Origin of the sequence: Puerhibacterium puerhi (assembly GCF_009846865.1) — a bacterium.
GTDB lineage: Bacteria > Actinomycetota > Actinomycetes > Actinomycetales > Cellulomonadaceae > Puerhibacterium > Puerhibacterium puerhi.
In genome coordinates, this window is the sequence record NZ_WUWN01000013.1 from 1 (window position 1) to 57,671 (window position 57,671).

Here is a 57,671-nt window from a genome sequence, read left to right on the forward strand (position 1 = left end):
CGCCGCGACGGCGGCGCCCGCGAGGAGCAGGCCGCGCAGAACGGCGCGCCCGCCGGTGCCGGCCAGCAGGGTCAGCAGGACGGCGGCGCGCAGCGCCCGGCCCGCCAGGACCGCCGCGACGACCGCCGCGACGACCGCGACGACGACCGCGAGGGCGGCTCGCGCCGCCGCCGGGGCCGTGACCGCGGCCGCGACCGCAAGCGGGGCCGGAGCCGCGGCGGCCAGCCCGACGTCGCCGGGCTCGAGGACATCGAGGTGCGCGAGGACGACGTGCTGCTGCCCGTCGCCGGCATCCTCGACATCCTCGACAACTACGCCTTCGTGCGCACGAGCGGCTACCTGCCGGGCGAGAAGGACGTCTACGTCAGCCTCAACCAGGTGAAGAAGGCCGGCCTGCGCCGCGGCGACGCCGTCGTCGGCGCCGTCCGCCAGCCGCGCGAGGGCGAGGAGCCGCCGCAGGGCAAGAACGCGCGCAGCAAGTTCAACGCGCTCGTGCGCCTCGACTCCGTCAACGGCATGTCGCCGGAGCAGGCCCGTCAGCGCCCGGAGTTCACCAAGCTCACGCCGCTGTACCCGCAGGAGCGCCTGCGCCTGGAGAACCCGGAGGCCACCCGTCTCACGCCGCGCGTGATCGACATCGTCGCGCCGATCGGGAAGGGCCAGCGCGGCCTCATCGTCGCGCCGCCCAAGGCCGGCAAGACGATCATCATGCAGCAGATCGCCAACGCCATCACGAACAACAACCCTGAGGTCCACCTCATGGTCGTGCTGGTCGACGAGCGGCCCGAAGAGGTCACGGACATGGAGCGGACGGTCAAGGGCGAGGTCATCGCCTCGACGTTCGACCGCCCGGCGTCCGACCACACGGTCGTCGCGGAGCTGGCCATCGAGCGCGCCAAGCGCCTCGTGGAGCTGGGGCAGGACGTCGTCGTGCTGCTCGACTCGCTGACCCGCCTGTCGCGCGCCTACAACCTCGCCGCCCCGGCGTCCGGCCGCATCCTGTCCGGCGGTGTCGACGCCGCGGCCCTGTACCCGCCGAAGAAGTTCTTCGGCGCCGCCCGCAACATCGAGAACGGCGGGTCGCTGACCATCCTTGCCTCGGCGCTCGTGGAGACGGGCTCGAAGATGGACGAGGTGATCTTCGAGGAGTTCAAGGGCACGGGCAACATGGAGCTGCGCCTGTCCCGCAACCTCGCCGACAAGCGGATCTTCCCGGCGGTGGACGTCAACGCGTCCGGCACCCGTCGCGAGGAGATCCTCATGTCCAAGGACGAGCTGGGCATCGTCTACAAGCTGCGCCGCGTGCTCGGCGCGCTGGACCAGCAGCACGCCATCGAGCTGCTGCTCGGCAAGCTCAAGGACACCCGCACGAACGTCGAGTTCCTGCTCGAGGTCCAGAAGACGACGCCGAGCAGCCTGTCCGACCAGCGCGCGGGCGAGACGATCTGACCTCCCGCACAGCCCGCCGGGCCGCGCCGCCGCCGCGATTTCCGCGGCGGCGGCGCGCTCTGGCAGAATGACCCGTCGGCCATCCGGTTCACGGCCCGCAGTCAGCGGGGCGACCCGGAGGCACCACCACGAGGAGCATCCATGAAGTCCGGTATCCACCCCGAGTACGTCGTGACGAAGGTCGTGTGCACCTGCGGCAACGAGTTCGTCACCCGCAGCACCGAGCAGTCCGGCGTCATCAGCGCCGACGTGTGCAGCGCCTGCCACCCGTTCTACACGGGCAAGCAGAAGATCCTCGACACCGGTGGCCGCGTGGCCCGGTTCGAGGCCCGCTACGGCAAGCGCAAGTAGCGACCCCGCAGCGCCGGTGGTCCGCCCGACAACCTCTCCAGGGGCAGTCGGAGGCCGGACCACCGGCGCTGTTGCTTTGCCCGGACACCTGCCCGGGCTCCCGCCCGAGCACCAGCCCGCGCACCAGTTCGAGCACCGTCCCGGGAAACCTCAGCCACCCACGGAGCCCACGTGACCGACCCCTTCGCCGCCGTCCGGCCGCTGCTCGCCGAGCACGCCGAGATCGAGCGCGCGCTCGCCGACCCCGCCGTGCACGCGGACGCCGGCCGCGCGCGGACGCTGGGGCGGCGGTACGCGGAGCTGAACCGCGTCGTCGGCGCCTACCGCGCCTTCGAGGCGGCGCGCGACGACGCGCAGGCCGCCGCCGAGCTGGCCGAGCTGGGCGGCGACGACGCCGCCGAGCTCGCCGCCGAGCTGCCCGCGCTGCGGGCGGCCGAGGCCGATGCCGCGGAGCACCTGCGCCGCGTGCTCGTGCCGCGCGACCCGGACGACGGGCGCGACGTCATCCTCGAGATCAAGGCGGGGGAGGGCGGCGAGGAGTCGGCCTTGTTCGCCGGGGACCTGCTGCGCATGTACCTGCGGTACGCCGAGCGCCGCGGGTGGTCCACGCAGGTGCTGGAGTCCACCGAGTCGGGGCTGGGCGGCTACAAGGACGTCCAGGTGGCCATCAAGGCCCGCTCGGTCGAGGACCCGGCCGACGGCGTGTGGGCGAACCTCAAGTACGAGGGCGGCGTGCACCGCGTGCAGCGCGTGCCCGTGACCGAGAGCCAGGGACGCATCCACACCTCCGCGGCGGGCGTGCTGGTCTTCCCCGAGGTCGACGACCCGGGCGAGGTCGAGATCGACCCGAACGACCTGCGCATCGACGTCTTCCGGTCCTCGGGTCCCGGCGGGCAGTCGGTCAACACCACCGACTCCGCGGTGCGGATCACCCACCTGCCGACCGGCATCGTCGTGTCGATGCAGAACGAGAAGTCCCAGCTGCAGAACCGCGAGCAGGCCATGCGCGTGCTGCGGGCGCGGCTGCTGGCCGCCCGCCAGGAGGCGCAGGCCGCCGAGGCGGCCGACCTGCGCCGCTCCCAGGTGCGCACCGTGGACCGCTCGGAGCGGATCCGCACCTACAACTTCCCGGAGAACCGGATCGCCGACCACCGCACGGGGTACAAGGCCTACAACCTCGACCAGGTGCTCGACGGCGACCTCGAGCCGGTGATCCGCTCCGCCGTCGACGCCGACGAGGCCGCCCGCCTCGCCGCCGCGGGCGCGTGAGCACCGGGGCCGGGGCGTCCCCGGCGACGGAGCCCGCGCCGCCGACGGCCGGCGCCGCCGTGCGCTGGGCGGCCGCCCGCCTCGCCGCGGCCGGGGTGCCCTCGCCGCGCACCGACGCGGAGCTGCTGCTGGCGCACGTCCTCGGCGCCGACCGCGGCGAGCTGCGCCGCCTGGCGGTCCTCGACGCCGCCCTGCCGGGCGACGCCCCCGCCACGTTCGCCGCCCTCGTCGGGCGCCGGGCGCGGCGCGAGCCGCTGCAGCACCTCGTCGGCACGGCGCCGTTCCGCCACCTCGAGCTCGCCGTGGGCCCGGGCGTGTTCGTGCCGCGCCCCGAGACGGAGCAGGTCGCCCAGGTGGCGATCGACGAGGCGCGCCGGCTCGCCGCCGCCCGCGCGGGCGAGCCGGTCGTCGTGGTCGACCTGTGCACCGGCTCCGGCGCGATCGCGCTGGCCGTGGCCACCGAGGTGCCGGCGGCGCAGGTGCACGCCGTCGAGCTGGACGCGGCGGCCCACGGGTGGGCCGAGCGCAACGTCGCCGCCGTCGCCCGCGCCACCGGGGTCGCCGTGCGGCTCCTGCGCGGCGACGCGCGCACGGCGCTGCGCGAGCTCGACGGGCAGGTCGACGTCGTCGTGTCCAACCCGCCGTACGTGCCCCCGGACGCCGTGCCCCGCGACCCCGAGGTGGCCGGGCACGACCCGGCCGTCGCGCTCTACGGCCTGGGCCCCGACGGGCTCGAGGTGCCGCGCGGGGTGACCGCCGCCGCGGCGCGCCTGCTGCGCCCCGGCGGGCTGTACGTCATGGAGCACGCCGAGGTGCAGGACGCCGCCGCGCGCCGGATGGTCGACGCCGTCCGGGACGGCGCGGGCCCGGCGTTCGCCCCGGCCGAGACCCGCCCGGACCTCGCCGGGCGTCCCCGCATGGTGGTCGCCAGGCGCCGGCCCGAGGCGCCGGCGGCGTCCCCCGCCGTGCCAGACTGGATGCCGTGAGCAGCATGCAGGACGTCACCGACCCGAACAGCTGGGGCCCCGCCCTCGACGAGGCGGTCAACACCGTCTCGCGCGGTGGCCTCGTCGTGCTCCCCACCGACACCGTGTACGGCATCGGCGCGGACGCCTTCGACGCCGACGCCGTCGCGGCCCTGCTCGCGGCCAAGGGCCGAGGCCGGCAGATGCCCCCGCCCGTGCTGGTGCCCGACACCCGCACGCTCGACGGCCTGGCCACCGAGGTGCCGGACGACGCGCGCCGGCTCGTCGAGGCGTTCTGGCCCGGGGGGTTCACGATCATCCTGCGGGCCCAGCCGTCGCTGCAGTGGGACCTCGGCGAGACCCGCGGCACGGTCGCGCTGCGCATGCCGGACCACCCGGCAGCGCTGGCGCTGCTGCGCCGCACCGGGCCGATGGCCGTCTCGAGCGCCAACAGGACCGGCCAGCCGTCGGCGCTCGACGCCGCCGACGCGCGCGATCAGCTCGGCGACGCCGTCGCCGTCTACCTCGACGGCGGCACGGCGCCCGGCGGGGTGGCGTCCACCATCGTCGACGCCACGGTGACGCCCTTCCGGGTGGTGCGCCAGGGCGCGATCGACCTCGAGGCGCTGCGCGCCGTGGTGCCCGACGTGCTCGGGCCGGGGGAGGAGCCGGCCGCGGACGCCGCGGGACCCGCCGAGCCCGCGGCCGCGCCCGGTGACGCGGCCGACGAGAGTCCCGCCGGAGCCGCCGGGTGAGGGCGTACGTCCTGCTGATGCTGGTCGCGGCGGCCGTCACCTACCTCTCGACGCCCGCGGCCCGCTGGCTCGCGCGCCGCACCAACGCCATCTCGGCGGTGCGCGACCGCGACGTGCACACCCTGCCCACCCCGCGGGCCGGCGGCCTGGCGATCCTGCTCGGCATCGTCGTGGCGGTGTTCGTGGCCTCGCACATGCCGTTCCTCGAGCGCGTCTTCGACGAGCCCCAGGTGTGGGGCATCGTCGGGGGAGCGGTCATCGTCGCGCTCCTGGGCTGGGCCGACGACATCTGGGACCTCGACTGGATGACCAAGCTGGCCGGCCAGGTGCTGGCGGCCGGCTTCATGGCGGTCATGCAGGTCCAGCTCGTGAGCTGGCCGGTCCCGGGCACCCTCGCCATCCCGTCGTCGCGGATGTCGCTGTTCGTCACCGTCCTGGTGATCGTCGTGGCCATGAACGCGGTGAACTTCGTCGACGGCCTGGACGGCCTCGCGGCGGGCATCGTCGCCATCGGCGGCGCCGCGTTCTTCCTGTACACCTACGGGCTGACCGCCCAGCAGAGCCCCATGGACTACTCGGACCTGTCGTCGATGACGATGGCGGTGCTCGTCGGGGCGTGCCTGGGCTTCCTGCCGCACAACTTCTTCCCGTCGCGGATCTTCATGGGCGACTCCGGGTCGATGGTGCTGGGGCTGGTGTTCGCCGGCGCGACGATCTCGGTGACCGGCCGGATCGACCTGTCGACGTCCGGGGCGCAGAACGTGCCGGCCATCATCCCGTTGCTGCTGCCCATCGCCGTCGTGCTGCTGCCGCTGCTCGACATGGGCATGGCCGTGGTGCGGCGCGTCGCCGCCGGCAAGTCGCCGTTCCACCCGGACCGGATGCACCTGCACCACCGCATGCTGGCGATCGGGCACTCCCACCGCCGCGCCGTCGTCATCCTCTACGTCTGGACGGCGGTGTTCGCCTTCGGCGCCGCCGCGCTGGTGCAGTGGCACTGGACCGGGGTGCTCGCGGGCGTCGGCGTCGCCGTCGTCGCCGCGCTGGCCGCCACGCTCGGCCCGCTGCGCACGCGCGGGCGGTTCCTCGACGACGACGTCGCCACCGCGAGCGCCCGGGCGGTGGACGTCGACGAGGCCGACGTGCCCGGCGAGCCCGGCGTGCCTGTCGGGACCGGGGTGCCCGCTGCGTCCGGCGTGCCCGCTGCGCCGGGGCCGGCCGCCCCGTCGCCCTTCCTGCCGACGTCCGCCCTGCCCGGCCCCGTCCCCGCCCCGACCGGCTCCCTGCCGACCCCCGCCCCGACCTCCACCCCGACCCCCACCACGACCGAAGGACGCCCCCGGTGACGACCTCTCCCGACCCCCGGCCCGCCGAGGACCCGACGCCCGCCGCGCCCGACGCCGCGCCCGCCACCACGCCCGCCACCGACCAGGGCGAGCCGGAGCGCCGCGTGCTGCGCCGCGCCCTGCGCGACACGCTGCTGCTGCTGCTCGTCCTCGCCGTCGTCGGCGTCGTCGTCGGCGCGCTCGTCTCCGGCGCCGCCGGCGTGTGGGGCGCCCTCGTGGGCGTCGCCCTGGCGGCCTTCTTCTGCGGGGTCACCATCTGGTCGATGGGCCGCACCGTCGGGGCCAGCCCGGCGACGACGGGCGCCGTGGTCATGGGCTCGTGGATCGCCAAGATCGTCGTGCTGGTCGTGGTGCTCGCGGTGCTGCGCGGCCAGGACTTCTACGACCGGTGGGTGCTCATCGCGGTGCTCGCCGTGGGCGCGATCGGCTCGGCGCTGCTCGACTACCGCGCCGTGCAGCGCGGCCGCGTGCCCTACGTCCAGCCCTGAGCCCGGGCCGCCGGCCTGCACCGGCCCCGCTCCCGGCGCGCCCCGGCGCCCGACGGCTCGTGCCGTTGTTCACAAGGGGCGGTTTTCCGGCCTGAACTCGGGCGGGACCGGGTCGGGGCATCCCCGAACATCCGGTAGAGTTACCGGCGAATCCATGACGGCCAGGTCCGACGGCGTGCCCGCACTGCGGCGACTCGGACCTCTGACCTACGGGAGTCCTCCTGTCCACGTCAGTGAACACCCTGCTCCTCGCCGCCGACGAAGGTGAGGGTGGTTTCCACGCGCCGTCGATCGCGGACTTCTTCCCGCATGCCATCCTCTTCGAGGGCACGCCCTTCCAGATCGACCGGCACTGGATCATCCGCATCGTCGCGACGATCGTGCTGCTGACGGTCTTCGTCGTCGCCGCCCGTCGCGCCCGCCTGGTGCCCGGCCGGTTCCAGTCGGCGATCGAGTTCCTGCTCGACTTCGTGCGCGTGCAGATCGCCGAGGAGGTCATCGGCAAGGCGAACGCCCGGCGGTTCGTGCCGATGCTGACCACGATCTTCCTGACGATCCTGGCCTTCAACCTCACGGGCATCGTGACGGGCCTGAACCTGGCCGTGACGTCGCGCATCGGCACCCCGCTGCTGCTGGCGCTGTGGGTCTTCGTGACCTACTGGGCCGTGGGCATCAAGAAGCACGGGCTCGGCGGCTACCTGAAGAACAACCTCTTCCCGCCCGGCGTGCCGTGGCCGATCTACATCATCCTGACGCCGATCGAGCTGCTGCAGCTGCTGATCATCCGGCCGTTCTCGCTCACGGTGCGGCTCGTGGCCAACATGGTCGCCGGGCACATCATGCTCGTGCTCTGCTTCGCGGCGACGCAGTTCTTCCTCCTCGAGGCCAGCGGCGGCATGAAGGTCTTCGGCGTGCTGACCCTCGGCGGCGGCATCTTCATCACGCTGTTCGAGATGCTGGTCGCGTTCCTGCAGGCGTACATCTTCGCCCTCCTGGCGGCGGCCTACATCAACATGTCGCTGGAGGAGGAGCACTGACCGCTCCTTCGGGCGGCGCTCCTCGCACCACCTGAACCCCGCGACGGGCACTGCGAAGCCCGCCGCACCCAGCCGACGTCGGTCCGACCGGGCCGACGCCAACCGGAAGGAAAGCAAGTGGACGTCACCACTCTCGCCGAGGTCACGGGCAACCTGAACGCGGTCGGCTACGGTCTCGCCGCGACCGGCCCGGGCATCGGCCTCGGCATCCTCATCGGCAAGACGATCGAGGGCATGGCCCGCCAGCCCGAGGTCGCCGGCCAGCTGCGCGCCACCATGTTCCTCGGTGTCGCCTTCGTCGAGGTGCTCGCCCTCCTCGGTCTCGTCGCCGGCTTCCTGTTCCAGTGATGACGGCGCACACCAGCGCCGCCGTGGTGGTGGCGCAGACGGAGGAGCCGAACGGGCTCGAGCTGTTCCTGCCCGCCTCGTACGACCTGGTGTGGTCGCTCGTGGTGCTCGTGATCATCGCCTTCGCGTTCTACAAGCTCGTGCTGCCGCGGATGCAGGCGGTGCTCGACGAGCGGGCGGAGAAGATCGAGGGCGGCATCGCCAAGGCGGCCCAGGCCCAGGAGGCCGCGGACCAGGCCCTCGAGGAGCAGCAGCGCCTGCTCGCCGAGGCCCGCGCCGACGCCGCCAAGACCCGTGAGGAGGCGCGCGAGGAGGGCAAGGCCATCGTGGCCGAGCTGCGCGCCAAGGCCGGCGAGGAGGCCGCTCGCATCACCGAGACGGCGCACCGCCAGATCGAGGCGGAGCGTCAGGCCGCCGCCGTGCAGCTGCGCAGCGAGGTCGGCGAGCTCGCCACCGAGCTGGCCTCCAAGATCGTCGGCGAGTCGCTGGACGACTCGGCCCGCCAGTCGCGCGTGGTCGACCGCTTCCTCGACGAGCTCGAGGCCTCGCAGACGGCGGCCGCCGCTCCGGGCAAGGAGAGCTGATGCGCGGGACGAGCGGAGCATCGCTGGCCGCGGCGCGCGAGCGCTTCGAGCCGGTGCTGCGCGACGCGGGTGACGCGGGCCTGACGCTCGGCGAGCAGCTGTTCGCCGTCGTCGACGCGCTCGACTCGTCGGGTGCCCTGCGCCGCACGCTCTCCGACCCGTCGACGCCGGGCGAGGACAAGGCGGCCGTCGTGGCGCGCGTCCTCGCGGGCGGCTTCGACGGGCGCGTGGTCGACCTCGTGGCGGGCCTGGCCCGGTCGCGCTGGTCGGCCGAGGCGGACCTGGCCGACGCCGTCGAGCGCCTGGGCGTGGACGCGGTGCTCGCCGCTGCCGAGGCCCGCGGCGCGCTCGAGTCCGTGGAGGACGAGCTCTTCCGGGTCACGCGTGCGCTCGCCGGCGCCCGCGAGGCGCGCGAGGCGCTGTCCGACGCGTCGTCCGACCCGCGTCGCCGGGCCGCGCTCGTCGACGCGCTGCTCGCCGGCAAGGCGGACGCCGTGACGGTCGTCCTCGCCCGGCGTGCGACGACCGCCCTGCGCGGCCGTCGGTTCGTCGCGGCGCTGACCGAGATCGGCGAGGTCGTCGCGGAGCGGCGCAAGCGCCTGGTGGCCTCGGTCACCAGCGCGGTGGTGCTCACGCAGGCGCAGACCGACCGGCTCGGCGCGCTCCTCGAGCGTGCCTACGGCCGGCCCGTGCAGCTCAACGTCTCCGTGGACCCGTCCGTGCTGGGCGGCCTGCGCATCCAGGTCGGCGCGGACGTCGTCGACTCCACCGTGCTGTCCCGCCTGGCCGACGCGCGTCGCCGGCTGGCCGGCTGAACCGACGAGGCACAGCCGGCCCGCGTCCGACGCGGACCGCCGGCACAGACAACGAACGTGAGGCCGCCGATCCCGCGGCCACGACAGGAGCAGAACAATGGCTGAGCTGACGATCCGGCCGGAGGAGATCCGCGCCGCTCTGGACAGCTTCGTGAAGTCCTATGAGCCCACGGGCGCGGCGACCGAAGAGGTCGGCCGTGTCACCTACGCCGCGGACGGCATCGCCTACGTCGAGGGCCTGCCGGGCGCCATGGCCAACGAGCTGCTGCGCTTCGAGGACGGCACGCTCGGCCTCGCGCAGAACCTGGACGTGCGCGAGATCGGTGCCGTGGTGCTCGGCGAGTTCGCCGGCATCGAGGAGGGCCAGGAGGTCCGCCGCACGGGCGAGGTGCTCTCCGTCCCGGTCGGCGAGGGCTACCTCGGCCGCGTCGTGGACCCGCTGGGCAACCCGATCGACGGCCTGGGCGCCATCGAGTCCGAGGGCCGCCGCGCCCTCGAGCTGCAGGCCCCCGGCGTCATGGCCCGCAAGTCGGTGCACGAGCCGCTGCAGACCGGCATCAAGGCGATCGACTCGATGATCCCGATCGGCCGTGGTCAGCGTCAGCTGATCATCGGCGACCGCCAGACCGGCAAGACGGCGATCGCGATCGACACGATCATCAACCAGAAGGCCAACTGGGAGTCGGGCGACCCGACGAAGCAGGTCCGCTGCATCTACGTGGCGATCGGCCAGAAGGGCTCGACCATCGCCTCCGTGCGCGGCGCGCTCGAGGAGGCCGGCGCGCTGGAGTACACGACCATCGTCGCCGCCCCGGCGTCCGACCCGGCGGGCTTCAAGTACCTGGCCCCGTACACCGGCTCGGCCATCGGCCAGCACTGGATGTACTCGGGCAAGCACGTCCTGATCATCTTCGACGACCTGTCGAAGCAGGCCGAGGCCTACCGAGCCGTCTCGCTGCTGCTGCGCCGTCCGCCGGGCCGCGAGGCGTACCCCGGCGACGTCTTCTACCTGCACTCCCGCCTGCTCGAGCGCTGCGCGAAGCTGAGCGACGAGCTGGGCGCGGGCTCGATGACCGGCCTGCCGATGATCGAGACCAAGGCGAACGACGTCTCGGCGTACATCCCGACCAACGTCATCTCCATCACGGACGGCCAGATCTTCCTGCAGTCCGACCTGTTCAACGCCGACCAGCGTCCCGCCGTGGACGTCGGCATCTCGGTGTCCCGCGTCGGCGGCGACGCCCAGATCAAGGCGATGAAGAAGGTCGCGGGCACGCTGAAGCTCGAGCTGGCCCAGTACCGCTCGCTCGAGGCGTTCGCCATGTTCGCCTCGGACCTCGACGCGGCGTCGCGCGGCCAGCTGGCCCGCGGTGCGGCGCTCATGGAGCTCCTCAAGCAGCCGCAGTACACCCCGTACCCGGTCGAGGAGCAGGTCGTGTCCATCTGGGCCGGCACCAAGGGCAAGCTCGACGACGTCCCGATCGAGGACATCAAGCGCTTCGAGGCCGAGCTGCTCGACCACATGCGTCGCAAGACCGACGTGCTGACGACCATCGCGACGACCGGCAAGCTGGAGGCCGACACGGAGGCCGCGCTCGCCGCCGCCGTGGACGAGTTCCGCGCCGGGTTCGTCAAGGGCGACAGCACCCCGCTGGTCGGCGGTCAGGACGACGTCGACGTGACGGTCGAGCAGGAGCAGATCGTCACGGGCAAGAAGGCCTGACGCATGGCCGGAGGATCCCAGCGCGTCTACAAGCAGCGGATCAAGTCGACGCAGTCGCTGAAGAAGATGTTCCGCGCGCAGGAGCTCATCGCCGCGTCGCGCATCGGCAAGGCCCGTGCGCGCACCGCGGCGGCGGCGCCCTTCGCGCAGGCCATCACGCGGGCCGTGTCCGCGGTGGCGACCCACGCGTCGGTCGAGCACCCGCTCACGAGCGCGCGCCACGACACCGACCGGGTGGCGATCCTCGTCGTCTCGTCGGACCGCGGCATGGCGGGCTCGTACTCCTCGGCGATCATCCGCGAGGGTGAGCGCCTGCGCGAGCGCCTCGAGCGCGAGGGCAAGCAGGTGGAGCTGTACGCCACGGGCCGCCGTGCCATCTCGTACTACCGCTACCGCGGGCGCCAGCTCGCCGGCGAGTGGTCGTACGGCTCGGAGCGCCCGTCGGCCGAGGACGCCGAGGAGATCTCGGAGACCCTCCTCGGCCGGTTCCTGGCGGGCGCCGCCGACGGCGGTGTCGCCGAGCTGCACGTGGTCTACACGCAGTTCGTCAACATGGTCACGCAGCGTCCCCGGGTCGCGCGGCTCCTGCCGCTCGAGGTCGTGGAGGGCGTGTCCGAGCAGGGCGAGGCCGCGCCGCTGTACGACTTCGAGCCGTCGCCCGAGGTCGTGCTCGACACGCTGCTGCCGCGGTACGTCCGCAGCCGCATCTACAGCTTCCTGCTGGACGCGGCGGCGTCCGAGCTCGCCTCGCGCCAGCGCGCGATGCACACGGCGACGGACAACGCCGAGGACCTGATCCGTACCTACACGCGCCTGGCCAACCAGGCGCGCCAGGCGGACATCACCCAGGAGATCAGCGAGATCGTCTCGGGTGCCGACGCCCTCGCCGCGTCGGCGTAGCGGATTTCCGCTCGCCCTGCGCGACGACCAGACTGACACCCAGACGACCTTTTCGAAGCGAGGCAAGCAATGACCGCCACCACCGTGGAAGCCCCGGTCGAGCGCCAGAGCGGTCCCGGCGTGGGCCGCGTCGCGCGTGTGATCGGCCCCGTCGTGGACATCGAGTTCCCCGAGGACGCGATCCCCGACATCTACAACGCCCTCACGGTCGAGATCGACCTCTCCTCGCAGGGCGAGGGCGAGAAGACCTTCACGCTGACCCTCGAGGTCGCCCAGCACCTCGGCGACTCGCTGGTGCGCGCCATCGCGCTCAAGCCGACCGACGGTCTGGTGCGCGGCGCGGTCGTCACCGACACCGGGGCCCCGATCTCCGTGCCCGTCGGCGACATCACCAAGGGCCACGTGTTCGACGTGACCGGCAACGTGCTCAACCTCAAGGAGGGCGAGCAGTTCGAGGTGACCGAGCGCTGGCCCATCCACCGCAAGGCCCCGGCCTTCGACCAGCTCGAGTCGAAGACCCAGATGTTCGAGACCGGCATCAAGGTCATCGACCTGCTCACCCCGTACGTGCAGGGTGGCAAGATCGGCCTCTTCGGCGGTGCGGGCGTCGGCAAGACGGTCCTCATCCAGGAGATGATCCAGCGCGTCGCCCAGGACCACGGCGGTGTGTCCGTGTTCGCCGGCGTCGGCGAGCGCACCCGTGAGGGCAACGACCTCATCCACGAGATGGAGGAGGCCGGCGTCTTCGACAAGACGGCCCTGGTGTTCGGCCAGATGGACGAGCCGCCGGGCACCCGCCTGCGCATCGCCCTGACCGGCCTGACGATGGCGGAGTACTTCCGCGACGTGCAGAAGCAGGACGTGCTGCTGTTCATCGACAACATCTTCCGCTTCACGCAGGCGGGCTCCGAGGTGTCGACGCTGCTCGGCCGCATGCCCTCCGCGGTGGGCTACCAGCCGAACCTCGCCGACGAGATGGGCATCCTGCAGGAGCGCATCACCTCGACGCGCGGCCACTCGATCACCTCGCTGCAGGCGATCTACGTGCCGGCCGACGACTACACCGACCCGGCGCCCGCGACCACGTTCGCCCACCTCGACGCGACGACGGAGCTCTCCCGCGAGATCGCGTCGAAGGGTCTGTACCCGGCCGTGGACCCGCTGGCCTCGACCTCCCGCATCCTCGACCCGCGCTACGTGGGCCAGGAGCACTACGAGGTCGCCACCCAGGTGAAGTCGATCCTCCAGCGCAACAAGGAGCTGCAGGACATCATCGCGATCCTCGGTGTGGACGAGCTCTCGGAGGAGGACAAGACGATCGTCGCGCGTGCGCGCCGCATCCAGCAGTTCCTCTCCCAGAACACGTACATGGCGGAGAAGTTCACCGGCGTCGCCGGCTCCACCGTGCCGCTGTCGGAGACCATCGAGGCGTTCAAGAAGATCGCCGAGGGCGAGTTCGACCACGTCGCCGAGCAGGCCTTCTACAACATCGGTGGCCTCGAGGACCTCGAGCGCAACTGGGCCCGCATCCAGAAGGAGTACGGCGCCTGACGCCCCCCGGCCGGCCGGCCGCTCGCCAGAGCGGCCGGCCGGCCGCCGGACAACCCACGGCGTCCCGCCGTCCGCCGCACGGCGGCACCCGGGGCGCCGCCCCCGAGAGGAGTACCCCTGTGGCAGAGCTGAGCGTGGACCTCGTGGCCACCGACCGCAAGGTCTGGTCGGGCACGGCCCACCAGGTGAGCGCGCCGTCGGTCGACGGCCAGGTCGGCATCCTCGCCAACCACACGCCGCTGCTCGCGGTGCTGCGCCCGGGCACGGTCAAGGTCAGCACGACGCACGGCGAGTCCGTCGAGGTGCACGTCAGCGGCGGCTTCGTGTCCGTGGACGACAACCTCGTGACGATCGTCGCCGACGACATCGCGCCGGTCGCGCCGGCCGAGTCCCGGATCGCCTGAGGCTCACCGCCGTGCCGTTCGCCGCCTGGGTCGCCGTCGCCGTCATCGCGCTGCTGGCCGTCCTGGCGGCGATCGGCGCGTGGCGGCTGCGGGCGCTGTCGCACCGGGTCGGCTCGTTCCCGTGCCACGCCCGGGCGGCGGACACCCCGAGCGCCGCGTTCACCCTGGGCATCGCCCACTACGCCGTCGGGCGCATCGACTGGTACCGGTGCTGGTCGCTCGCCCTGCGTCCCGCGCGGACCTGGTCGCGCGAGCGGCTCGAGGTCACCGGCCGCGTCCCGCTGGACCAGGCCGGCCAGCCGGACCAGTACCTGGTGCGATGTCGCTACGACGGGACGGACTTCGAGCTGTCCATGTCGTCCGGCGCGTACGCCGGCCTCGCCTCCTGGCTCGAGGCCGCACCACCGGGCCGCCGCGACCTCGTGCTCTGACGCGCCGGCTCCCGGCGCCGTCGCCCCGCCGCGGTCCTCGTGCCGCCGGCCCCACCCCCACCCCGGTCCCGTCCCTGACCGCCAGATCGACCGCTGGAGCTTTGTGCGCCTCGTCGTCGCCCAGTGCTCGGCCCGCTACACGGGCCGCCTGACCGCCCACCTGCCCCTGGCCACCCGCCTGCTCGTCGTCAAGGCCGACGGCAGCGTGCTGCTGCACTCCGACGGCGGGTCCTACAAGCCGCTCAACTGGATGAGCCCCCCGTGCACGCTGCGGGTGGCGGAGCCGGACGACGCGGCCCGCGCGCGGGGCGTGACCGCCGTCTGGACGGTCCAGCACGCCAAGTCCGACGACCGGCTGGAGATCGAGCTGCACGAGGTCGTGCACGACTCGAGCCACGAGCTCGGCGTCGACCCCGGCCTCGTCAAGGACGGCGTCGAGGCCCACCTGCAGGAGCTGCTCGCCGAGCAGATCGCCCTGCTCGGCGACGGGCACACCCTCGTGCGCCGCGAGTACATGACCGCGATCGGCCCCGTCGACATCCTCGCCCGCGACCCCGCGGGGGGCACCGTCGCCGTCGAGATCAAGCGTCGGGGCGACATCGACGGCGTCGAGCAGCTCACCCGCTACCTCGAGCTGCTCAACCGCGACCCGCTGCTGGCGCCCGTGCGCGGCGTCTTCGCCGCGCAGGAGATCAAGCCGCAGGCGCGGGTCCTGGCGACCGACCGCGGCATCACCTGCCTCGTGCTCGACTACGACGCCATGCGCGGCGTCGACGACGTCGAGTCCCGCCTCTTCTGACGGCCTGCCGCTGCCCGGTGCTGGGAGCGGCGTGCGGGAGGATGGCGCCATGACGCCCACGCCCTCCCCGTCCGGCACCGTCGTCCTGCGGGGCCGGGTCGTGACCCCGGACGCGGTGGTCGACGACGGCGTCGTCGTGCTCGACGGCGACCGCATCGTGCTCGTCGGGTCCGTCGACGACGTCGTGCGCGCAGGGGTGGCCCCCGACGTCGCCGCGGCCGTCGCCGAGTCCGCGCCGACCCCCGGGACGACGCTCCTGCCCGGCCTGGTCGACCTGCACAACCACGGCGGCCGCGGGGCGAGCTTCCCCGACGCGACCACGCCGGACGAGGTGCGCACGGCGGCGGGGGAGCACCTGCGGCACGGCACGACGACGATGCTGGCGTCGCTGGTCACCGCCGACCGACGCACGATGCTGGAGCGGGCGGAGCTGCTCGCCGCGCTGGCGGAGGCGGGCGAGCTCGCCGGGATCCACGCCGAGGGGCCGTTCCTGTCGTACGAGCGGCGCGGCGCGCAGAGCCCCGAGCACCTCGTGGCCGGCGACGCCGGGTTCGTGCGCGAGCTGTCCGCGGCGGCGCGCGGGCACCTGCGCACGATGACCGTGGCCCCGGAGGTGCCGGGCGTGGCCGGGCCCGGGGGCGCCGCCGAGGCGCTGGTCGCCGCGGGCGCCATCCCGTCCCTGGGGCACACCGTGGGCACGACGGAGGAGGCCGAGGCCCTGGTGGCGCAGGTCGCCGCGGGGCTGCGGGAGGCGGCCGCCGGGGGAGCGCCGGCCCGGGAGATGACGGCCACCCACCTGTTCAACGGCATGCCGCCGCTGCACCACCGCGCGCCCGGTCCCGTCGCGGCGTGCCTCGCCGCGGCGGCCCGGGGCGACCTCGTGGTCGAGCTCGTCGCCGACGGCGTGCACCTCGCGCCGGCCACGATCCGCTCCGTCATGGCGACGCTGGGCGCCGACCGCGTCGCGCTCGTCACCGACGCGATGGCCGCCGCGGGCATGCCCGACGGCGCCTACGAGCTGGGGCCGATGTCGGTGACCGTCCGCGGCGGCGTCGCGCGCCTGACCGACCCCGGCGACCCCGAGGGCGGCTCGATCGCCGGCGGCACGGCGCACCTGCTCGACGTCGTGCGCACCACGGTTGCGGCCGGCGTGCCGCTGGTCGACGCCGTCCGGGCGGCGTCGTGGGTGCCGGCCCGCGTGCTCGGCCGCCGGGACGTCGGGGGCCTCGTGCCCGGGCGGCGCGCGGACGTGGTGGTCACCGACGCGCAGCTGCGGCCGGTGCGCGTGCTGCGCGCGGGCGTCCAGGTCGCGTGACCGGGCGCTGACCAGCGCCGACGTCCACCGTGCTGGCGCGGCGGGCGTGGCCCGCCGCCCCACCGGCGCCGGCGCGGGGCGCCGGACCGCTTGACGCGGGATTCGTTCGACGGCAATACTCGATGCGCAACATCATCGAAGCGCTTCGACAATGCGCTTCGACGATGCGTTTCGACGAAGCGCTTCGACGAAACGCTCGCCCGCGCGAGCGGCGGCGGGCGCAGCGCACCGCCAGGTGCGCCGATCACGGGGAGGTGACCGGATGGCGACGATGCAGGACGTGGCGCGGCGCGCGCAGGTCTCGCTGAGCACGGTCTCCTACGCCCTCTCGGGCACGCGCCCCGTCTCGGCGGACACGCGCCGGCGCATCGAGGAGGCCATGGCCGAGCTCGGCTACCAGCCGAACGCCATGGCGCGCGGGCTGGCCTCGCGGCGCAGCAACGTGCTCGCCCTGATCTACCCGGCGATGGAGCGCGGGCTCGGTGGCACCGTCGCCGAGTTCGTCGACGCCGCGGCGGTCACCGCCCGGGAGAACGGCTACCACCTGGTGCTGTGGCCCTTCCGGACCACCCAGGCCCCGGAGATCCGCGACCTGGTCCGCCAGGGGATGGCGGCCGGCGTCCTGCTCATGGAGGTCGCGCTCGACGACGCGCGGGTGGACACGCTGCAGGAGGCCGGCATCCCCTACACGATGATCGGCCGCACCCGGGACGTCGAGGGACGCCCGAGCGTGGACATCGACTTCGAGCAGACCACCGAGGACGCCGTCGCCCACCTCGTGGGCCTCGGCCACCGCCGCATCGGCTTCGTCAACCACTCCCTCGCCAGCCGGGAGTCCGGCTACGCGCCCACCTTCCGGGCCCAGGAGGGCTACGAGGCGGCGATGCGCAGCCGCGGCCTGGCGCCGGTCGTCGTGCACAGCGACGAGTCGCCCCGCGGCGGCCGCGCGGCAGCCGCCGAGCTGCTCGAGCGCGACCCGGAGCTGACCGCGCTGGTGACGATGAACGAGATCGCGACCTTCGGCGTGATGGTGGAGCTGCAGTCGCGGCGCATCGACGTGCCGAGCCAGATGTCGATCCTGTCGATCGTCACGTCGCCGGGCGTCGGCGAGATGACCAACCCGCCCCTGACCACCCTGCACGCCCCGGGCGCGGAGCTCGGACGCCTCGGCGTCCTGAAGCTCCTGTCGCTCGTCGACGCCGGCCGCCCCGCGACGCCGGACGTGCTGATCCCGTGCGCCCTCGAGCCCGGGGGCAGCGTCGCGCCCGCCCCGGGCGCGACGCCCCGCACTCACCGCGACGGCCCGGGGAGCGCCGTCGACGGCGATACCGCGTCGTCCTGACGCACCAGCGCGGCCCGACGACGGGTCGCGTCCACCCCGCCCGGGCCACGAGCCCGGGCAACCCGGCCATCGGCCGGGACTCGACGAGGAGGACCCGCGATGAAGCGAACCCGCAAGGGCTCGATGATCGCCGCCCTGGCGGTGCTGCCGCTCGCCCTGACGGCGTGCGTCGGCGGAGGTACGAGCGGCGGTGACGCCGCCGGCGGTGGCGACACCGACGACAAGACGCTGACGATCTGGCACTACGAGAACGACGACTCCGCGATGGGCCAGGCCTGGGCCCGGGCCATCGAGATCTTCGAGGACGAGCACCCGGACGTCGACGTCGTCGTCGAGAAGCAGACGTTCGAGCAGATCCAGAAGAACGCCAAGATCGTGCTCACCGGCGACGACGTGCCGGACGTCATGGAGTACAACAAGGGCAACGCCACCGCGGGCCAGCTCGCCGCGCAGGGCCTGCTCGCGCCGCTCACGGACGTCGCCGAGGAGAAGGGCTGGGCCGACAAGCTCCCCGGCTCGCTGCAGACCACCGCGACCTACGACGAGAACGGCCTCATGGGCTCCGGCGAGTGGTACGGCGTGCCCAACTACGGCGAGTTCGTGCAGGTGTACTACAACAAGGCGATGTTCGCCGAGCACGGCGTCGAGGTCCCCACGACCCTCGAGGAGTTCGAGGCCGCGCTGCAGACGTTCAGGGACGCCGGCATCACGCCGCTGGCCGAGGCGGGCTCCGAGTACCCGCTGGGCCAGCTGTGGTACGAGCTGGTGCTCGCCAACTCCGACCGCAGCCTCGTCGACCAGTACCAGCTGTTCGACGGCGACGTGGACTTCCACGGCCCGGAGATGACGGCCGCCACCGAGAAGCTCGACGAGTGGATCAAGGCGGGCTACATCGCCCCCGACTCGGCGGCGCTGACCGCCGAGGACATGGGCGTGTCGTTCATCAACGGCACCTACCCGATCATGGTCTCCGGCTCGTGGTGGTTCGGCCGCCTCGTCGCCGAGATGCAGGACGACTGGGGCCAGTTCAACTTCCCCGGCAACGCGCTGCACCCGGGCTCGTCCGGCAACCTCTGGGTCGTCCCGGCCAACGCCGACTCGAAGTCGCTGGCCGAGGAGTTCATCGACATCACGCTGCGCCCGGAGGTCCAGAACATCCTCGCCGAGACCGGCGGCCTGCCCGTCGCCGGTGACGCCTCGACGATCACCGACGAGCGCACCAAGCAGCTCACCGAGAACTTCCAGGCGATCCTCGACGAGGACGGCCTGGCGTTCTACCCCGACTGGCCGGTGCCCGGCTACTACGACGTCGTCGTCAGCCAGCTGCAGTCGCTGGTGAACCAGTCGAAGGCGCCTGCCGAGGTGCTCGACGGGCTCGAGTCCGCCTACGTCGACGGCAGGTCCGACCTGACCGGCAGCTGACCGCCCGCGGGGGCGGCCGACGCCGGCCGCCCCCGCCCGGTCCCTGCCGCAGGCCGCCGCACGCCGGCCCGTCACCGAGGAGCTGGAGATGACCGCACAGGTCGAAGTCCGACCCGAGACCGGACCCGAGGCCCGCCCCGTGTCCCGTCAGCGCCGACGCCGCCGCCCGGCGTGGGTGCCCTACCTGCCGTACCTGATCCCCGGAGCCGTCGCGTTCGTCGTCGTGATCGGCTACCCGTTCGTCACCAACGTCTACATCAGCCTCTTCTCGTGGCGCGGCGGCATGTCCCCGCTGCAGTGGGTGGGCCTCGGCAACTACGCCGAGCTGATGCAGGACACCGCGTTCTGGACGTCGTTCACCAACTCGGTGGCGATGATCGCCGCGATGGTCGTGGCGCCCACGCTCATCGGCCTCGTGCTCGCTGCCGTGCTGTTCGACTACCTCGGGCGCCGGTTCGGCGGCCGGGTGGCCGCCGTGCTGCGCGCCACCTACTACCTGCCGCAGATCCTGCCCGTGGCGGTCGCCGGCGTGCTGTGGAACTGGATCCTCAACTCCCAGACCGGCGCGCTCAACGTGATCCTGCGTGGCCTGGGCGTGGACAGCCCGCCGAACTGGCTGGGCGACACGTCCACCGCCCTGCCGACCGTGGCCGCCGTGCTGGTGTGGGTGCAGATCGGCTACCCGGTGGTCATCTTCATGTCCGCCCTGCAGCGGGTGGACCCGGAGCTGTACGAGGCCGCCGAGCTCGACGGCGCCGGCTGGTGGCGGCGCTTCCGCGCGATCACGCTGCCGCAGATCCGCCCCGAGACGTTCGTCGTGACGCTCACCTGCACCGTGGCGGCGCTCAAGGTGTTCGGCCCGATCTACGTGCTGACCCGCGGCGGCCCCGAGAGCTCGACCCTCGTGCCGAGCTACTACTCGTATCTGAACTTCTTCGACAAGTCGAAGGTCGGCTACGGCGCCGCCGTCGCGACGGTGCTGACGCTCGTGATCATCGTCGTGGCCGTCGTCATCCTCGGCCTGCAGAACCGCGCCCAGCGGCGCGAGGAGGAGGGGCGCTGATGTCCACGCTCACCGCACCCGCGTCGACCACGGCGCCGTCCGCACCGAAGAAGGTCCGCGCCTCGCGCCAGGACGAGCGGCACCGCCGCGGTGTCGCGCGCTGGTTCGTCCTGTCCGCGGCCGTCGTCGTCGCCCTGGTCATCCTGGCGCCGTTCGTCATCATGGTGCTCAACGCGCTGAAGTCGCCGCAGGAGTACTCCCAGGACGGCCCGCTCAGCCTGCCCAGCCACCTGTACCTCGACGGCGTCGTCAACTTCTGGGAGCGCACCGAGTTCCCGGTCAAGCTGTGGAACTCGTTCTTCATCTCCGGCGTGGTGGCCGTGCTCGGCACGCTGCTGTCGCTGCTGAACGCCTACGCGATCGGCGTCGGGCGCATCAAGGGCCGGCTGTGGATCGTCACGCTGTTCCTGCTGGCCAACATGCTGCCGCAGGAGGCGCTGATCTACCCGCTGTTCGACATGGCGCAGAAGGTCGGCCTGTCGAACTCGCCGTGGTCGGTGATCATCATCTTCACCGTCATCCAGTCGGCGTTCGGCACGTACCTGCTGGCCTCGGTGCTGGGCACGTTCCCGCCCGCGCTGCTCGAGGCGGCGGCGCTCGACGGCGCCGGCCGCTGGCGGATCCTGTGGCGGGTCGTGTTCCCGATCGTGCGCCCCACGCTCGGCGTGCTGATGATCTTCTTCTTCATCTGGACGTGGAACGAGTTCTTCATCCCGCTGGTGATGCTGACCACCGGCGACACCCAGACGGTGCCGATCGCGCTCGCGTCCCTGCAGGGCGACCGCATGATGGACGCCCCGACGACGAACGCCGGCGCGCTGATCTCCCTGCTGCCCGCGCTGGTCTTCTTCCTCATCTTCCAGCGCACGCTGACCCGCGGCGTCACCGCCGGCTCCGTGAAGTGACCGGGCCGGCGTGACCGCAGCATTCCTCACCGACGAGACCCGAGAGGGTGACGCATGAAGTTCACCGACGGCTACTGGCAGACCCGCCGTGGCATCAGTCCGCTCTACGCCGTGGAGGTCGACGACGTCCGCGTCGACGAGGCCGCCGGCACCATGACGGTGTACGCGCCGACCGCGGTGATCCGCGGCCGTGGCGACACGCTCAACCGGCCGATGGTGACGGTGACGTACTCGTCGCCGATGCCGGGCGTCGTGGCGGTGGACGTCACGCACCACGCCGGCGCGGCGGCGTCCGGCCCGGCCTTCGCGGTCGCCGGTTCCGAGGGCTTCCGGCCCGTGGTCAAGGTCGACGAGTCGGCCGGCGTGCTGGAGACCGGCGGGCTGACCGTGCGGGTGCACCGCGGCGGGCGCTGGCGCGTGGACTTCGAGCAGGACGGCCGCCTGCTGACCTCGAGCCTGCCGAAGTCGGTGGGCGTGATGACCGCCGAGTCGGGCCCGCAGCAGGGTACGTCCTGGGTGCACGAGCAGCTCACGCTCGACCCGGCCGAGCACGTCTACGGGCTGGGCGAGCGGTTCGGGCCGTTCGTCAAGAACGGCCAGGTGGTCGACGTGTGGAACGAGGACGGCGGCACCTCCAGCGAGCAGGCCTACAAGAACGTGCCGTTCTACGTCACGAGCAAGGGCTACGGCGTGTTCGTCGCCCACCCGGAGAAGGTCTCGCTCGAGGTGGCCTCCGAGGTCAACACGCGCGTGCAGTTCTCGGTCGAGGGCCAGTCCCTGCGCTACTACCTCGTGGGCGGCCCGACGCCCAAGGACGTGCTGCGCCGGTACACCGCGCTGACCGGCCGCCCCGCGAAGGTGCCCGGCTGGTCGTTCGGCCTGTGGCTGTCGACGTCGTTCACCACCAGCTACGACGAGGCGACCGTCACGAGCTTCATCGACGGGATGGCCGAGCGCGACCTGCCGCTGAGTGTCTTCCACTTCGACTGCTTCTGGATGCGCGAGTACCAGTGGTGCGACTTCGAGTGGGACCCGCGCACGTTCCCCGACCCGGAGGGCATGCTGGCCCGCCTGCACGACCGGGGCCTGAAGGTGTGCGTGTGGATCAACCCGTACATCGGCCAGCGCTCGCCGCTGTTCGCCGAGGGCGCCGCCAAGGGCTACCTGGTGCGCACCACCGACGGCGGCGTGTGGCAGTGGGACATGTGGCAGGCCGGCATGGGCCTGGTGGACTTCACCAACCCCGAGGCCACGCAGTGGTACCTGGGCCACCTCGAGCGCCTGCTCGACCAGGGCGTCGACGCGTTCAAGACCGACTTCGGCGAGCGCATCCCGGTGGACGACGTCGTCTGGCACGACGGCTCGGACCCGCGCAAGATGCACAACTACTACGCGCACCTGTACAACGAGGCGGTCTTCCGGCTGCTGGAGCGCAAGCGCGGCACCGGCGAAGCGGTGCTGTTCGCCCGCTCGGCCACGGCCGGCGGCCAGCAGTTCCCGGTGCACTGGGGCGGCGACTGCGACTCGACGTACGCCTCCATGGCGGAGTCGCTGCGCGGCGGGCTGTCGCTGGCGATGTCCGGCTTCGGGTACTGGAGCCACGACATCGGCGGCTTCGAGGGCACGCCCGACCCCGGGGTGTTCAAGCGGTGGCTGGCGTTCGGCCTGCTGTCGAGCCACTCGCGGCTGCACGGCTCGGGCTCCTACCGGGTGCCGTGGGCGTTCGACGACGAGGCCGTCGACGTCACGCGCGAGTTCACGCACCTGAAGCTGTCGCTCATGCCGTACCTGGGCCGGCTGGCCGACGAGGCGCACCGCGTGGGCGTGCCGATGATGCGCCCGATGGTGCTGGAGTTCCCCGGCGACCGCGGGGCGCAGCCGTTGGACATGCAGTACATGCTCGGCGACGCGCTGCTCGTGGCCCCGGTGTTCACCCCGGACGGTACGGTCGAGTACTACGTGCCGGAGGGCACGTGGACGCGGCTGGTCGACGACGCCGAGGGCTCGCACGCGGCCACGGTGACGGGCCCGCGCTGGGTCACGGAGGAGCACGGCTTCACGTCGCTGCCGGTGCTGGTGCGGCCGGGTACGGTCCTGCCGGTCGGCGCGCGGGACGACGCGCCGGAGTACGACTGGGCGGACGGCGTGACGCTGCGCTGCTTCGAGCTGCCCGAGGGACACGACGAGGTGGTCACGGTGCCGGGTGGGACAGGCGAGGACGCGACGTTCCGGGTGCGGCGGACGGCGGACGCCGTCGTCGTGACGACGACGGACGCGCCGGGGGAGTGGGGCGTCGAGCTCGGCGGCCGGCAGGCCCGGGCGACCGGCGCCGGCGAGCTGCGGGTGGTGGTCGCGTGAGCGCGCCGACACAGGCTCAGGGCGCGGCCGCGGGCCGCACGTTTCCCGACGACTTCGTCTGGGGCACGGCCACCGCCGCCTACCAGATCGAGGGCGCGGCCGCCGAGGGCGGCCGCGGCCCGTCCATCTGGGACACGTACTCGCACACGCCGGGCCGGACGCTCGGCGGCGACACCGGGGACGTGGCCGACGACCACTACCACCGGTGGGAGGAGGACGTGGACCACCTGGTGCGCCTCGGGATGGACGCCTACCGGCTGTCGATCTCGTGGCCGCGGGTGCAGCCGGGCGGGCGCGGGGAGCTCAACGCCGAGGGCGTGGCGTTCTACGCGCGCCTGCTCGACGCGCTGCGCGAGCGCGGCATCCGCCCGGTGGTGACGCTGTACCACTGGGACCTGCCGCAGGAGCTCGAGGACGCCGGCGGCTGGGCCAACCGCGAGACCGCGTACGCGTTCGCCGAGTACGCCCGGCACATGGCGCGCGAGCTGGGCGAGCGGGTGGACACCTGGACGACGCTGAACGAGCCGTGGTGCTCGGCCTACCTGGGCTACGGCTCGGGCGTGCACGCCCCGGGCCGCACGGAGCCGGAGGCGGCCCTGCGCGCGGTGCACCACCTCAACCTGGCTCACGGGCTGGCCTCGGCCGCGGTCCGCGACGTGCTGGGGCAGGACGCGCGCACCTCGGTGACGCTCAACCTGCACGTGGTGCGCCCGGAGGACCCGGACCGCGACGCGCTCGCGGTGCGGCGGATCGAGGCGCTGGCCAACGGGGCGTTCCTCGGCCCGATGCTCGAGGGCGCCTACCCGCAGGACCTGCTGGACACCACGGAGTCGGTCAGCGACTGGTCGTTCGTCCAGCCCGGCGACCTGGAGCTGGTCCGCCAGCCGATCAGCGTGCTGGGCGTGAACTACTACTCGCCGGTCACCGTGCGGCTCTTCGACGGCACGGGCGAGCGCTCCGAGGACGACGGGCACGGCGCGTCGAAGCACACCCCGTGGATCGGCGTGCAGGACGTGGAGTTCGTCCAGGTGCCCGGTGAGCGCACGGCCATGGGCTGGGGCATCGACGCCACGGGCATGTCGGACCTGCTGGTCTCGCTGGCCAGGCGGTACCCCGACGTGCCGCTGATGGTCACGGAGAACGGCGCCGCGTTCGACGACGAGGTGACCGTCGAGGACGGCGTGCGGCGGGTGCACGACCCGCGGCGCGTGGCCTACCTGCACGACCACGTCGCAGCCGTCGCCGACGCCCGCGACGCCGGTGCCGACGTGCGCGGCTACTTCGCCTGGTCGCTGATGGACAACTTCGAGTGGGGCTACGGGTACTCCCGACGCTTCGGGCTGCTGCACGTCGACTACGACACGCTCGAGCGCACGTGGAAGGACTCCGCACACTGGTACCGCCGCCTGGCCGCCACCGGCCTCCTGCCGGCGGTGACGGAGGTGGACCCGCAGGCGTGAGGTCGCCCGCCGCGGCGACGCCGAGCGGGTGATCTTTCGCACCACCGGACGGCCCGGAGCACCCCGCGAGGGGGCACCGGGCCGTCCGTGCGCCAGGGCGCCGGGGCCCGCCGGCGGGCCCCGGGGGCTGCGCCGCGAGCCTTCCCGGACGGCCCACACCCTGTGGACCCCGATCGTGCACGGGCTGTGGACGACGGAGGCCGATCCGCGCGGCGCCGCGGCCGGGCGCCGGCGTGCCCTGTGCACACCGGGGCGGCGGCGGTGCGCGGCGCGGTGGACGGCGCGGCGTCCGGTCGGCGGGCGCGCCGACGGCGGGACGGGACGGGGGGCGTGTCGGAGGCCGGTGGGACGATGAAGCATGTCTCGACAACGAGTGCGCGACACGCGGCGACCACAACATGTCGTTGCTGTCCCCGCCCCAGGCACTAGGTGTAGTGTCTGAGTCCTGAGGGGCCACCAGGCCCTTCCGCGAACCACATCACTGTAGTTTCACGGCCGTCGTTCCTCCCGCGGCCCCGCGCCGCCGCCCTCGCCGGGCCCGGCCGGAGCCGGGGGAGAGGCCAGGAGACGACCACCGACCAGCGCCCGCGAGGGGCTCAGACAGGGAGACGGACATGAGCGTCACGGTCTACAGCAAGCCGGCCTGCGTGCAGTGCGACGCGACCTACCGTGCCCTCGACAAGAAGGGCGTCGAGTACACGGTCGTCGACATCACGCAGGACGCCGAGGCGCTGGAGATGGTCCGTGGCCTCGGCTACCTGCAGGCGCCGGTCGTGGTCGCCGACGGCGACCACTGGTCGGGCTTCCGCCCGGACAAGATCGGCGCCCTCGCCCGCCAGGCCGCCACGGCCTGACGACCGCGGGCCGGGCCTGCGGGCCCGGCCCCCGCGCTCCGCGCGAGCGCCGCGGCCCTGGGGCCGCCACCACGAGTCCGCGCGTGCCCGGCACGCACCCGGGATGCGTGTCAGGAGAGGGTGACATGGCAGCTCTCGTCTACTTCTCCAGCGTGTCGGAGAACACGCACCGCTTCGTCCAGCGCCTCGGCCTCGAGGAGCTGGGCATGGCGGTCCACCGCATCCCGCTGCGCCCCGCGGACGGCTTCCTGACCGTCGACGAGCCCTACGTGCTCATGGTGCCCACCTACGGCGGGGGCAACGAGGGCGGGTCCGTGCCGCGGCAGGTGGTCAAGTTCCTCAACGACGCGCACAACCGCTCGTTCATCCGCGGCGTCATCGCCGCGGGCAACACCAACTTCGGCGCTGCGTACTGCATCGCCGGCGACATCATCTCGGCGAAGTGCCAGGTGCCCTACCTGTACGCCTTCGAACTCCTGGGGACAGCCGAGGACGTGACGCGCGTCCGCGGCGGATTGGGACGATTTTGGCAACGACAGTCTCTGATCTCGGCGTGAGCGAGACGCCGGCCGCCGTGGGCGAGCCGGTGGCGGTCCAGAACCTGCAGATGGACTACCACGCGCTCAACGCGATGCTGAACCTCTACGGTCCGGACGGGAAGATCCAGTTCGACAAGGACCGCGAGGCCGCGCGCCAGTACTTCCTGCAGCACGTCAACCCGAACACCATCGAGTTCGACACCCTCGAGGACAAGCTGCGCTACCTCGTCGAGAACGAGTACTACGAGCGCGAGGTCCTGGAGAAGTACTCGCCGGCCTTCGTCAAGGAGCTGTTCCAGCTCGCGTACTCGCACAAGTTCCGCTTCGACACGTTCCTCGGCGCGTTCAAGTACTACACCTCGTACACGCTCAAGACGTTCGACGGCAAGAAGTACCTGGAGCGCTTCGAGGACCGCGTGAGCATGGTCGCGCTCGGCCTGGCCGACGGCGACGAGCAGCTCGCCCGTGACATCGTCGAGGAGGTCGTCACCGGCCGCTTCCAGCCCGCGACGCCGACGTTCCTCAACGTGGGCAAGAAGCAGCGCGGCGAGTTCGTCTCCTGCTTCCTGCTGCGCATCGAGGACAACATGGAGTCCATCGCGCGCGGCATCAACTCCGCCCTGCAGCTGTCCAAGCGCGGCGGCGGCGTGGCCCTGCTCCTGAGCAACATCCGCGAGTACGGCGCGCCGATCAAGCAGATCCAGAACCAGTCGTCCGGCGTCATCCCCGTGATGAAGCTGCTCGAGGACTCGTTCAGCTACGCCAACCAGCTCGGCGCGCGCCAGGGCGCCGGTGCGGTGTACCTGCACGCGCACCACCCGGACATCCTGCGGTTCCTCGACACCAAGCGCGAGAACGCCGACGAGAAGATCCGCATCAAGACGCTCTCCCTGGGCGTCGTCATCCCGGACATCACGTTCGAGCTGGCGAAGCAGAACAAGGAGATGCACCTGTTCAGCCCGTACGACGTCGAGCGCGTCTACGGCCAGCCGTTCGCCGACATCTCCGTGTCGGAGAAGTACGACGAGATGGTCGCGGACGACCGGATCCGCAAGACGACGATCAACGCCCGCGACTTCTTCCAGACGCTGGCCGAGCTGCAGTTCGAGTCGGGCTACCCGTACATCATGTTCGAGGACACGGTGAACCGGGCGAACCCGATCAAGGGCCGCATCACCCACTCGAACCTGTGCTCCGAGATCCTCCAGGTCTCCACGCCGTCGACGCTCAACGAGGACCTGTCGTACGACGAGGTCGGCCGCGACATCTCCTGCAACCTCGGCTCGCTCAACATCGCCAAGGCGATGGACTCCGCCGACTTCGGCAAGACCATCGACACCGCGATCCGCGCTCTGACCGCCGTGTCGGACCAGTCGAGCATCGAGTCGGTGCCGCCGGTGAAGAAGGCCAACGAGATGGGCCACGCCATCGGCCTGGGCCAGATGAACCTGCACGGCTACCTGGCGCGCGAGCGGATCTACTACGGGTCCGACGAGGGCATCGACTTCACGAACATCTACTTCTACACGGTGGCCTACCACGCCATCGCCGCCTCCAACCGGCTCGCCATCGAGCGCGGCCGGGCGTTCGGCGGGTTCGAGGACTCGAAGTACGCCACGGGCGAGTACTTCGACAAGTACACCGAGCAGGAGTGGAAGCCGGCCACGGCCCGCGTGGCACAGCTGTTCGCCGACGCCGGCGTCCACATCCCGACGCAGGACGACTGGCGTGCGCTCAAGGCCTCGGTCATGGAGCACGGCATCTACAACCAGAACCTGCAGGCCGTGCCGCCGACGGGCTCGATCAGCTACATCAACAACTCCACGTCCTCGATCCACCCGGTCCCGGCGAAGGTCGAGATCCGCAAGGAGGGCAAGCTCGGGCGCGTGTACTACCCGGCGCCCTACATGACGAACGACAACCTGGAGTACTACCAGGACGCGTACGAGATCGGCTACGAGAAGATCATCGACACCTACGCCGCGGCGACGCAGCACGTCGACCAGGGGTTGTCGCTGACGCTGTTCTTCCCGGACACGGTCACCACCCGCGACGTCAACAAGGCGCAGATCTACGCCTGGCGCAAGGGCATCAAGACGCTCTACTACATCCGCCTGCGGCAGATGGCCCTCGAGGGCACCGAGGTCGAGAACTGCGTCAGCTGCATGCTCTGACCCGCCCCCACGCCTGACGACGGGTCGGCGGCGGCCGCACCCCTGCGGCCGTCGCCGGTCGGCCGTCGTCGACACTCCACCTTCCGCCCCACGTCGAAAGCACACAGGGACCATGTCACCCACGGGCAAGCTCAAGCTCATCGACCGCGTCACCGCGATCAACTGGAACCGCCTCGAGGACGAGAAGGACCTCGAGGTCTGGGACCGTCTGGTCGGCAACTTCTGGCTGCCGGAGAAGGTGCCGGTGTCCAACGACATCCAGTCGTGGGCGACGCTGTCCGAGGCCGAGAAGCTCATGACCACCCGCGTGTTCACCGGCCTGACGCTGCTCGACACGATCCAGGGCACCGTGGGCGCGGTCTCGCTCATCCCAGACGCGCTGACGCCGCACGAGGAGGCGGTGTACACCAACATCGCGTTCATGGAGTCGGTGCACGCGAAGAGCTACTCGTCGATCTTCTCGACCCTGATCTCCACCCGCGAGATCGACCAGGCCTTCGAGTGGTCGGAGAACAACCCGAACCTGCAGCGCAAGGCCGAGATCGTCCTCGACTACTACCGCGGCGACGACCCGCTGAAGCGCAAGGTCGCCTCGACGATGCTCGAGTCGTTCCTGTTCTACTCGGGCTTCTATGCGCCGATGTACTGGTCGAGCCGGGCCAAGCTGACGAACACTGCCGACCTCATCCGCCTGATCATCCGCGACGAGGCCGTCCACGGGTACTACATCGGCTACAAGTTCCAGAAGGGGCTGCAGCTGGTCAGCCAGGCGGAGCAGGACGAGCTCAAGGCCTACACGTTCGAGCTGCTCTTCGAGCTGTACGAGAACGAGGTCGAGTACACCGAGGCGCTGTACGGCGAGCTCGGGCTCACCGAGGACGTCAAGAAGTTCCTGCGCTACAACGCCAACAAGGCGCTGATGAACCTCGGCTACGAGCCGCTGTTCCCCAAGGACGAGACGGACGTCAACCCGGCGATCCTGGCCGCCCTGAGCCCGAACGCCGACGAGAACCACGACTTCTTCTCGGGCTCCGGCTCGTCGTACGTGATCGGCAAGGCCGTCGACACCACCGACGACGACTGGGACTTCTGAGCCGTCAGCAGGTTCGTGGCTGGACGATCCGAGGGGCCTTGGGCGTATCCGAGGCCCCTCGGAGGCGCTGAAGCCCAGCGTCGTCGAGCGGGCGGTGCCCAGAGCGCGTCTCCGCAACCTGTGCACACCGGCGTTCCCGCGTGGTCACCCCGACGGGCCGGTGTCGCCCCAGGCCTCGCTCGTGCGACGGGTACGAGTGCCTCGACGCCCTGTCCGGCCGCCTGCGCCTGCTCCACGACGATCAGGACCTGGCGCTCCGCCCCGGCGCGGTCGTCGACCTCGACACCCGTGTCCCGCACGGGTCCGGCAGCACCGGGGAGTGTCCGGCGGAGGTGCTCCGCCTCCGGGGCCGACCTGGCGAGATCACCTACGCCACGTCGACCACCCCCACCGCCCCGGGCGGCACCCTCCGCGCGGCGCCGACGCCTGACGTGCCGGCTGAGGTCGGCTCGCCGCGTCGGTGCGGGCCCCGGGGCGGCGGCGCTGCCGGGCGCTGCACGGCACGCCGCTGCGTGAGCAGCCGGAGAGGTTCGTCGGTCCGGTTGTCAGACGCTGTGCTGCAGCTGCATCGCCCGTCGCAGGCGGTCGGCGGCAGGGTGCCGGCTGTGGGCAAACGTCCCGATGACCCGGGAGGCCAGCTGGGCGGCACGGGCTCGGACCCCACGCGAGCGTCGGTAACGGTCGACCGCTCCAGCGAGTCCGTTGTGCAACGTCGCGCTGAGCACGGCGGCGTCCTCGACGGCCAGCGCGGCGCCCAGCCCGGTGTTGGGTGTCATGGCATGGGCGGCGTCCCCGAGCAGCGCCACCCGCGACGCACCCCACACCGGCCGGTCCAGCTCCCACAGCTCGTGGCGCAGGAGGGCGTCGGCGGGTAGGTCGCGCAGTGCCTGCACCGCGGCCGCGTCGCGGTCGGGAACCCTGTCCACGGGCACCAGGTCGTCGCCGGCGGTCGCGGCATCCCGGACGACGAACACGTAGCTGCGGGCGTCGGTCAGGGGGACGATGCCGATCCGTTCTCGGCCGGTCCACAGCTCGGTCGCCGCCTCACCGAAGCGCTCCGGCACGATCCCGCGCCAGCACACCTGACCGGCTGAGCGCAGCGGCACGTGCGGTGCCAGGGCACTGCGCACGGTGGAGCGGATGCCGTCGGCGGCGACCAGGAAGTCGAACGACCGGTCCCGGTCACCGACGCGGCAGTGCACGGCTCGAGCGTCCTGTCGGACCGCGTGCAGGGCCGTGTCGAAGCGGAGATCGACCATGCGGCCCAACCCGTCGGTCAGCGCGGTGACGAGCTCGGCCCGGGCCAGGGCCGACCGGTGCCTCGCCCCGCCGCGGGACCGACCGTCAGGTCCGGTGACGTGGAGCCCGGCCAGCGGACTGGAGATCGCGGCGACCGGGACACCGGCGTCGGACAAGCGGCGCAACGCCGCGTCGGAGAGGACCAGCCCCGCGCCCGGCCGTGGCGCCTCCGGGCTGCGCTCGACCACGGTGACGTCATGGCCGGCCCGCGCCAGAAGGCGCGACGCAAACAGCCCACCGATACCAGCGCCCACGACGAGGATCTCCGCCGCGTCCGCACGGTACCGGTGCCTCACCACGCCGCGTGCGACCCGCTCGCAGAAGGGCGCACCGAGGTGTCGCCGCTCGCGGTCCCTGGCCTTGTGCTCGCGCGACTGGCCCGGCGTGGCGGGACCCTCGGGGCCGCGAGGACGCAGCGTGGGCCTGCCGCGCCACCGGGTCCCAGCTCATGGCCGGCTCGCTGCACGGCGATCGCCGCACGTGCGGCACGCGGACGGCACGACGCCATCGGCCTCGCGCAGAATCGGTGAGATTCCGCGCCTCACCGGCCGCCCGGACAGCTGCCGGGACCTCCGGGTCTCCAGGCGCTCCTCGTGCCCGGCTCGCCGTCCGGCGGGCGGACGTGCCCGTCGGGCAGCCGGTCGAACAGGCATGCGATAGCGTGAGCCCGCTGTTCCGGGAAGGGGGCTGGCGGTGATCTTGTCGGAGACGTCTGACCCGGGGTCGGCGTGGATCTCGGTGGACGTGCCGGGCGATCTCGCGCGCCGTGTCCTCGAGGGGTTCGACGAGGCCGCCCGCGGCGGCTCGGACCCCGCCCTGCGCACGCACGTGGACAACCTGCTGCACGCGCTGGTGGAGCAGGCCCGCCCGCGGGCGCACGGCGTGCAGGGCATCGCGAGGCTGAACACGGACCAGTGGCGCGTCGAGCGCGTGCTGGCGCACCTGGCCGCCGAGTCCCGCGACGAGTCGGTGCCGCTCGGCGTGGCGATCACGCGTGCCGGCTGGACGCGGCGCCTGGTGCGCGCGGACGGCGCGATCGTGCGGGCCGAGGACCGCGTGACGTTCGTCGGGGACGTCCCCGCCGACGACGCGGCGCAGCTCGCGCTCCTGGACTGGGTCGCCGACGTCGGCGAGGACGTCGTGCACACCGACGACCTGGCGGCCGACGCCCCGCGCGTGGCCGCCGAGGCGCCCGGCGTGCGCAGCGTCATGGGCATCACCCTGCCGGAGCGGCAGGTGCTGGTCTGGGTGCGCTCGCCGGGCCCGGACGGGACGGCGTCGCCCTGGACCGAGCTGCAGGTGGAGAGCGCTGCCGCGCTGCGCGGTCACCTCATGGAGTCGCTCTACGTGCGCGGCCGGCGGGAGCTTCGTGCCACCGGCGAGCTGCAGCGCAGCCTGCTGCCCGCCGACCTGCCCGAGGTGGACGGGTGGTCCATCGAGGCCCGCTACGAGATCGCCGGCACCGGCCTCGTCGGCGGTGACTGGTACGACGCCCTGCGCCTCCCGTCGGGCCGGGTCGCGCTCGTCGTGGGCGACGTGACGGGGCACGGCGTGCAGGCAGCCGCCACGATGGGCCAGCTGCGCACGGCGCTGCGCGCCGGCCTGGTGACGGGCGGGTCGGCGCACGAGGCGGTGGAGACGCTGCGCGAGACGGCGCGCTGGACGCTGCCCAGGGAGGTCGCGACGCTGTGCGTCGTGCTCGTCGACCCGGCCACGGGCGACGCCGAGCTCGTCTCGCTCGGCCACCCGCCCGTGCTCGTCGTCAACCCGGACGGCACCACCACCTGGGGCCCGCGGGCCTCGCGGCCGCCGCTGGGCGTCGCGCGGACGGTGCCGGGGGCGACGCGGCTGCACGTCCCCGAGGGCGGAGCGCTCGTCCTGTACAGCGACGGCCTGATCGAGCGCCGGGGCGAGTCGATCCGCCTGGGCCTCGCCCGGTTGGCCAGGGCGTTCGCGTCGGGGCCGGACAGCGACCTCGACAGCGTGGTGCGCCGCGCCCGCGACGCCCGGTCCGCCGACGACGCCACGCTGCTCGTGGCGCGTCGCGGCAGCCGGTGAGTCGCCGGACGCTACCGCTGCCGCCACGCGCCGTGCCGGCGCCCGAGGGCCCTGCCGGCGCGGCGGTCCCGGTCAGCCGGCCGCCGGGGCGCCCGCGTCCTCGTGGACGACGAGGGCCAGGCCGCCGAACGGTCCCAGGGAGACGCGGAAGCTGCCCAGCTCGTCGACGTGCGCCACGACCTCGTCGGTGGACAGGTCCACGACGCGCGACCCCGCCGGCAGCGCCTGCGACATCACGGTGCCGCGCAGCTCCTCCTCGCCGAAGTTCAGGACGGTCACCTGCAGCGTGCCGTCGGCGAGCCGGTTGACGAGCACCAGCATCGCGGCGTGGCTGCCGTCGGGCACGTCCAGCAGCGTGCCGGTCGCGATCCCGGCCGACTCGCGCACGGCCAGCAGCTCGGCCAGCCGGGAGACGAACGACCGGGGGTCGCTCAGCTGCTCGGGCAGGGTGCCGTACAGCGAGGTCGCGCGCGGCATCCCCGAGGCGGACTGGTGCGTGTCGGGGTTCCACCCCATCAGGTCGTGCGCACCGCGCTCCAGCCAGCGGGTGTCACCGGTGCGGACGAGGCTCTTGACCTGGTCGCGGGGGAGCGGGAGCGCGCCGCACAGGTCCCAGCCCGAGAGGGCGAAGACGCCCGGCTGCCAGGCGTTGTACTTCGCCAGCAGCAGGTGCGCCGACCGGACCCGCTCGACGTCCTCGGCGCTCATCGCCTCGAGGTCGGTGATCCCGAGGGCGGCGGTGATCACCGACGCGGTGGTGCAGGCGATGCCGTTCTGCGTGAAGACGGCGTTGTACGGCCCGGCCTCCCCGGTCAGCCGGCGCCGCAGCGTCTCGCGCACGTGCTCGGCGAGGTCCGCCCCGGCCATCTCGACCCCGCCGAGGGTGTACACGTCCTCGCTGTGGGTGGTCGCGAAGTGCACCAGCTCGTAGGTGAGCTCGTCGTGGTTCTGCAGGGCGTGCACCAGGGACGCCTGGTCGATGCCGGTCCTGATCCCCTCCCGCAGCACCAGCCGCAGGAACTCCGTGTCGCCGGTGGCCAGGGCGTGGTGGTAGGCGGGCCGGGTGACGAAGTCGTAGGACAGGTCGGGGCCGGCCTCCGAGGTCGCCTTGATGGCGTCCATCGTCAGGTTGAGCTCCTGGAACGTGAAGCCCCCGACCTTGCGCACCATGGAGCCGATCAGCTGGTTGGCCGCCTCGGACAGCGGGTGGCCCTCCGACCAGGCCGGCGACTCCTCCGCCGAGCGCTCGACGCCGAGGAACCCGTTGGCGTCCAGCCGCAGGCCGCCCGAGCCGAGGTCGAGCAGGGAGTGCAGGGCGTCGCCCATCACCAGCCGCATCCCGGCGAAGGTGGGGTCGAGCCAGTTGATCGAGGGCTGTCCCGCCTTGAAGTAGTGCAGGTACACCCAGCGCCGGCGCCCGCCCTTGGTGTCCGTGACGGGAGCGGTGGCGCTCCAGTTCGTCTCCTTGACGCCGGGCTCGTAGAAGATGACCCGCTGCAGCTGGCCGATGATGTAGCCGGCCTCCTGGAGCCTCCGCTCGGTCTCGGCGTCGAGGTTGACCGAGTCCTGCCCCTCGGGCACGTCGGGCAGCAGCCCCCAGTCGTGCTCCGGGATCTCGACCATGTGGTAGATCCCCGGGTAGTCGCGGTAGTTCATCTCGGCGAGCCGGAAGTCCGCGCCCTTGCCGGTGTGCCCCGGGACGATGTCGTCGATGATCGTGCCGCCGTGGCGGGCGGCGTTCTCGCACATCGCGCGGAACTCGTCCTCGGTGCCGAACAGCGGGTCCATCGCCATCGCGATCCGGTCGAAGTGCCCGTCGATGCTCGGCGTCGGCTCCCAGCCGGTGATGCCGCCGGCCATCTTCACCGGCCCGGTGTGGACGGCCTTGATCCCGATCCGCTCGAACGCCTGCCACAGGTCGTCCGAGCCGAGCGCGCTGAGGAAGGACTGGCCCCGGCCGGTGATCAGCGACAAGGGGTAGGCGGTGAACCACACCGGGGCCGTCTCGACGGCCCGGCGCGGGTTCGGGTGGGCGTACGGGTTGTTCCACATGCTCGACTGGCCGGCGAGCTGGCGCGCCATCATGGTGGCGTCACCCAGCATCGACTGGTTCACCAGCCACTCCACGTACGCCTTGTTCGTCCCGACGGGCTGCAGCGGCGGGGTCAGGTCGCCGGTGAAGGTGAGCTTGCGGCGGGCGCGCGGACGCAGCGACCGCGGACGCGCCGGGTAGAACTGCTCGTCGAAGTTCAGCTCGGTGGCGCCGTCACCGTCGTCGCCGGGCGTCTCGACCCCCGGGACCGGGATGGGCGCCATCCCCTCGACGGCGGGCTCGTCCGCCGGCGGCTCCACCTTCACGCGTCCACTCCCTTCGTCGCGGATGCCACAAATGCGTCTCATCGAACCACGCGGGTCGACCGCGTGCCCGAGGAGGCCTGCGAAGAGCGACGGGCGGGTGGGCGCGTCCCGGGAGCACGCCCACGGACTGTGTACGCTCGTACCAACGGCGACGGTGGCACGGTTCGCCGTGCCCGACGCCCCGTGAAAGGCAGCCCGCACCGCCGTGTACTCGCTCCTCCTGGCGATCATCTACATCGCCTTCGTCAGCCTCGGGCTCCCGGACTCGCTCGTGGGGGCCGGCTGGCCCGTGATGCACCAGGACCTCGGTGTCCCCGTCGCGTTCGCCGGCATCGTCACGATGATCGTCGCGGGCGGCACGATCGTGTCCAGCCTCGCCTCGGAGCGGGTCACGCGCCGGTTCGGCGCCGGCGTCGTCACCGCCGTGAGCGTCGGGCTGACCGCGGCCGCCCTCGTGGGCTTCTCGGTCTCGGGGTCCTTCTGGCTCCTGTGCCTGTGGGCCATCCCCTACGGGCTGGGGGCGGGTGCGGTCGACGCGGCGCTCAACAACTACGTGGCGCTGCACTACGCCGCCCGCCACATGAACTGGCTGCACAGCTGCTGGGGGCTGGGCGCGTCGATCAGCCCGTTCGTCATGAGCTACGCCCTCACCTCGAGCCTCGGCTGGCCCGGCGCCTACCGCGTCATCGGCCTGGTCCAGGCGGTCCTCACGGTCGTCCTGCTCGTCAGCCTCCCGCTGTGGGGGAGGGTGAACCCGGTCCGCCCGGCCGGGCGCGCCGACGGGACCGATGACGGGACTGACGACGGGACTGACGACGGGGCCGACGGCGCGGACGGGGCCGGCGCGGAGCCCCGGCGCACCGACGGCGGCCACGTCCCGCTCGCCCACGCGCTGCGGATCCCCGGCGTCGTCCTGGTCCTGACCGCCTTCTTCGCCTACTGCGCGCTCGAGAGCGCCGCGATCCTGTGGGCGTCGACGTACCTGGTGGCGGACCGCGGGGTCGCACCGGCGACCGCTGCGGCGTTCGCCTCGCTCTTCCTGCTGGGCATCACCGGCGGGCGGTTCCTGGCGGGCTTCGTCGCCGACCGTGCCGGGGACAAGCTGCTCATCCGGGGTGGCTTCGCGACGGTCGGCCTCGGCGTCCTGCTGATCGCGCTCCCCGTGCCGACCGACGTGCTGGCGCTGGCCGGGCTCGTGGTCGCCGGGCTCGGGTGCGCACCGATCTACCCGGCGATCATCCACTCCACCCCCGTGAACTTCGGCCGCCGCAGCTCGCAGGCCATCATCGGCATCCAGATGGCCGCGGCCTACACGGGCTCCACCCTCGCGCCGCCGCTGTTCGGCGTGTTCTCGAGCTGGGCGGGCGCGTGGGTCTTCCCGCTGTTCCTCGCCGTGCTGGTGGCACTGGGGCTGCTCATGTCCGAGCGCCTCAACCGGCTCGTCGCGCGGCGATCGCGCACCGCCGACCTCGTCCGCCAGCCCTGAGCCGACACCCGTAGGGTGACGCCATGAGCTCCGCTACCACCCCGGGCGACGTGGTGCCGTGGGTCCTGATCGTCGGTGGGGCCCTGTTCGCGGCCGTCGGGCTGGCGATGATCACCGCGGCCGCCCGTCGGCGCCGCCACCGCGCGACGCGGGGGACCACCACCGAGGGCGTCGTCGTCGACACCGTGCGTCGGGTCGCCGGCGAGCAGCTCGAGCACCCGGTCGTCGAGTTCGTCGACGCGCACGGGGCGACCCGCCGCTTCACCGGCGCCACGGGGACCTTCCCACCGCCGCGGACCGGGCGTCGGGTCACGGTCTGGTACGACCCGTCGGACGCGGCGGCGCGGCCCGCCCTGGTCCGCGACCGTGCCGGGGCGGTGGGTCGCTGGGGCATCCTGCTGGCCGGCGTGCTCGTGCTCTGCCTGGGCGTCGCGATCCGTCTCTGAGATCGTGCCGGGTGCCCGGGAAGAGGTCGCCGGCGAGGGCGTGCCTACCGCTCGCGGCCTGCGCCCGCCAGCGCGCCGCGGACGGCCGAGGTGAGCGTGGGCCGCGGGTCGGCGGGGTCGCGGCGCGCCACCGCGTGCAGCAGCAGGCCCTCGGCGGCGGCCGCGACGGCGGCGAAGGCGGCCTGGGGGTCGGCGGCCCCGAGCCGCGCCAGCACCGGCACCGCCCAGCCGGCGAGCGCGGTGCGGCCGCGGGTCGCGCGCTCGCGCAGGTCGGGGTCGTGGCTGGCCTCGAGGAAGACTGCCAGGCGCGCGGTGGTGGCGACCAGGTCGGGGCCGGTCGCGTGGGCGAACCAGGCGCACAGGACGTCGACGAGCTCGTCCGGCGTCCGGGGGTCCGGCGCCGCCTCGAGCCCGGCGAGGTCGCGGGCGGCCAGCTCGTCGGTGACGCCGGCCAGCAGCGCGGCGCGGGTGCGGAACCAGTTCGACGTCGACCCGCGGGGCAGGCCCGCGCGCTCGTCGACCCGGGCGTGCGTGAGGGCCCGGACGCCCGCGGTGCCCACCAGGTCGATCGCGGCGTCGAGAGCGCGCGCCCGGGTGGTCGGCGGGGCCGGCGACGGCGGGGCTTCGGACGACGGCACGCGAGCACTCTAGCGCCGGGACGCCGCGTTCACTACGGATGTGGTAGACACCGCACTACGAACGTAGTAGCGTCGGTGCATGGACGCCACCAGGAGCCGCGCGGGCGGGGCCGCGGCACTCATCGAAGCCCCCGCCGTGCCGGTGCTCGACGGCGTCCGGCACGAGGACGTCCGGGTCGGCGACCTGCGGATGCACGTCGCGCGCGCCGGCCCCGACCCTGCGACGAGCGACGCCACGCCGGTCCTGCTGCTGCACGGCTTCCCGGAGCACTGGTGGCAGTGGCGCAAGGTCATCCCGCTCCTGGCCACCGACCGCGCGGTGCTCTGCCCCGACCTGCGCGGCAGCGGCTGGACCGACGCGCCGGACGACGGGTACGACATCGGGACGCAGGTGGCGGACGTCGTGGGGCTCCTCGACGCCCTCGGCCTCGGCCTCGGGCGCGTGCACGTGCTGGGACACGAGTGCGGGGCGCTCGTCGCCCTGCGGCTGGCGCTGGACCACCCGACGCGGGTCGCGAGCGTGGTGAGCATGACGGTGCCGCACCTGTGGCTGCGACGGAGCGCCCGGCTGCTGGCGACGCTGCGCAAGGTCTGGTTCGACCCGCTGCTCGCGGTGCCCGGGCTGGGGCTGTCGCTGCTCTCGCGCGGGCGGCAGCGCCTGCCGCGCCACCTGCTCACCACCCACGTGAAGGTCCCCGGCGCCATCGGCCCGCGGGACGTCGAGCTCTACCTCGAGCGGCTGCGAGAGCCGGTGCGGGCGCGCGCCGCGGTGGCGGCTCACCGCGACCTGGTCATGCGGGAGCTGAGCGGCGTCCTGCGCGGCGCCTACGCCGGACGCACGCTCGAGGTGCCGACGGTCGCGCTGCTCGGGGCCGGCGACTCGCTCTCCGACGTCCGCCTGCTGGGCGGGTACGAGGGGCACGCCGCCGACCTCACGATCGAGATCTTCCAGGACGCCGGGCACTTCCTGCCCGAGGAGCGCCCCGAGCGCGTCGTGGACGTCGCCCGCGGCGTGTTCGCGCGGGCCGCCTGACGCGCCGGGGCGCGTCCGGCGCCCCGGCGCGGCCGCGTCGTCTCAGGCCTTCGCGACGACGGCGCCCTCGACCGGCGGCTCGGCCGACCACGGGAACGTGATCCAGCGGTCGGTCCGGCGCCAGGAGTAGTCGGGCTCGAAGATCGACGCGGGCTTGGTGTACAGCACGGCGCTGCGCACCTGCGCCCCGTGGCCGTCGAGCATCTCCATGACGAGCTGGAGGGTGCGGCCGGAGTCCGCGACGTCGTCGACCACGAGCACGTTGGCGCCGGACAGCTCGGCGGTGTCCATGAGCGGCGGCAGCACGCGCGGGTCGGGAAGCGTCCTGCCGATGTCCGTGTAGAACTCGACGTTCATGGTGCCCACGCCCTTGGTGCCGAGCGCGTAGGCGACGGCGCCGCCGGGCACGAGGCCGCCGCGGGCCACCGCCACGACGACGTCGGGCACGAAGCCGCTGGCCACGACCTGGCGAGCCAGGTCCCGCACCGCGACGGCGAAGACGTCCCAGGTGAGCACCTCGCGGTCGGCGGGCCGGGGCGCCGCGGTGGGCGCCGGGGGAGTGTCGGGGGAGGTCATGCGCCGACGGTACGCGCGCTGCCCGGGGATCCGGAAAGCCGCCGGGCTCGGCCCGGGGACGACGACGGCGGGCGCCCCTGCTCGGGGCACCCGCCGTCGTGGGGCGGCGCGGCGTCGGCGCGGACGCGGGCTCAGCGCGCCGTCACTGGGCGTCGAGGATGTCCACGACGAAGATCAGCGGGGAGTTCGCCGGGATGGTGCCGCTCGCCTGGTCGCCGTAGGCCTGGTCGGCCGGGACGACCAGCAGCACCTGGGAGCCGACGGTCTGGCCGGCGAGGCCGTCCGTCCAGCCCTGGATGACCTGGTCGAGCCCGAAGCTCGTGGGGGCGCCGCGCTCCCAGGAGGAGTCGAACTGGGTGCCGTCGAGGAGCCAGCCGCTGTACTGCACGGTGACGGTCTGGTCGGCGGCGACCTCCGGGCCCGAGCCCTTGATGAGCGGCTGCACGACGAGCTCGTCGGGCGCCTCGTAGCCCTCGGGGATCTCGATGCTCGGCTTGCCGGAGTCGTCCAGCGTGACGGTCGGCAGGCCCTCGGCCGGCGTCACGGCCTCGCCCTCGGCCCGGGTCGGCACGGTGCGGGCGTCGGTCACCTCACCCACCGTCACGTACGTCACCGCGTTGCCCGAGGCGTCCTGCGTGGGGTTGGCGAAGACGAAGCGCGCACCGACGTGCTTGCCCGACAGCGCCTCGTAGAGCTGGGGGATGATGACGTTCTCGTTCAGCAGCACCGACTCGGCGCTGTCGTCGGCGTAGGTGTCGCCGAGCTGGCTGGCGTCGGCGCCCGAGTAGACCACCGAGTGGATCGTCAGGGACTGGCCGTCCTCGAACTCGGCGCCGTCGCCGTCGGACACCACGTGCACCGTGGCGGTGGAGACGGTGAGCGGCGCCGTGAACTTCACGGTCGGTGCCTTGCCGGCGTCGCCCGAGACCTCGACCGACTCGACGGCGGCGACGTCCTCGGCGGTGGGGGTCGGTGCCTCCGACGCGGAGGCGGAGGCGGACGGAGACGCCGAGGGCGAGGCGTCGTCCGAGCCGCAGCCGGACAGGACGAGTGCGGCGCTGACGACGACCGCTGCCGCGGCGCCGGTGATGCGGATCTTCACTGCTGTTCCTTCGGTCGGGGTCTCGAGCACCCTACCCGCCGAAGCCGGACGTCCCCTGGGCCCCGCGTGCGCGCTCTGTGCAGACCGGGCGTCCCGCGCACCTTTCCGGCTCCGCGCGGCTCGCCCAGGGAGCGCGACAATGGGGGCATGCCCTCCTCGCGACGTTCCTCCCGGCGCCCCTACGGCACCGAGCACGTGCCCGTGGACGTCGAGCGCGCGCTCGGCGGCGTCCGCCACGTCTCGGACGCCGACGGCGAGTGGACGGTGCGGCGCGTGACGGGCGACAAGACGTACCGCTGCCCGGGATGCCAGCAGGAGATCCCGCCGGGCACCCGGCACGTCGTGGCGTGGGCCCGCGACGCCATCGGCGGCGAGGCCGCCGGCCTCGAGTCGCGCCGGCACTGGCACGCCAGCTGCTGGGAGCGCCGCGGCCGCCTCCGCTGAGAGTCGGCGCCCCGCCCCGCGCCGGCGGGCCCGCGCCCGCCCGGCCCTGCCGCGGCGCGGGCGCCGGGTCGCTAGGCTCGAGACGATGAGCTCCCAGACGCACGAGATCCGCTCGATGACCGTCCTGCCGGCCCGCCGCGAGGACGTCGAGCTGCACACCGCCGACGGCCTCACCCTCGTCGGCGAGCTGGCCCTGCCGCAGGACCGCGACCCGGCCGCGACGCTGCTGACCTTCCACCCGCTGCCGACGCACGGCGGGTTCATGGACAGCCACGTGTACCGCAAGGCGGCATGGCGGCTGCCGGCGCTCGCGGACCTGGCGGTGCTGCGGTTCAACACCCGCGGCACGAGCTCGCCGCGCGGCACGTCCGAGGGAGCGTTCGACGGCGGCGAGGCGGAGCGGTACGACGTCGCGGCGGCCCTCGAGCTGGCAGAGTTCCGCGACCTGCCGCGGCCCTGGCTCGTGGGCTGGTCGTTCGGCACCGAGCTGGTGCTCAAGCACGGCGCCGACCCGAGCGTCGAGGGCGCGATCCTGCTGTCGCCGCCGCTGCACCGCGCCACCGACGCCGACCTGGACCGCTGGGCCGAGCTCGGCCGCCCGCTCGTGGTGCTGGTGCCGGAGCTCGACGACTACCTGCGCCCCGACGAGGCCCGCCGCCGGTTCGCCCGCGTGCCGCAGGCCGAGGTCATCGGCGTCGACGGCGCCAAGCACCTGTGGGTGGGGGAGCCCGCCGTGCGGCGCGTGCTCGACGAGATCGTCCAGCACGTGCTGCCGGGCCACCCGCCCCTGCCGACCACCTGGGACGGCGACGTCGCGCACGCCGGTGCCGCGGCGTCGTCGGCCCCGGGTGCCCCGTCCACCACGGCTTGAGAGGACGACGATGACCTCCACGACCCTCGCCCTGCACGAGCTCCACGACGGCGGCGGCGTGCCGCTCGTCCTGCTGCACGGGTTCCCGTTCGACCACCGGATGTGGACCCCGCTCGCCAACCACCTGCCGCCGGGCATCCGGGCGCTCGCGGTCGACCTGCCCGGCGCGGGGCAGAGCCCGCTGGGCGGCATGCCCCCGAGCCTGGAGGCCGCCGCCGCGGCGGTGCACCGCACCCTCGTGGCCGCCGGCGTCGCCAACGGGATCCTCGTCGGGATGTCGATGGGCGGCTACGTGGCGCTCGCGCTCGCCGAGCTCCACCCCGGCTTCGTCGACGGGCTCGCGATGGTCGACACCAAGTCGACCGCCGACTCGGAGGAGGCCCGCACCCGGCGCCTCAAGACGGCCGACGAGGTGGAGGCCAACCAGACGGTCGACGCCGTGATGGGCATGCCCGCGTCGCTGCTGGGCGCCACCAGCCTGCAGCGACGCCGCCTGCTGGTCACGACGCTGGAGGCCTGGGTGCGGGGCCAGTCGCCGGCCGGCGTCGCGTGGGCCCAGCGCGCGATGGCCGACCGGCCCGACCGCACCCACGTGCTGCGCCAGCTCGACGGACCGGTGTCGATAGTCGTCGGCGCCGAGGACCTGGTCACGCCGCTCGCGGACGCGGAGCACATGGCGGGCGCCGCGCGCGACGCCGCCCTGACGGTGGTGCCGGGCGCCGGCCACGCGAGCCCCGTGGAGGACCCCACGGCGGTCGCCGCGGCGCTGTCCCTGCTGCACCGGCGCGTGGTGCGGCACCACTGAGGCCCGCCTCGCCGGACGACGAAGGCCGTGGACCGGTCCGGTCCACGGCCTTCGCCGTGCGCGCAGGGGCGCGCGGACGTCAGCGCTTCGTGCGCGCCGGCGCCTCGTCGTCGGACGCCGTGCCCGACGACGTGCCCGACGACGTGCCCGACGACGTGCCCGACGACGTGCCCGACGCCGCCTCGGCGGCGTCCTCGGCGGGCTCGTCCGCCTCGACGGCGGCCTCTGCCGTCGCAGCGGGCTCCTCGGCCTGCGTCCCGGCCTGCGTCCCGGCCTGCGTCCCGGCCTGCGTCTCGGCCTCCGTCGCGGCGGTCTCCTCCGCGGTCGGCTGGGCCGCAGCAGGGGGCGGCGGGACCGGGCGCTCGGCGGCCGGGCGGGCGTCGCCCTGCGCCGCCTTCGCCGCGGCGGCGCGGGCGGCCTGGGCGGGCGTGCTGCCGGCGACGGCCGAGACCGAGCCCAGCGGCACGGCGCCGCTGACGGCGGGCGCCTCCGGCGGCACGGGGGCCTTCTCGCCCAGCAGGCCGCGCAGCTCGTCGAGGTAGGTGTTGATCGACTCGTGCTTGCGCGTGAGGTCCTGCAGCTGGCGCTGGGCGGTGCCCCGCTGCTGCTCGGCCTCGACGCGGGCGTCGTTGACCGTCTGCTCGGCGAACTCGCGGGCCTCGGCGACGATGCCGTCCGCGGTGCGGCGGGCCTCCGAGACCAGCTGCTTGACGTAGGCGTCGGACTCCGCGCGGACCTTCTCGGCCTGCTGCAGGGCGAGCGCCACGCGCTTCTCGGCCTCCGCGGCGTGCTCCTCGGCGGTGCGGATGAGCTTCTCCGTCTCGGCCTTGGCCGTGGCGTGCCGCTCGGCCGCCTCGCGCTCCACGTCCTCGCGGCGCTGGGCGGCCTCGAGCTCGGCGTCGGCCAGCGTGCGCCGGGCCTCCTCGCGCAGCCGCTCCAGCTCGGCGGTCACCTGGTTCGACGCCTCGGCGGCCTCGTGCTTGGCGTCGGCGATGATGCGCGCGGCCTCGCGGCGGGTGCTCTCCAGCAGCTCCGTGGACTCGCGCTCCGCCTCGTCGCGCAGGGCGGCGGCCTCGGCGGCGGCCTGCGCCCGCAGCTGGGCGGTGTCCCGCTCGGCCGTGACGCGCAGCTCGGTGACCTCGCGCTCGGTGGTCGAGCGCAGCACGCCGAGGTCGCGCTCGAGGCTCGCCCGGCGCTCGGACTCCTCGGCCTGGACGGTGCTGGTGATGAGCGCTGCCTCGCGCTCGGCGGAGCCGATGAGCTCCTCGGCGCGGCGCTGCGCGGCCAGCAGCGTGCCCTCGGCCTCGGCGGCCGTCGTCGAGCGGATCTCCTCCGCCTCGCGGCGGGCGCTCGCGAGCATCTCCGCGACCTCACCCTCGGCGCGCGACCGGACCTGGCCGGCCGACAGCTTCGCCCGGGCCATGATGTCCGCCGACTGCTGGTTGGCCTGCGTCAGCACGGCCGCCGACTGCTCCCCGGCCGAGCGCAGGAGCTGCTCGATGCGCGAGCCGAGGCCGGAGTACGTGGGGCGGTCGTTCTCACGCAGCTGGCGCTGGGCCTCGGCGAGCTCCGACTGCATCTGCATCGCGCGCGCGTCGGAGGCCTCCACCTGTCGGCGGGCCTCCTCGAGGGACTGCTCCAGGCGTGCGATCTGGTTCTCGACCTGTGCGCGGTCGTACCCGCGCATGGTGATCGGGAAGAGCGAGCGCTCGTCGGACACGAGGGGACCTCCGATGGGGTTCAGGGAGAGGCGGGCGGCAGCCGCGCCGGGTCGCTCGCGCCAGGATAGTGGCCGGTCAGCCGCGGCGACACCGGCGTCCGGACGGCGACGCGCGCCCGGGGGCCCGCGGCGGACGGTGCGGGTCACCCGCCGGGCGATCCGCCGGTGCGTCGCTCTGGCGCGCCGCGCTCCGGTGAAGGGATCGTGCAGATAGCGTCCCGGGGGTGCGAGAGGGCACCGGTGGGCGCCTCCTGCGTGGACCGGCACCCACGGTCCGTCCCTATCCTGGGGTGTCACCTTCTCCGTGACGTCCGCTGGACGTCACTCTCGAGCGCCAACCGGAAGGGAACCACTCGGTGCTGCGAAAACTGCTCGGGACGGTCCTGATCGTCCTCGGCCTGGTGGCCGCCGGTCTCGGCGTCGCCTCCGCGACCGTCTGGCGGCAGTCGGACACCGTGGTGGCGACAGCGACCCCGCAGGGCGACGGCGCGCTGGTGGTCACCGACCCCGGCGTCCTCGAGCTCGTCGACGACAGCGTCACCGTGCGCGCGACAGTCCCCGGTGACGGCAAGGTGACGCTCGCCGTCGGGCGCGACGTCGACGTGGCCGGCTGGGTCGGGGACGAGCCGTACACCCGCGTGACCGGCCTGTCCGACTGGGAGTCGCTGGCCGTCGCGGCCGGCGAGCCGTCGGCGTCCCCGTCGCCCGCCGAGGGGCAGGACGCCGGCGCGGCCGCCGAGCCCGCGAAGCCGAGCGGGGACGACCCGGCCGGCAACGACATGTGGGTGGCGCAGGCCTCGGGCGACGGGACGGTGACGCTGCGCTGGGGTGACCAGCCGGGCCGCTGGTCCCTGCTCGCGGCGGGCGTCGGCGACGGCGCGCAGGCCCCCACCGTCGAGCTGACCTGGCCCCGCACCGTGACCACGCCGTGGCTGTGGCCGGGCGTCATCGCCGGCGTCGTGCTGGTGCTCGCCGGCCTGGCCGTGCTGCTGGTGCGCCGCCGGCGCCGCGGGACGCCGGCCGTGCCCGACCAGGCCGACGAGGTCGTGCCGCCGTCCGACGGCGCACAGCCGGGCGAGGCGAGCCCGGGCCGTGCGGAGGACCGCACCGCCGACCGCGCCGCCGACCGGACGGAGCTCCTGGCCGCCGCCGCGGACCAGGCCCCCGCGATCCCGGACGCCGCCGAGCAGCGCTCCGTGCCGTTCGTCGGGCGCCGGTCGCGGCGCGCGAGCGACCCCTCCACCACGGCCGAGCCGCCGACCGCCACGCCGTCCGCCACGCCGTCCGCCTCCGTGTGGCCGGCGACGACGGGCGCCTCGCCGTGGCCCGCGCGCCCCGGCGCCGCCCCTCCGGCCGGCGAGGGCGCCCAGGGCGACGGCACGCAGGGCGACGCGACCGCCGCGCCCGAGACCGCCGCGATCGAGGTCCCCCCTGTCGGGGCCTCCGCCGCGGAGCCGCCCGCGACCACGGGCGCCACGCCCCGCCTGACGCGGCGCGAGCTGCGCGCCCTGGAGGAGGAGGCGCGCCGGGGCGCCGCCCGGCCGATCACCGGCCGGCTGCGCGCCCTCACCGGGCAGATCCCGGTCGTCGGGCGCGGGCAGCAGGCCGCCGCCGACCAGCCCGCGGCCCCCGGCGCGGCCCCGGCCACCACGCGCGCCGGCCGCGCGGCGGCGTGGCGCGCCACCTGGGGGTTCGACGGCGGGGCGCCCCGCCCGGCCACCCCGCAGGACGCCCCGCAGGACGGCGACGACCCGGCCGCCGGTACCCAGGACTCCACCGAGGGAGGCTCGCGATGACCGCCCGCCCCGCACGCCGCACCCCGGCCGCCGTCGCCGCCGGCGCCCTGACGCTCGCGCTGGCGCTGACCGGCTGCGCCGCGGAGCCGCCGGCGCCGAACCCGGACCCGTCGGCCAGCGGCCCCGTGCTCAGCGAGGACCAGGACACCCACGTGCTGGGGGAGGTGAACGCGGTGCTCCAGGCGGCGTCGGAGAGCAACGACCCGACGAAGCTCGAGGCCCGCCTCACCGGTCCCGCGCTGGCGATCCGCACGAGCCAGCTGGAGGTGGCCAAGGCCCGCGGCAACGCGGACCTGGTGACCGACATCCCGGGCGAGTACCAGCAGCTGATCGTGCCGACCAACGACACCTGGCCGCGCACGTCGTTCGCCATCACCGTGCAGACGGAGGAGCTGCAGACGCCGCGCCTGCTGGCGCTGGAGCAGGCCTCGCCGCGCGACCCCTACCGCCTGTGGGGCTGGGTGCAGCTCGCCTCCGGCATCACGATGCCGGCGTTCGCGGACGCCGAGCTCGGCAGCGAGAACCTCGCCGCCGACGACGACTCGCTGCTCGTGAGCCCGCAGGACGCCGTCAACCAGTACGCCGACGTGCTCACCACGGGCAGCGGCTCGGCGTTCAAGGACACGTTCGAGGACGACGCGTTCCGCCAGCTGCTCGGGAGCTTCGCCCAGACGCAGAAGGAGACGCTCGACCAGCCGAACGTCGACGGCACGTACACGCTCGAGGTCACGCCGACCAAGGACCAGCCGGTCAAGGCCGTGCGCACCGCCGACGGCGGCGCCATGGTGATGGCCGCGCTCACGGCGACCGAGACGATGACGGCCGTCGAGGGCGCCACGCTGACGCCGCCGACGCGCTCGGGCAAGGCCCTGCTCGGGGACGCCGAGCCGACGAACAAGCTCGTCGACGGCTACTCGGACATGGTGGCGCTCTACGTGCCGCCGAAGGGCGCCGACGCCAAGGTCAAGCTGCTCGGCTACTCCCACATCCAGACGTCGGTCTCCACGGAGTAGCACCTCGCCCGCCCCGGCCGGCCGTCGTGGCGGCCGGGGCAGTCGTCCTTAGGATGAGCGCATGAGCAACCCGACTCCCCAGCCGAGCTTCAGCGCGCGCGGCGCCGTCGACCTGTCGGCGCTGAACCGCCCGCAGTCGCCGCCGCCCGGCGAGCCCGGCGGCGCTCCGGCCGCCGGCGGCTACGTGCTCGAGGTGACCGAGGCCAACTTCCCGCAGCTGGTGCAGGACTCGGCGACGTACCCCGTCGTCGTGCTCCTGTGGATCCCCACCGACCAGGCGAACGCCGAGCTGGGCACCATGCTGGGCCGGCTCGCCGAGGAGTACGCGGGCCGGTTCCTGCTGGGCCGCGTCGACGCCCAGCAGCAGCCGCAGATCGCCGCCGCGTTCCGCGTGGAGGGCGTGCCCACCGTGGTGGCCGTGCTGCAGGGCCAGCCGCTGCCGCTGTTCGCCGGCACCGCCTCCGAGGAGCAGGTGCGCGCGGTGCTCGACCAGGTGCTCGCCGCGGCGGAGCAGAACGGCGTCACCGGCCGGGCCCCGGCTCAGGGCGAGGACGGCACCGTCGAGGCGCCTGAGGTGCCCGCGGAGCCCGAGCTGCCGCCGCTGCACCAGGAGGCGTACGACGCGATCGACCGGGGCGACTACGACGCCGCGATCGCCGCGTACACCAAGGCGCTCAAGCAGGACCCGAAGGACACGATGGCGTCCGCCGGGCTGGCCCAGGTGCGGCTGCTGCAGCGCACCCGCGACGCCGACCTGCAGGCGGTGCGCGACGCCGCCGCGGCAGCCCCGACGGACGTCGCCGCGCAGCTCGCGGTGGCGGACACGGACATGCTCGGCGGCAAGGTCGGCGACGCCTTCGACCGGCTGCTGGAGCTCCTGCCCAGCCTGGACGCCGAGGGCAAGGAGCAGGTTCGCGTGCGCCTCGTGGAGTACTTCGAGGTGGTCGGCGTGACCGACCCGCGCGTCATCAAGGCGCGCCAGAGGCTGGCGCTGTACCTGTACTGACGCCCGCCTGCACCGGCACGCGGCTCTCGTCGCGCTCTGGGCTCGATGGTCCCGGCTCGATGGTCCCGGCTCGGCAGGCCCCGGGCCCGTCAGGCCTCGGGCTCGAGGACGAGCGCGCCGAGCGGGGGCACGCGCAGCACGACGGAGTGCTCCCGCCCGTGCCACGGCGCCGGCTCTGCCTGCACGCGGCCCATGTTGCCCACGCCCGAGCCGCCGTAGGTCTCGGCGTCGGTGTTGATCGCCTCCCGCCACGCCCCGCCGGCGGGCAGGGCCAGGCGGTAGCCCTCGTGGGGGACGCCCGCGAAGTTCACCACCACGACGACGGGCAGGCCGGCCGTGCTGCGCCGCACGAACGCGAGCACGTTGTGCTCGGCGTCGTTCGCGTCCAGCCACTCGAACCCGGCGGGGGAGAAGTCCCGCTCCCACAGCGCCGGCGTGTCGCGGTAGTACCGGTTGAGGTCGCGCACCAGGCGGTGCACGCCGGCGTGCGACGGGTTGTCGAGCAGCCACCAGTCCAGACCGGTGGACTCGTTCCACTCGGCGTCCTGGGCGAACTCCGTGCCCATGAACAGCAGCTGCTTGCCCGGGTGGGTCCACTGGTAGGCGAGGAAGGCGCGCACGCCGGCGAGCTGCTGCCAGCGGTCCCCGGGCATCTTGCGCAGCAGCGAGCCCTTGCCGTGCACCACCTCGTCGTGGCTGATCGGCAGGACGTACTGCTCCGAGAACGCGTACACCAGGGAGAACGTCAGCTCCCCGTGGTGGTAGCTGCGGTACATCGGGTCCTCGGCCATGTAGCGCAGGGAGTCGTTCATCCAGCCCATGTTCCACTTCAGGCCGAAGCCGAGGCCGCCGGCCGAGGTCGGGCGCGTGACGCCGTCGAACGCCGTCGACTCCTCGGCGATCATCATCACGCCGGGCGTGCGCCGGTAGGCCGTGGCGTTGGCCTCCTGGAGGAACGAGATCGCCTCGAGGTTCTGGTTGCCGCCGTACTCGTTCGGCGTCCACTCGCCGTCCTTGCGGGAGTAGTCGAGGTAGAGCATCGACGCGACGGCGTCGACGCGCAGCGCGTCGGCGTGGAACTCCTCGAACCAGTACGTCGCGTTGGCGACGAGGAAGTTGCGCACCTCGCGCCGGCCGAAGTCGAACACGTAGGTGCCCCAGTCGGGCTGCTCGCCCCGGCGCGGGTCCGGGTGCTCGTACAGCGGCGTGCCGTCGAAGCGGGCCAGCGCGAAGTCGTCCCGGGGGAAGTGCGCCGGGACCCAGTCGATGATGACGCCGATGCCCGCCTGGTGGAGCCGGTCGACCAGGTGGCGGAAGTCGTCGGGGTGGCCGAACCGGGAGGTCGGCGCGTAGTACGACGTCACCTGGTAGCCCCAGGACCCGCCGAACGGGTGCTCGGCCACGGGCAGCAGCTCGACGTGCGTGAAGCCCAGCTCGGTGACGTACTCGGCGAGCTGGTCGGCCAGCTCGCGGTACCCGAGCCCCGGACGCCACGAGCCGAGGTGCACCTCGTAGATGCTCACCGGGCCGCCGTGCGGGTCGCCGGCCGTGCGGGCCTCGATCCACTCGTCGTCCTGCCACTCGTGACGTGACTCGACCACCACGCTCGCGGTGGCGGGCGGCACCTCCGTGCCCTTGGCGAGCGGGTCGGCCTTGGCACGCCAGACGCCGTCGGCGCCGAGGATCTCGTACTTGTACCGGGTGCCGTCCCCGACGCCGGGCACGAACAGCTCCCACACGCCCGAGGAGCCCAGCGAGCGCATCGGGTGGATCGGCGTCCAGCGGTTGTGGTCGCTGACCACGCGCACGCCGCGCGCGTTCGGGGCCCACACGGCGAAGGACGTGCCCTCGATGTCGCCCAGCTCGCTGGGGTAGCGGCGCCGGTTCGCGCCGAGCACCGTCCACAGCTCCTCGTGCCGGCCCTCGCCCACGAGGTGCAGGTCGAGCTCGCCGAGGGAGGGCAGGAACCGGTACGGGTCGTCCTGCGTCTGGACGTCGTCGTCGTAGCGCGTGCGGACCCGGTAGTCGGGGGCGTGCACCTGCCCGTCGGCGGAGACCGGCGCCGGGATCACCGCCTCGAAGACGCCGGCCGCGCGGTGCTCGGCCGGGTGCTCGCCGTCGGCGGTGAGCACGACGACCTCGTCGGCGAGGGGCCGCAGCACGCGCACCACGGCCCAGCCGGTCCGCCCGTCGGGGTCGACGGGCAGCAGGTGCGGCCCGAGCACCGCGTGCGGGTCGTGCGTGGTGCCCTGCGCCACCGCGGTGAGCACCTCGGGGTCGACGGCGGGCGGTGCCGGCGGCGTGGACGGCGAGGTCCGGTGCGGCGGGGTCGGGGTCGGGCCGGTCGTCATGACGACACCCTTCCACGGGGCGCCGCACTTCGCTCACCGTTGCCGCGGGCGAGCGACGTCACGAGGCCGAGAGCGCCCGGTCGACGGCCGCCAGCGGGATGCGGACCCAGTCCGGCCGCTGGCGCGTCTCGTACACCACCTCGTACAGCGCCTTGTCGAGGACCAGCGCGCGCAGGGCGGCCGCGGCGGTCGCGTCGTCCATGCCGACGGGCGCGCCCGCGGACGCCCGGTAGGCGGCGAGGAACGCCGCCTCGGCGTCGGCCGCCCACGCGGGCTCGGCGGCGCCGCCCACGGCCGCGGCGTAGTCGACCGACCGCAGGATGCCGGCGACGTCCCGCAGCGGCAGGTCCGGGGCCGTGCGCTCGGCGACGGGCCGCTGCGGCTCGCCCTCGAAGTCCAGGAGCTTCCAGCCGTCCGCGCCGTGCAGCGCCTGGCCCAGGTGCAGGTCGCCGTGGATCGGCTGGAGCGGCACGGGCGTCAGGCGCCGCTCGAGGTCGTCGAGCACCGCGGCGACGTCGGCGGCGCGCCCGGCCAGCGACGGCGCGGCGGCCACGGCGGCGTCGGCGCGGCGGCGCAGCCCGGCGACGAACGTGCGCGGGTCGAGGGCGCCGCCGGCCGGCAGCGCCCGCCGCATCGCGGCGTGCAGCCCGGCCAGGACGGTCCCGAGGTCGGCCGCCAGCGGCGCGAAGCTCTCGCCCCGGCCGGCGAGCTCGCACGCGAGCTCGAAGCCGTCGCGGGCGTCGCGGACCAGCTCGGCCAGCACGGCGAGGTGCGCGGTGGCGGGGACGGAGCCGTCGCGCGGGCGGTCGACGGGCACCTCGAGCGGGACCTCGAGCGCGCCGAGGAACCGGGGCACGCCCGCGTACCCCACCGCGGTCAGGGCCTGCGGCACGACGACGTCGGGGTGCGCCCCCGCCGCGACGGTGCGCAGCACCTTGAGCATCGCGCCCGCGTCGGCGCCCGGCAGCACCGCGCGGGGCAGCACCACCGAGGTGTTCGACTGCTCGCCCGTGATGGCGCGCCCGCCCGCCGCGAGGGCCGCCGCCGCGGCGGCGTCGTCGGCCACGCCGGCGGCGCGCAGCAGCGCCGCCCAGCAGGCCGGGTGCACGCCGCCGTCGTGCACCGTGACGGGTCCGGACGGCGTCGTGACGGTGCCGATCGACCCGGGCGCGTCGAGCAGCGTGGACGTCTCGCCCGCGGGCGTGAGCACGAGCGGCACGTGCACCACGACGGCGTCGTCGCCGCCACCGTCGTCACGCAGCCGCAGCAGCGCCAGCACCACGTCGTCCGCGCCGTCGACGGTGACCTCGCGCCACGGGCTGAGCGTGCCGGCCGCCCCGCCGGGGAACCACCGCCGCCCCGGCGCCCACCGGGCGACCAGGTCGGTCACCGCGGGCGGCAGGTACGTGCCGGCGCGGTGGACCCGCACGTCGGCGGTCACGGCAGCACGCTCCGGGCGCCGGCGTCGGATCGTGTCAGCTTCAGCCAGTAGAAGTCGCGCGAGCCCCACGTCATCGTCACCCGCCCGTCGTCGCCGACGCGGGGGAACGACCCGCCGCCGAAGACGTCGGTGAGGTGCCAGCCGGCGTGGGCGGGCAGCGCGATCGTGGCCGAGCGCGCGGTGGCCGACATGTTCGCCGCCACCAGCAGCGTCTCCTCGGGCGTGGAGCGCGTGAAGGCGAGGATCGCCTCGTCGTCGCACTCGTGCGAGGTGAAGTCGCCGGTGCCGAACGTGGGGTGCAGCCGGCGCACCGCGAGCATGCCGTGGACCCAGTGGAGCAGGCTCGTGGGCTGGGCGAGCTGCGCCTCGACGTTGTGGTGCTCGTAGTGGTGCACGAGCGACTGGACGAGCGGCAGGTACAGCTTGCCCGGGTCGGCGGTCGAGAACCCGCCGTTGCGGTCCGGCGTCCACTGCATGGGCGTGCGCACCGCGTCGCGGTCGGGCAGCCAGATGTTGTCGCCCATGCCGATCTCGTCGCCGTAGTACAGGCACGGCGAGCCGGGCAGGCTCAGCAGCAGCGCGTGCGCCAGCTCGATCTCCTTGCGGGAGTTGTCGAGCAGCGGCGCCAGCCGGCGGCGGATGCCCACGTTGGCGCGCATGCGCGGGTCGCCGGCGTACCACCCGTACATGGCGGCGCGCTCCTCGGTGGAGACCATCTCGAGCGTCAGCTCGTCGTGGTTGCGCAGGAACGTCGACCACTGCCCGCCCGAGGCGGGGATCGGCGGGGTGTCGGCGAGGATGTCGACGAGCTGGCGGGCCCGCTGGTCGCGCATCGCGTAGAAGATGCGCGGCATCACCGGGAAGTGGAAGCACATGTGGCACTCGGGCTCGTCGTCGGTGCCGAAGTAGTCGACCACGTCCTGGGGCCACTGGTTGGCCTCCGCGAGCATGATCCGGCCCGGGTACTCGGTGTCCATCATGCGGCGCACCTTGCGCAGGAACGCGTGCGTCTCGGGCAGGTTCTCGCAGTTGGTGCCCTCGGCCTCGAACAGGTACGGCACGGCGTCCAGGCGGAAGCCGTCCACGCCGATCTGCAGCCAGAACCGGGCCACGTCGAGCATCGCCTCGACCACGCGGGGGTTCTCGAAGTTGAGGTCCGGCTGGTGGCTGAAGAAGCGGTGCCAGAAGTACTGCCGGCGCACGGGGTCGAAGGTCCAGTTCGACGTCTCGGTGTCGACGAAGATGATGCGGGCGTCCTGGTAGCGCGTGTTGTCGTCGCTCCAGACGTAGAAGTCGCCGTACGGGCCCTCGGGGTCGGAGCGCGACGACTGGAACCACGGGTGCTGGTCGCTGGTGTGGTTCATGACCAGGTCGATGATCACCCGGATGCCGCGGTCGTGGGCCTCGGCGATGAGCTCCTGGAAGTCCGCGACGGTGCCGTACTGGGGCGCGATGGCGGTGTAGTCGCTGACGTCGTACCCGCCGTCGCGCAGCGGCGACGGGAAGAACGGCGGCAGCCACAGGCAGTCGATGCCCAGCCACTGCAGGTAGTCCAGGCGCTGGATGATGCCCTGCAGGTCGCCGGTGCCGTCGCCGCGCGAGTCGGAGAACGACCGCACCATCACCTCGTAGAACACCGCCTTGCGGTACCACTCCGGGTCGTCGGTCAGCCCCGGACGGCCCAGGCCCGGGGGCTCGGGCTGGCGGCGCGGCGGCAGCGCCTGCACGGGCAGCGCCTGCGTGATCGGCCGTGGGACCTCCACGGCCCGCGACGTCGGCTGGCTCATGCCGGCGTCACCTGCAGCACGTGGGCCACCTGCACCCGCGGGTCGAGCCGCACGTACGGGTGCTCGCCCCAGGAGTACTCCGCCCCGGTCAGCAGGTCGCGCACGGTGAAGGACGGCGCGCCCGGGTCCGCGCCCGGCGGCGGGGTGAGGCCCAGCGCCTCGAGGTCGAGGTGGAGCGTCGCCTCCTGGGTGCCCCACGGGTCGATGTTGAGCACCACGAGCACGACGTCGTCCGACGGCGTCGGCGCGCCGGGCGCGGCGGGGCCGGCGCCGGTGGCCACCGGCAGGTGCGCCCCGCGGATCCGGCGGGAGTAGGCCAGCACGTTGTCGTTGTCCGCGGCGTGCACGGACAGGTTGCGCAGCTGCTGCAGCGCCGGGTGCTCGCGGCGGATCTGGTTGAGCCGCGTCAGCAGCAGCGAGATGCCGATGTCCGCTGCCTTGGACCAGTCGCGCGGCTTGTACTCGTACTTCTCGTTGTCGATCTGCTCCTCCACGCCGGGCCGCGGCACGTTCTCCACGAGCTCGTACCCGGAGTAGATGCCCCAGGTCGGCGAGCCGGTGGCGGCGAGCACCGCGCGCACGGCGAACCCGGACACGCCACCGTGCTGCATGTACGGCGGCAGGATGTCGTGCGTCGTGGGCCAGAACGACGGGCGCATGACCGACCCGGCCGGCCCGGAGACCTCCTGCAGGTACTCGAGGATCTCCGTCTTGGTGTTGCGCCACGTGAAGTACGTGTACGACTGGTGGAACCCGATGCGCGCGAGCGTCGCCATCATCGCCGGCTTGGTGAACGCCTCGGACAGGAACAGCACCTCCGGGTGCCGGTCGTGCACCTTGGCCAGCAGCCACTCCCAGAAGTCGAGCGGCTTGGTGTGCGGGTTGTCGACGCGGAACAGCGTCACGCCGCGCTCGATCCACGTCTCGACGACCTCGAGGATCGCCTCGCGCAGCCCGACCGGATCGTCGTCGAAGTACAGCGGGTAGATGTCCTGGTACTTCTTCGGCGGGTTCTCGGCGTACGCGATGGTGCCGTCCGCCCGGGTGCGGAACCACTCGGGGTGCTCGGTGACCCACGGGTGGTCCGGAGAGCACTGCAGCGCCAGATCGAGGGCCACCTCGAGGTCGTGGTCGTGCGCCGTGGCCACGAACGCGCGGAAGTCCTCCTCGGTGCCCAGGTCCGGGTGGATCGCCTCGTGCCCGCCGTCGGACGAGCCGATGGCGTACGGGCTGCCCGGGTCGCCCGGCTTCGGGGCGAGCGTGTTGTTGCGGCCCTTGCGGAACGTCGTGCCGATCGGGTGCACCGGGGTGAGGTAGACGACGTCGAAGCCCATGGCCGCGATGGCGGGCAGGCGCTCGGCGGCGGTGGCGAACGTGCCGGAGCGCCACGTGCCGTCCTCGGCGCGGACCGCGCCCTCGGAGCGGGGGAACATCTCGTACCAGGAGGCGGCCAGCGCCTTGCGGCGCGAGACGCGCAGCGGGTAGGTGGCGCTCGCGGACACCAGGTCGCGCAACGGCGCGCGGGTCAGCGCCTCGCGCACCGCCGACGTCGTCGCCACGGCCAGCCGCGCCTCGGCGGGCCTCGTGGTGTCGGCCAGCTCGCGGGCGGCGTCGGCGAGCAGGTGCGCGTCGTGGGGCGTGCGCGCCGCCTGCGCCGCCGGCGTGATGATCCGCTCGAAGAGCCGCACGCCCTCGGCCAGCATGAGGTCGACGTCGATGCCGGCCTCGACCTTGATGGTCGCGTCGTGCGCCCAGGTGGCGTAGGGGTCGCTCCACGCCTCGACGCGGAACCGCCAGTCGCCCTCGGCGTCGGGCTGGACGAACCCACGGAAGCGGTCGAGGCCGGGCGCGACGTCCACCATCGGTGCCGTCGAGTGCACGGTGCCGTCGGGGCGCACCAGCACCGCGGTGGCGGAGACGGCGTCGTGACCCTCGCGGAACACGGTCGCCTCGACCGGCACGACCTCGCCGACCGCCGCCTTGGCGGGCCAGCGGCCGCCCTCGACCACGGGCGAGACCTCGAGCACCGGGATGCGGCCGATCGGCGCGTGCGGCGCCGGTTGGGGCGGCGCGGGTGCGGGGGTGGGGGCCGGTGCGGTGCAGGGCGCCGGCGGCACGGCGTCGTGCACCGCGCCCGACGCCGGCGCGGCGGCGGCCACCTTCTTCGACGCCCGCGCCGCCCGCGCGCGGGTCGCCCTGGGGGCGGCCGGCGCCGCCGCCGCGGCGGCGTCCGGGCCGCCGTCCTGCGCCGGGGACACGCCTTGCGGCGCGGCCGCCGCCTTCGCCGCGCGCGTGCGGGGCGCGGGGCGCGGGGTCGTGTCCGAGGGTGTGGAGGAGCGCTTTCGCGGGCTCGGCGTCGTCACGCAGGCCACGGTATCCAGGCAGGTGGGCGCCCGCGCGCGCACGGCCCCGGCAAGTCTCGGCGGGCCTGCCCGGCCCCGCGCCCGTCGTCAGCGCCGGTCACCCGATGGTCACCGGGCGGTCACCGGGCGCCCGCCGTCGCACCGGCGCGGAACGCCGCGCCCGCGTGGTCGGGCGCGAGGCGCGGGCCGCCTCCCATGACCCGCTCGCGCAGCGTCGCGCCGTCCGGCGCGTCGGGCAGCAGGCCCCGGCGGCGCAGCTCGGGGGAGACCAGGCGCGCGAACCGCTCGAGGTCGGCCGGCCGCACTGCGGCGCAGACGTTGAAGCCGTCGACGTCGGCCTCCTGCTGCCAGCGCTCGAGCTCGTCGACCACCGTGCCGGGCGAGCCGGCGATCACCGGCCCGCGCCCGCCGATCGCGACGAACTCGGCCAGGTCCCGCACCGTCCACGTGCGGTCGCCGAGGGTGGTGAACGACGCGAGCGCCGACTGGTTGGCGTCCGTGGCCACGTGCTCCAGCGGGGCGTCGGGGTCGGCCCCGGCGAGGTCGACGCCGGTCCACCCGCCGAACAGGGCCAGCGCCGCCTCGGTGTCCACGTACGCCCGGTACCCCTCGAGCCGTGCCTGCGCCTCGGCGTCGGTGTCCGCGACGACGACGGTGGCCAGGGCGAACGTCTTGATCGCGTCGCGCGGGCGGCCGCGCTCGGCCAGCCCGTCGCGGGTCGCGTCGACCCAGCGGCGCACCAGCTGCGGCGTGCCGCCGGAGAAGAACACCGCCTCGGCGTGGTCGGTCGCGAACTGCTGGCCGCGCCGCGAGGCGCCGGCCTGGAACAGCAGCGGCGTGCCCTGGGGCCCCGGCGGGGCGAGCGCGACGCCCGGCACGGAGAAGTACCGTCCCGCGAACCCTGCCGGGTGCAGCCGCGCGGGGTCGACCACCACGTTCGCGTCGGCGTCGAGCACCAGCGCCCCGTCGTCGAACGAGCCCTCGAGCAGCCGGTAGACGACCTCCATGTACTCGTCGGCGCGGTCGTAGCGCTCGTCATGCGGGATCTGGGTGCCCAGGCCGAGGTTGCGCGCCGCCGACTCCTGGTAGCTGGTGACGATGTTCCAGGCCACGCGCCCGCCGGTGAAGTGGTCGAGCGTGGCCAGCGTGCGGGCCAGCAGGTACGGCTGGAGGTACGTCACCGACGCGGTGACGCCGAAGCCGAGCGAGCGGGTCGCCGCGGCCATCGCGGGCACGGCCACGAGCGGGTCCAGCACCGGGTACTGCACGCCGCCGCGGGCGGCGGCCTGCGGCCCGCCGCCGTAGACGTCGTAGACGCCCGGGATGTCGGCGAGGAAC

Annotated in this window: 49 protein-coding genes (1 of these 49 running past the window's edge); 38 read left to right on the forward strand and 11 right to left on the reverse strand. The window is 73.7% G+C overall.

Translation table 11 applies throughout. From position 1 onward, the window contains the following. From rho to nrdF, 28 genes are all read left to right on the forward strand, one after another. A partial coding sequence (gene rho / locus GSF02_RS09020; protein WP_235915467.1) for a transcription termination factor Rho occupies positions 1-1,449 on the forward strand: 1,449 nt, incomplete at its 5' end. A 141-nt stretch (positions 1,450-1,590) separates the two neighbouring features. Beyond that, a complete protein-coding gene (gene rpmE, locus GSF02_RS09025; protein ID WP_159794918.1) occupies positions 1,591-1,800 on the forward strand; it encodes a 50S ribosomal protein L31 in 210 nt (69 codons plus the stop codon). Between the two features lie 171 nt (positions 1,801-1,971). Then, a complete protein-coding gene (gene prfA, locus GSF02_RS09030; RefSeq protein WP_159794920.1) occupies positions 1,972-3,069 on the forward strand; it encodes a peptide chain release factor 1 in 1,098 nt (365 codons plus the stop codon). Positions 3,070-3,128: 59 nt separating this feature from the next. Continuing rightward, on the forward strand, positions 3,129-4,055 hold the full coding sequence (gene prmC / locus GSF02_RS09035) for a peptide chain release factor N(5)-glutamine methyltransferase (protein ID WP_159795075.1): 927 nt from the start codon (positions 3,129-3,131) through the stop codon (positions 4,053-4,055). Positions 4,056-4,060: 5 nt separating this feature from the next. Next, entirely contained in the window at positions 4,061-4,789 is a 729-nt protein-coding gene (locus GSF02_RS09040; protein ID WP_159795077.1) for an L-threonylcarbamoyladenylate synthase, read from the forward strand. Next, positions 4,786-6,135 carry a glycosyltransferase family 4 protein gene (locus GSF02_RS09045; RefSeq protein WP_159794922.1) on the forward strand — a complete coding sequence of 450 codons (1,350 nt, stop codon included), beginning with the start codon at positions 4,786-4,788 and terminating at the stop codon, positions 6,133-6,135. The genes GSF02_RS09040 and GSF02_RS09045 overlap by 4 nt, the downstream gene beginning before the upstream one ends. Next, entirely contained in the window at positions 6,132-6,623 is a 492-nt protein-coding gene (locus GSF02_RS09050) for a hypothetical protein (RefSeq protein ID WP_328799011.1), read from the forward strand. The genes GSF02_RS09045 and GSF02_RS09050 overlap by 4 nt, the downstream gene beginning before the upstream one ends. 233 nt (positions 6,624-6,856) lie before the next feature. Further along, positions 6,857-7,660 carry a F0F1 ATP synthase subunit A gene (atpB, locus tag GSF02_RS09055; RefSeq protein ID WP_408003881.1) on the forward strand — a complete coding sequence of 268 codons (804 nt, stop codon included), beginning with the start codon at positions 6,857-6,859 and terminating at the stop codon, positions 7,658-7,660. Between the two features lie 117 nt (positions 7,661-7,777). Beyond that, the gene (locus GSF02_RS09060) at positions 7,778-8,008 is read left to right on the forward strand and encodes an ATP synthase F0 subunit C (RefSeq protein WP_159794924.1); all 231 of its coding nucleotides are present in this window, start codon (positions 7,778-7,780) and stop codon (positions 8,006-8,008) included. Then, positions 8,008-8,592, forward strand: coding sequence for a F0F1 ATP synthase subunit B (locus GSF02_RS09065; RefSeq protein WP_159794926.1), 585 nt, complete (start codon positions 8,008-8,010; stop codon positions 8,590-8,592). The genes GSF02_RS09060 and GSF02_RS09065 overlap by 1 nt, the downstream gene beginning before the upstream one ends. Next, positions 8,592-9,407: a F0F1 ATP synthase subunit delta gene (locus GSF02_RS09070; protein WP_159794928.1), complete on the forward strand. Its 816-nt coding sequence runs from the start codon at positions 8,592-8,594 to the stop codon at positions 9,405-9,407. The genes GSF02_RS09065 and GSF02_RS09070 overlap by 1 nt, the downstream gene beginning before the upstream one ends. 97 nt (positions 9,408-9,504) lie before the next feature. Next, positions 9,505-11,130 (forward strand): F0F1 ATP synthase subunit alpha, encoded by a 1,626-nt coding sequence (gene atpA / locus GSF02_RS09075; protein ID WP_159794930.1) that lies wholly within the window; start codon positions 9,505-9,507, stop codon positions 11,128-11,130. A 3-nt stretch (positions 11,131-11,133) separates the two neighbouring features. After that, a complete protein-coding gene (locus GSF02_RS09080; RefSeq protein ID WP_159794932.1) occupies positions 11,134-12,030 on the forward strand; it encodes a F0F1 ATP synthase subunit gamma in 897 nt (298 codons plus the stop codon). A 69-nt stretch (positions 12,031-12,099) separates the two neighbouring features. Continuing rightward, positions 12,100-13,581, forward strand: a complete 1,482-nt coding sequence (gene atpD, locus GSF02_RS09085; protein WP_159794934.1) for a F0F1 ATP synthase subunit beta — start codon at positions 12,100-12,102, stop codon at positions 13,579-13,581. Positions 13,582-13,700: 119 nt separating this feature from the next. Continuing rightward, positions 13,701-13,985: a F0F1 ATP synthase subunit epsilon gene (locus GSF02_RS09090; RefSeq protein ID WP_159794936.1), complete on the forward strand. Its 285-nt coding sequence runs from the start codon at positions 13,701-13,703 to the stop codon at positions 13,983-13,985. An 11-nt stretch (positions 13,986-13,996) separates the two neighbouring features. After that, positions 13,997-14,416 (forward strand): DUF2550 domain-containing protein, encoded by a 420-nt coding sequence (locus tag GSF02_RS09095; RefSeq protein ID WP_159794938.1) that lies wholly within the window; start codon positions 13,997-13,999, stop codon positions 14,414-14,416. A gap of 103 nt (positions 14,417-14,519) precedes the next feature. Further along, on the forward strand, positions 14,520-15,215 hold the full coding sequence (nucS, locus tag GSF02_RS09100) for an endonuclease NucS (protein ID WP_159794941.1): 696 nt from the start codon (positions 14,520-14,522) through the stop codon (positions 15,213-15,215). 49 nt (positions 15,216-15,264) lie between these two features. Next, complete coding sequence (locus GSF02_RS09105; protein ID WP_159794944.1) at positions 15,265-16,530, forward strand: N-acetylglucosamine-6-phosphate deacetylase; 1,266 nt, start codon at positions 15,265-15,267, stop codon at positions 16,528-16,530. 262 nt (positions 16,531-16,792) lie between these two features. After that, on the forward strand, positions 16,793-17,872 hold the full coding sequence (locus GSF02_RS09110; protein ID WP_159794947.1) for a LacI family DNA-binding transcriptional regulator: 1,080 nt from the start codon (positions 16,793-16,795) through the stop codon (positions 17,870-17,872). Between the two features lie 99 nt (positions 17,873-17,971). Continuing rightward, the gene (locus GSF02_RS09115) at positions 17,972-19,294 is read left to right on the forward strand and encodes an ABC transporter substrate-binding protein (protein ID WP_159794950.1); all 1,323 of its coding nucleotides are present in this window, start codon (positions 17,972-17,974) and stop codon (positions 19,292-19,294) included. An 88-nt stretch (positions 19,295-19,382) separates the two neighbouring features. Next, entirely contained in the window at positions 19,383-20,357 is a 975-nt protein-coding gene (locus GSF02_RS09120; protein WP_159794953.1) for a carbohydrate ABC transporter permease, read from the forward strand. Next, positions 20,357-21,262, forward strand: a complete 906-nt coding sequence (locus GSF02_RS09125) for a carbohydrate ABC transporter permease (RefSeq protein WP_159794956.1) — start codon at positions 20,357-20,359, stop codon at positions 21,260-21,262. Before GSF02_RS09120 ends, GSF02_RS09125 begins: the two co-directional genes overlap by 1 nt. 54 nt (positions 21,263-21,316) lie before the next feature. Continuing rightward, complete coding sequence (yicI, locus tag GSF02_RS09130) at positions 21,317-23,620, forward strand: alpha-xylosidase (protein ID WP_159794959.1); 2,304 nt, start codon at positions 21,317-21,319, stop codon at positions 23,618-23,620. Beyond that, entirely contained in the window at positions 23,617-25,080 is a 1,464-nt protein-coding gene (locus GSF02_RS09135) for a GH1 family beta-glucosidase (RefSeq protein ID WP_159794962.1), read from the forward strand. The genes yicI and GSF02_RS09135 overlap by 4 nt, the downstream gene beginning before the upstream one ends. A 614-nt stretch (positions 25,081-25,694) precedes the next feature. Further along, positions 25,695-25,934 carry a glutaredoxin-like protein NrdH gene (gene nrdH / locus GSF02_RS09140; protein ID WP_159794965.1) on the forward strand — a complete coding sequence of 80 codons (240 nt, stop codon included), beginning with the start codon at positions 25,695-25,697 and terminating at the stop codon, positions 25,932-25,934. 125 nt (positions 25,935-26,059) lie between these two features. Further along, positions 26,060-26,491, forward strand: coding sequence for a class Ib ribonucleoside-diphosphate reductase assembly flavoprotein NrdI (nrdI, locus tag GSF02_RS09145; protein ID WP_159794968.1), 432 nt, complete (start codon positions 26,060-26,062; stop codon positions 26,489-26,491). Positions 26,492-26,541: 50 nt separating this feature from the next. Next, positions 26,542-28,647: a class 1b ribonucleoside-diphosphate reductase subunit alpha gene (gene nrdE / locus GSF02_RS09150; protein WP_159795083.1), complete on the forward strand. Its 2,106-nt coding sequence runs from the start codon at positions 26,542-26,544 to the stop codon at positions 28,645-28,647. Between the two features lie 112 nt (positions 28,648-28,759). Beyond that, a complete protein-coding gene (gene nrdF, locus GSF02_RS09155; RefSeq protein ID WP_159794971.1) occupies positions 28,760-29,740 on the forward strand; it encodes a class 1b ribonucleoside-diphosphate reductase subunit beta in 981 nt (326 codons plus the stop codon). A gap of 545 nt (positions 29,741-30,285) precedes the next feature. Here nrdF and GSF02_RS09160 read toward each other — a convergent pair. After that, a complete protein-coding gene (locus GSF02_RS09160) occupies positions 30,286-31,338 on the reverse strand; it encodes an FAD-dependent monooxygenase (RefSeq protein WP_328799013.1) in 1,053 nt (350 codons plus the stop codon). Positions 31,339-31,732: 394 nt separating this feature from the next. On the opposite strand from GSF02_RS09160, the gene GSF02_RS09165 reads away from it, so the two are divergent. Continuing rightward, a complete protein-coding gene (locus GSF02_RS09165; RefSeq protein ID WP_159794977.1) occupies positions 31,733-33,097 on the forward strand; it encodes a PP2C family protein-serine/threonine phosphatase in 1,365 nt (454 codons plus the stop codon). 72 nt (positions 33,098-33,169) lie between these two features. On the opposite strand, the gene treS (GSF02_RS09170) is transcribed toward GSF02_RS09165, so the two are convergent. After that, positions 33,170-35,413, reverse strand: a complete 2,244-nt coding sequence (treS, locus tag GSF02_RS09170) for a maltose alpha-D-glucosyltransferase (protein WP_159795085.1) — start codon at positions 35,411-35,413, stop codon at positions 33,170-33,172. Between the two features lie 247 nt (positions 35,414-35,660). On the opposite strand from treS (GSF02_RS09170), the gene GSF02_RS09175 reads away from it, so the two are divergent. After that, the gene (locus tag GSF02_RS09175) at positions 35,661-36,941 is read left to right on the forward strand and encodes an MFS transporter (RefSeq protein ID WP_159794980.1); all 1,281 of its coding nucleotides are present in this window, start codon (positions 35,661-35,663) and stop codon (positions 36,939-36,941) included. A 23-nt stretch (positions 36,942-36,964) separates the two neighbouring features. Next, positions 36,965-37,387, forward strand: coding sequence for a DUF3592 domain-containing protein (locus GSF02_RS09180; RefSeq protein WP_159794983.1), 423 nt, complete (start codon positions 36,965-36,967; stop codon positions 37,385-37,387). A 44-nt stretch (positions 37,388-37,431) separates the two neighbouring features. Here GSF02_RS09180 and GSF02_RS09185 read toward each other — a convergent pair whose 3' ends face one another. Then, a complete protein-coding gene (locus tag GSF02_RS09185) occupies positions 37,432-38,025 on the reverse strand; it encodes a TetR/AcrR family transcriptional regulator (RefSeq protein ID WP_159794986.1) in 594 nt (197 codons plus the stop codon). 79 nt (positions 38,026-38,104) lie between these two features. Here GSF02_RS09185 and GSF02_RS09190 point away from each other — a divergent pair, with 79 nt between their 5' ends. Beyond that, entirely contained in the window at positions 38,105-39,058 is a 954-nt protein-coding gene (locus GSF02_RS09190; protein WP_159794989.1) for an alpha/beta fold hydrolase, read from the forward strand. 42 nt (positions 39,059-39,100) lie between these two features. On the opposite strand, the gene GSF02_RS09195 is transcribed toward GSF02_RS09190, so the two are convergent. Together GSF02_RS09195 and GSF02_RS09200 are read right to left on the reverse strand one after the other, a co-directional pair. Further along, on the reverse strand, positions 39,101-39,634 hold the full coding sequence (locus GSF02_RS09195) for a phosphoribosyltransferase (RefSeq protein WP_159794992.1): 534 nt from the start codon (positions 39,632-39,634) through the stop codon (positions 39,101-39,103). A gap of 142 nt (positions 39,635-39,776) precedes the next feature. Next, on the reverse strand, positions 39,777-40,736 hold the full coding sequence (locus GSF02_RS09200) for an FKBP-type peptidyl-prolyl cis-trans isomerase (protein ID WP_159794995.1): 960 nt from the start codon (positions 40,734-40,736) through the stop codon (positions 39,777-39,779). 147 nt (positions 40,737-40,883) lie between these two features. On the opposite strand from GSF02_RS09200, the gene GSF02_RS09205 reads away from it, so the two are divergent. The 3 genes from GSF02_RS09205 to GSF02_RS09215 all read left to right on the forward strand — a co-directional run bounded on the left by GSF02_RS09205 (position 40,884) and on the right by GSF02_RS09215 (position 42,856). Beyond that, positions 40,884-41,180 (forward strand): hypothetical protein, encoded by a 297-nt coding sequence (locus GSF02_RS09205; RefSeq protein ID WP_159794998.1) that lies wholly within the window; start codon positions 40,884-40,886, stop codon positions 41,178-41,180. Between the two features lie 85 nt (positions 41,181-41,265). Next, positions 41,266-42,051, forward strand: a complete 786-nt coding sequence (locus GSF02_RS09210; protein WP_159795001.1) for an alpha/beta hydrolase — start codon at positions 41,266-41,268, stop codon at positions 42,049-42,051. A gap of 10 nt (positions 42,052-42,061) precedes the next feature. Beyond that, a complete protein-coding gene (locus tag GSF02_RS09215; RefSeq protein ID WP_159795004.1) occupies positions 42,062-42,856 on the forward strand; it encodes an alpha/beta fold hydrolase in 795 nt (264 codons plus the stop codon). Positions 42,857-42,935: 79 nt separating this feature from the next. On the opposite strand, the gene GSF02_RS09220 is transcribed toward GSF02_RS09215, so the two are convergent. Continuing rightward, a complete protein-coding gene (locus GSF02_RS09220; protein ID WP_235915468.1) occupies positions 42,936-44,576 on the reverse strand; it encodes a coiled-coil domain-containing protein in 1,641 nt (546 codons plus the stop codon). 356 nt (positions 44,577-44,932) lie between these two features. Here GSF02_RS09220 and GSF02_RS09225 point away from each other — a divergent pair, with 356 nt between their 5' ends. The 3 genes from GSF02_RS09225 (at position 44,933) to GSF02_RS09235 (ending at position 48,391) form a co-directional block, all read left to right on the forward strand. Further along, positions 44,933-46,372, forward strand: coding sequence for a hypothetical protein (locus GSF02_RS09225; protein ID WP_159795007.1), 1,440 nt, complete (start codon positions 44,933-44,935; stop codon positions 46,370-46,372). Then, complete coding sequence (locus GSF02_RS09230; protein WP_159795010.1) at positions 46,369-47,385, forward strand: hypothetical protein; 1,017 nt, start codon at positions 46,369-46,371, stop codon at positions 47,383-47,385. The genes GSF02_RS09225 and GSF02_RS09230 overlap by 4 nt, the downstream gene beginning before the upstream one ends. 61 nt (positions 47,386-47,446) lie before the next feature. Further along, the gene (locus tag GSF02_RS09235) at positions 47,447-48,391 is read left to right on the forward strand and encodes a tetratricopeptide repeat protein (RefSeq protein ID WP_159795013.1); all 945 of its coding nucleotides are present in this window, start codon (positions 47,447-47,449) and stop codon (positions 48,389-48,391) included. An 89-nt stretch (positions 48,392-48,480) separates the two neighbouring features. Here GSF02_RS09235 and glgB read toward each other — a convergent pair whose 3' ends face one another. The 5 genes from glgB to GSF02_RS09260 all read right to left on the reverse strand — a co-directional run. Further along, the gene (gene glgB, locus GSF02_RS09240; RefSeq protein WP_159795016.1) at positions 48,481-50,742 is read right to left on the reverse strand and encodes a 1,4-alpha-glucan branching protein GlgB; all 2,262 of its coding nucleotides are present in this window, start codon (positions 50,740-50,742) and stop codon (positions 48,481-48,483) included. A gap of 58 nt (positions 50,743-50,800) precedes the next feature. Further along, complete coding sequence (locus GSF02_RS09245) at positions 50,801-52,183, reverse strand: phosphotransferase (RefSeq protein ID WP_235915469.1); 1,383 nt, start codon at positions 52,181-52,183, stop codon at positions 50,801-50,803. Then, on the reverse strand, positions 52,180-53,970 hold the full coding sequence (gene treS, locus GSF02_RS09250) for a maltose alpha-D-glucosyltransferase (protein ID WP_159795019.1): 1,791 nt from the start codon (positions 53,968-53,970) through the stop codon (positions 52,180-52,182). The genes GSF02_RS09245 and treS (GSF02_RS09250) overlap by 4 nt, the downstream gene beginning before the upstream one ends. Next, positions 53,967-56,087 (reverse strand): alpha-1,4-glucan--maltose-1-phosphate maltosyltransferase, encoded by a 2,121-nt coding sequence (locus GSF02_RS09255; protein WP_408003883.1) that lies wholly within the window; start codon positions 56,085-56,087, stop codon positions 53,967-53,969. The genes treS (GSF02_RS09250) and GSF02_RS09255 overlap by 4 nt, the downstream gene beginning before the upstream one ends. A 365-nt stretch (positions 56,088-56,452) precedes the next feature. Continuing rightward, a protein-coding gene (locus tag GSF02_RS09260) for an LLM class flavin-dependent oxidoreductase (protein ID WP_159795022.1) crosses the window boundary here: on the reverse strand, positions 56,453-57,671 show its 3' portion. Its footprint extends 161 nt past the window's final position; only the last 1,219 of its 1,380 coding nucleotides appear in the window; its start codon lies off the right edge, out of view; the stop codon is at positions 56,453-56,455.

Bases quoted from the DNA above. Each gene is read 5' to 3' on its own strand.
- GSF02_RS09120 (WP_159794953.1), top strand. From the start codon at position 19,383: ATGACCGCACAGGTCGAAGTCCGACCCGAGACCGGACCCGAGGCCCGC.
- GSF02_RS09115 (WP_159794950.1), top strand. From the start codon at position 17,972: ATGAAGCGAACCCGCAAGGGCTCGATGATCGCCGCCCTGGCGGTGCTG.
- GSF02_RS09215 (WP_159795004.1), top strand. From the start codon at position 42,062: ATGACCTCCACGACCCTCGCCCTGCACGAGCTCCACGACGGCGGCGGC.
- GSF02_RS09195 (WP_159794992.1), bottom strand. From the start codon at position 39,634: ATGACCTCCCCCGACACTCCCCCGGCGCCCACCGCGGCGCCCCGGCCC.
- nrdI (WP_159794968.1), top strand. From the start codon at position 26,060: ATGGCAGCTCTCGTCTACTTCTCCAGCGTGTCGGAGAACACGCACCGC.
- GSF02_RS09110 (WP_159794947.1), top strand. From the start codon at position 16,793: ATGGCGACGATGCAGGACGTGGCGCGGCGCGCGCAGGTCTCGCTGAGC.
- atpA (WP_159794930.1), top strand. From the start codon at position 9,505: ATGGCTGAGCTGACGATCCGGCCGGAGGAGATCCGCGCCGCTCTGGAC.
- GSF02_RS09190 (WP_159794989.1), top strand. From the start codon at position 38,105: ATGGACGCCACCAGGAGCCGCGCGGGCGGGGCCGCGGCACTCATCGAA.
- GSF02_RS09105 (WP_159794944.1), top strand. From the start codon at position 15,265: ATGACGCCCACGCCCTCCCCGTCCGGCACCGTCGTCCTGCGGGGCCGG.
- yicI (WP_159794959.1), top strand. From the start codon at position 21,317: ATGAAGTTCACCGACGGCTACTGGCAGACCCGCCGTGGCATCAGTCCG.
- nrdF (WP_159794971.1), top strand. From the start codon at position 28,760: ATGTCACCCACGGGCAAGCTCAAGCTCATCGACCGCGTCACCGCGATC.
- GSF02_RS09235 (WP_159795013.1), top strand. From the start codon at position 47,447: ATGAGCAACCCGACTCCCCAGCCGAGCTTCAGCGCGCGCGGCGCCGTC.
- treS (WP_159795019.1), bottom strand. From the start codon at position 53,970: ATGAGCCAGCCGACGTCGCGGGCCGTGGAGGTCCCACGGCCGATCACG.
- rpmE (WP_159794918.1), top strand. From the start codon at position 1,591: ATGAAGTCCGGTATCCACCCCGAGTACGTCGTGACGAAGGTCGTGTGC.
- nrdH (WP_159794965.1), top strand. From the start codon at position 25,695: ATGAGCGTCACGGTCTACAGCAAGCCGGCCTGCGTGCAGTGCGACGCG.
- glgB (WP_159795016.1), bottom strand. From the start codon at position 50,742: ATGACGACCGGCCCGACCCCGACCCCGCCGCACCGGACCTCGCCGTCC.
- GSF02_RS09210 (WP_159795001.1), top strand. From the start codon at position 41,266: ATGAGCTCCCAGACGCACGAGATCCGCTCGATGACCGTCCTGCCGGCC.
- GSF02_RS09070 (WP_159794928.1), top strand. From the start codon at position 8,592: ATGCGCGGGACGAGCGGAGCATCGCTGGCCGCGGCGCGCGAGCGCTTC.
- GSF02_RS09080 (WP_159794932.1), top strand. From the start codon at position 11,134: ATGGCCGGAGGATCCCAGCGCGTCTACAAGCAGCGGATCAAGTCGACG.
- GSF02_RS09205 (WP_159794998.1), top strand. From the start codon at position 40,884: ATGCCCTCCTCGCGACGTTCCTCCCGGCGCCCCTACGGCACCGAGCAC.
- GSF02_RS09180 (WP_159794983.1), top strand. From the start codon at position 36,965: ATGAGCTCCGCTACCACCCCGGGCGACGTGGTGCCGTGGGTCCTGATC.
- GSF02_RS09125 (WP_159794956.1), top strand. From the start codon at position 20,357: ATGTCCACGCTCACCGCACCCGCGTCGACCACGGCGCCGTCCGCACCG.
- nrdE (WP_159795083.1), top strand. From the start codon at position 26,542: ATGGACTACCACGCGCTCAACGCGATGCTGAACCTCTACGGTCCGGAC.
- GSF02_RS09040 (WP_159795077.1), top strand. From the start codon at position 4,061: ATGCAGGACGTCACCGACCCGAACAGCTGGGGCCCCGCCCTCGACGAG.
- treS (WP_159795085.1), bottom strand. From the start codon at position 35,413: ATGGCGCCCATCCCGGTCCCGGGGGTCGAGACGCCCGGCGACGACGGT.
- atpD (WP_159794934.1), top strand. From the start codon at position 12,100: ATGACCGCCACCACCGTGGAAGCCCCGGTCGAGCGCCAGAGCGGTCCC.
- GSF02_RS09230 (WP_159795010.1), top strand. From the start codon at position 46,369: ATGACCGCCCGCCCCGCACGCCGCACCCCGGCCGCCGTCGCCGCCGGC.
- GSF02_RS09065 (WP_159794926.1), top strand. From the start codon at position 8,008: ATGACGGCGCACACCAGCGCCGCCGTGGTGGTGGCGCAGACGGAGGAG.